General features: G+C 70.4%; 48 protein-coding genes (1 of these 48 running past the window's edge). 15 read left to right on the forward strand and 33 right to left on the reverse strand.

All coding sequences use genetic code 11. From position 1 onward, the window contains the following. Positions 1-91: 91 nt before the first annotated feature. From ABZ923_RS21145 to ABZ923_RS21155, 3 genes are all read right to left on the reverse strand, one after another. Positions 92-1,708, reverse strand: coding sequence for a cation acetate symporter (locus tag ABZ923_RS21145; RefSeq protein WP_361473920.1), 1,617 nt, complete (start codon positions 1,706-1,708; stop codon positions 92-94). A 772-nt stretch (positions 1,709-2,480) separates the two neighbouring features. Then, entirely contained in the window at positions 2,481-3,548 is a 1,068-nt protein-coding gene (locus ABZ923_RS21150) for an alkene reductase (protein WP_361473923.1), read from the reverse strand. A gap of 363 nt (positions 3,549-3,911) precedes the next feature. Beyond that, entirely contained in the window at positions 3,912-4,400 is a 489-nt protein-coding gene (locus tag ABZ923_RS21155; RefSeq protein ID WP_361473926.1) for an ATP-binding protein, read from the reverse strand. Positions 4,401-4,589: 189 nt separating this feature from the next. Here ABZ923_RS21155 and ABZ923_RS21160 point away from each other — a divergent pair, with 189 nt between their 5' ends. The 4 genes from ABZ923_RS21160 (at position 4,590) to ABZ923_RS21175 (ending at position 9,863) form a co-directional block, all read left to right on the forward strand. Beyond that, complete coding sequence (locus tag ABZ923_RS21160) at positions 4,590-5,033, forward strand: hypothetical protein (RefSeq protein WP_361473928.1); 444 nt, start codon at positions 4,590-4,592, stop codon at positions 5,031-5,033. A gap of 134 nt (positions 5,034-5,167) precedes the next feature. Then, positions 5,168-7,054 carry a GAF domain-containing protein gene (locus tag ABZ923_RS21165; RefSeq protein WP_361473930.1) on the forward strand — a complete coding sequence of 629 codons (1,887 nt, stop codon included), beginning with the start codon at positions 5,168-5,170 and terminating at the stop codon, positions 7,052-7,054. 157 nt (positions 7,055-7,211) lie between these two features. Then, complete coding sequence (locus ABZ923_RS21170) at positions 7,212-8,408, forward strand: FAD-dependent monooxygenase (protein ID WP_361473933.1); 1,197 nt, start codon at positions 7,212-7,214, stop codon at positions 8,406-8,408. A gap of 450 nt (positions 8,409-8,858) precedes the next feature. Next, entirely contained in the window at positions 8,859-9,863 is a 1,005-nt protein-coding gene (locus tag ABZ923_RS21175; RefSeq protein WP_361473935.1) for an AraC family transcriptional regulator, read from the forward strand. A gap of 12 nt (positions 9,864-9,875) precedes the next feature. Here the strand turns inward: ABZ923_RS21175 and ABZ923_RS21180 are convergent, their stop codons facing one another. The 6 genes from ABZ923_RS21180 to ABZ923_RS21205 form a co-directional block, all read right to left on the reverse strand. Then, entirely contained in the window at positions 9,876-10,892 is a 1,017-nt protein-coding gene (locus tag ABZ923_RS21180; protein WP_361473937.1) for an SMP-30/gluconolactonase/LRE family protein, read from the reverse strand. Further along, positions 10,889-12,058: a phosphotransferase family protein gene (locus tag ABZ923_RS21185; protein ID WP_361473940.1), complete on the reverse strand. Its 1,170-nt coding sequence runs from the start codon at positions 12,056-12,058 to the stop codon at positions 10,889-10,891. The genes ABZ923_RS21180 and ABZ923_RS21185 overlap by 4 nt, the downstream gene beginning before the upstream one ends. Beyond that, on the reverse strand, positions 12,055-12,813 hold the full coding sequence (locus ABZ923_RS21190; RefSeq protein ID WP_361473943.1) for an SDR family oxidoreductase: 759 nt from the start codon (positions 12,811-12,813) through the stop codon (positions 12,055-12,057). Before ABZ923_RS21190 ends, ABZ923_RS21185 begins: the two co-directional genes overlap by 4 nt. Next, positions 12,810-13,616 (reverse strand): SDR family NAD(P)-dependent oxidoreductase, encoded by an 807-nt coding sequence (locus tag ABZ923_RS21195; RefSeq protein ID WP_361473946.1) that lies wholly within the window; start codon positions 13,614-13,616, stop codon positions 12,810-12,812. Before ABZ923_RS21195 ends, ABZ923_RS21190 begins: the two co-directional genes overlap by 4 nt. A 29-nt stretch (positions 13,617-13,645) precedes the next feature. Further along, a complete protein-coding gene (locus ABZ923_RS21200) occupies positions 13,646-14,911 on the reverse strand; it encodes an acyl-CoA dehydrogenase family protein (RefSeq protein ID WP_361473949.1) in 1,266 nt (421 codons plus the stop codon). A 618-nt stretch (positions 14,912-15,529) separates the two neighbouring features. Next, positions 15,530-16,159, reverse strand: coding sequence for a TetR/AcrR family transcriptional regulator (locus ABZ923_RS21205; protein ID WP_361473952.1), 630 nt, complete (start codon positions 16,157-16,159; stop codon positions 15,530-15,532). Between the two features lie 109 nt (positions 16,160-16,268). Here ABZ923_RS21205 and ABZ923_RS21210 point away from each other — a divergent pair, with 109 nt between their 5' ends. The 3 genes from ABZ923_RS21210 (at position 16,269) to ABZ923_RS21220 (ending at position 20,371) form a co-directional block, all read left to right on the forward strand. Then, positions 16,269-17,480 (forward strand): alpha/beta hydrolase, encoded by a 1,212-nt coding sequence (locus tag ABZ923_RS21210; protein ID WP_361473955.1) that lies wholly within the window; start codon positions 16,269-16,271, stop codon positions 17,478-17,480. Positions 17,481-17,792: 312 nt separating this feature from the next. Further along, entirely contained in the window at positions 17,793-18,863 is a 1,071-nt protein-coding gene (locus ABZ923_RS21215) for an alkene reductase (protein WP_361473958.1), read from the forward strand. Positions 18,864-19,909: 1,046 nt separating this feature from the next. After that, the gene (locus tag ABZ923_RS21220) at positions 19,910-20,371 is read left to right on the forward strand and encodes a hypothetical protein (protein ID WP_361473960.1); all 462 of its coding nucleotides are present in this window, start codon (positions 19,910-19,912) and stop codon (positions 20,369-20,371) included. Positions 20,372-20,375: 4 nt separating this feature from the next. Here ABZ923_RS21220 and ABZ923_RS21225 read toward each other — a convergent pair whose 3' ends face one another. Together ABZ923_RS21225 and ABZ923_RS21230 are read right to left on the reverse strand one after the other, a co-directional pair. Further along, positions 20,376-21,974 carry an ISL3 family transposase gene (locus ABZ923_RS21225; RefSeq protein ID WP_361473963.1) on the reverse strand — a complete coding sequence of 533 codons (1,599 nt, stop codon included), beginning with the start codon at positions 21,972-21,974 and terminating at the stop codon, positions 20,376-20,378. 766 nt (positions 21,975-22,740) lie between these two features. Further along, positions 22,741-23,136 carry a nuclear transport factor 2 family protein gene (locus ABZ923_RS21230; protein WP_361473966.1) on the reverse strand — a complete coding sequence of 132 codons (396 nt, stop codon included), beginning with the start codon at positions 23,134-23,136 and terminating at the stop codon, positions 22,741-22,743. 26 nt (positions 23,137-23,162) lie between these two features. On the opposite strand from ABZ923_RS21230, the gene ABZ923_RS21235 reads away from it, so the two are divergent. Both ABZ923_RS21235 and ABZ923_RS21240 read left to right on the forward strand, forming a co-directional pair. Continuing rightward, positions 23,163-23,783 (forward strand): TetR/AcrR family transcriptional regulator, encoded by a 621-nt coding sequence (locus tag ABZ923_RS21235; RefSeq protein ID WP_361473969.1) that lies wholly within the window; start codon positions 23,163-23,165, stop codon positions 23,781-23,783. Between the two features lie 1,328 nt (positions 23,784-25,111). Beyond that, positions 25,112-26,647 (forward strand): AMP-binding protein, encoded by a 1,536-nt coding sequence (locus ABZ923_RS21240; protein WP_361473972.1) that lies wholly within the window; start codon positions 25,112-25,114, stop codon positions 26,645-26,647. Positions 26,648-27,027: 380 nt separating this feature from the next. Here the strand turns inward: ABZ923_RS21240 and ABZ923_RS21245 are convergent, their stop codons facing one another. The 8 genes from ABZ923_RS21245 to ABZ923_RS21280 form a co-directional block, all read right to left on the reverse strand. Next, a complete protein-coding gene (locus tag ABZ923_RS21245; protein ID WP_361473975.1) occupies positions 27,028-28,356 on the reverse strand; it encodes an LLM class flavin-dependent oxidoreductase in 1,329 nt (442 codons plus the stop codon). Beyond that, the gene (locus tag ABZ923_RS21250) at positions 28,353-29,411 is read right to left on the reverse strand and encodes an aliphatic sulfonate ABC transporter substrate-binding protein (protein ID WP_361473977.1); all 1,059 of its coding nucleotides are present in this window, start codon (positions 29,409-29,411) and stop codon (positions 28,353-28,355) included. The genes ABZ923_RS21245 and ABZ923_RS21250 overlap by 4 nt, the downstream gene beginning before the upstream one ends. Positions 29,412-29,454: 43 nt before the next feature. After that, positions 29,455-30,186 (reverse strand): ABC transporter ATP-binding protein, encoded by a 732-nt coding sequence (locus tag ABZ923_RS21255; RefSeq protein ID WP_361473980.1) that lies wholly within the window; start codon positions 30,184-30,186, stop codon positions 29,455-29,457. After that, positions 30,183-31,076 carry an ABC transporter permease gene (locus ABZ923_RS21260; RefSeq protein WP_361473983.1) on the reverse strand — a complete coding sequence of 298 codons (894 nt, stop codon included), beginning with the start codon at positions 31,074-31,076 and terminating at the stop codon, positions 30,183-30,185. Before ABZ923_RS21260 ends, ABZ923_RS21255 begins: the two co-directional genes overlap by 4 nt. After that, positions 31,073-31,969, reverse strand: coding sequence for a TauD/TfdA family dioxygenase (locus tag ABZ923_RS21265; protein WP_361473986.1), 897 nt, complete (start codon positions 31,967-31,969; stop codon positions 31,073-31,075). The genes ABZ923_RS21260 and ABZ923_RS21265 overlap by 4 nt, the downstream gene beginning before the upstream one ends. Before the next feature lie 790 nt (positions 31,970-32,759). Continuing rightward, positions 32,760-34,001 carry a vanadium-dependent haloperoxidase gene (locus ABZ923_RS21270; RefSeq protein ID WP_361473989.1) on the reverse strand — a complete coding sequence of 414 codons (1,242 nt, stop codon included), beginning with the start codon at positions 33,999-34,001 and terminating at the stop codon, positions 32,760-32,762. A 64-nt stretch (positions 34,002-34,065) separates the two neighbouring features. Then, on the reverse strand, positions 34,066-35,535 hold the full coding sequence (locus tag ABZ923_RS21275) for an MFS transporter (RefSeq protein WP_361473992.1): 1,470 nt from the start codon (positions 35,533-35,535) through the stop codon (positions 34,066-34,068). Then, positions 35,536-36,357, reverse strand: coding sequence for a 2-oxoglutarate and iron-dependent oxygenase domain-containing protein (locus tag ABZ923_RS21280; RefSeq protein WP_361473995.1), 822 nt, complete (start codon positions 36,355-36,357; stop codon positions 35,536-35,538). It abuts the gene before it with no gap. 701 nt (positions 36,358-37,058) lie between these two features. On the opposite strand from ABZ923_RS21280, the gene ABZ923_RS21285 reads away from it, so the two are divergent. Beyond that, positions 37,059-38,093, forward strand: a complete 1,035-nt coding sequence (locus ABZ923_RS21285; protein WP_361473998.1) for an NADP-dependent oxidoreductase — start codon at positions 37,059-37,061, stop codon at positions 38,091-38,093. Between the two features lie 49 nt (positions 38,094-38,142). Then, the gene (locus ABZ923_RS21290; protein ID WP_361474001.1) at positions 38,143-38,553 is read left to right on the forward strand and encodes a MerR family transcriptional regulator; all 411 of its coding nucleotides are present in this window, start codon (positions 38,143-38,145) and stop codon (positions 38,551-38,553) included. Between the two features lie 503 nt (positions 38,554-39,056). Here the strand turns inward: ABZ923_RS21290 and ABZ923_RS21295 are convergent. Continuing rightward, entirely contained in the window at positions 39,057-40,508 is a 1,452-nt protein-coding gene (locus tag ABZ923_RS21295) for an amino acid permease (protein ID WP_361474003.1), read from the reverse strand. Positions 40,509-41,188: 680 nt separating this feature from the next. Here ABZ923_RS21295 and ABZ923_RS21300 point away from each other — a divergent pair. Continuing rightward, positions 41,189-41,923 (forward strand): FCD domain-containing protein, encoded by a 735-nt coding sequence (locus ABZ923_RS21300; RefSeq protein WP_361474006.1) that lies wholly within the window; start codon positions 41,189-41,191, stop codon positions 41,921-41,923. 71 nt (positions 41,924-41,994) lie between these two features. After that, positions 41,995-43,464: an APC family permease gene (locus ABZ923_RS21305; RefSeq protein ID WP_361474009.1), complete on the forward strand. Its 1,470-nt coding sequence runs from the start codon at positions 41,995-41,997 to the stop codon at positions 43,462-43,464. Between the two features lie 29 nt (positions 43,465-43,493). On the opposite strand, the gene ABZ923_RS21310 is transcribed toward ABZ923_RS21305, so the two are convergent. The 13 genes from ABZ923_RS21310 to ABZ923_RS21370 all read right to left on the reverse strand — a co-directional run bounded on the left by ABZ923_RS21310 (position 43,494) and on the right by ABZ923_RS21370 (position 55,617). Beyond that, positions 43,494-43,886, reverse strand: coding sequence for a DUF2267 domain-containing protein (locus tag ABZ923_RS21310; protein WP_361474012.1), 393 nt, complete (start codon positions 43,884-43,886; stop codon positions 43,494-43,496). A 170-nt stretch (positions 43,887-44,056) separates the two neighbouring features. Continuing rightward, positions 44,057-44,557, reverse strand: a complete 501-nt coding sequence (locus ABZ923_RS21315; RefSeq protein WP_361474014.1) for an Hsp20/alpha crystallin family protein — start codon at positions 44,555-44,557, stop codon at positions 44,057-44,059. 47 nt (positions 44,558-44,604) lie between these two features. Further along, complete coding sequence (locus ABZ923_RS21320) at positions 44,605-46,419, reverse strand: FAD-dependent oxidoreductase (RefSeq protein ID WP_361474016.1); 1,815 nt, start codon at positions 46,417-46,419, stop codon at positions 44,605-44,607. Beyond that, positions 46,419-46,682 carry a UBP-type zinc finger domain-containing protein gene (locus tag ABZ923_RS21325; protein WP_361474019.1) on the reverse strand — a complete coding sequence of 88 codons (264 nt, stop codon included), beginning with the start codon at positions 46,680-46,682 and terminating at the stop codon, positions 46,419-46,421. The genes ABZ923_RS21320 and ABZ923_RS21325 overlap by 1 nt, the downstream gene beginning before the upstream one ends. Positions 46,683-46,687: 5 nt before the next feature. Further along, positions 46,688-47,134: a thioredoxin gene (gene trxA, locus ABZ923_RS21330; RefSeq protein WP_361474022.1), complete on the reverse strand. Its 447-nt coding sequence runs from the start codon at positions 47,132-47,134 to the stop codon at positions 46,688-46,690. Next, a complete protein-coding gene (clpB, locus tag ABZ923_RS21335; RefSeq protein WP_361474025.1) occupies positions 47,131-49,770 on the reverse strand; it encodes an ATP-dependent chaperone ClpB in 2,640 nt (879 codons plus the stop codon). Before clpB ends, trxA begins: the two co-directional genes overlap by 4 nt. Continuing rightward, positions 49,761-50,135, reverse strand: a complete 375-nt coding sequence (locus tag ABZ923_RS21340; RefSeq protein WP_361474028.1) for a chaperone modulator CbpM — start codon at positions 50,133-50,135, stop codon at positions 49,761-49,763. Before ABZ923_RS21340 ends, clpB begins: the two co-directional genes overlap by 10 nt. Next, positions 50,132-51,070, reverse strand: a complete 939-nt coding sequence (locus tag ABZ923_RS21345) for a J domain-containing protein (protein ID WP_361474030.1) — start codon at positions 51,068-51,070, stop codon at positions 50,132-50,134. The genes ABZ923_RS21340 and ABZ923_RS21345 overlap by 4 nt, the downstream gene beginning before the upstream one ends. Before the next feature lie 6 nt (positions 51,071-51,076). Beyond that, positions 51,077-51,661, reverse strand: coding sequence for a nucleotide exchange factor GrpE (gene grpE, locus ABZ923_RS21350; RefSeq protein WP_361474033.1), 585 nt, complete (start codon positions 51,659-51,661; stop codon positions 51,077-51,079). Between the two features lie 10 nt (positions 51,662-51,671). After that, positions 51,672-53,576 (reverse strand): molecular chaperone DnaK, encoded by a 1,905-nt coding sequence (gene dnaK, locus ABZ923_RS21355; protein WP_361474035.1) that lies wholly within the window; start codon positions 53,574-53,576, stop codon positions 51,672-51,674. Between the two features lie 81 nt (positions 53,577-53,657). After that, positions 53,658-54,185 (reverse strand): general stress protein, encoded by a 528-nt coding sequence (locus ABZ923_RS21360; protein WP_361474038.1) that lies wholly within the window; start codon positions 54,183-54,185, stop codon positions 53,658-53,660. A 334-nt stretch (positions 54,186-54,519) separates the two neighbouring features. Further along, positions 54,520-55,086, reverse strand: coding sequence for a type 1 glutamine amidotransferase domain-containing protein (locus tag ABZ923_RS21365; RefSeq protein WP_361474041.1), 567 nt, complete (start codon positions 55,084-55,086; stop codon positions 54,520-54,522). A gap of 81 nt (positions 55,087-55,167) precedes the next feature. Beyond that, entirely contained in the window at positions 55,168-55,617 is a 450-nt protein-coding gene (locus ABZ923_RS21370) for a DUF1931 family protein (RefSeq protein ID WP_361474044.1), read from the reverse strand. 608 nt (positions 55,618-56,225) lie between these two features. On the opposite strand from ABZ923_RS21370, the gene ABZ923_RS21375 reads away from it, so the two are divergent. Both ABZ923_RS21375 and ABZ923_RS21380 read left to right on the forward strand, forming a co-directional pair. Then, positions 56,226-56,603, forward strand: a complete 378-nt coding sequence (locus tag ABZ923_RS21375) for a DUF2267 domain-containing protein (RefSeq protein WP_361474047.1) — start codon at positions 56,226-56,228, stop codon at positions 56,601-56,603. A 376-nt stretch (positions 56,604-56,979) separates the two neighbouring features. Continuing rightward, on the forward strand, positions 56,980-57,671 hold the 5' portion of the coding sequence (locus ABZ923_RS21380; protein WP_361474050.1) for an LLM class oxidoreductase. The gene runs 361 nt beyond the window's last position; the window shows 692 of its 1,053 coding nt (coding positions 1-692); the start codon lies at positions 56,980-56,982; the stop codon falls past the right edge of the window.

The following is a 57,671-nucleotide window of genomic DNA, read 5'->3' on the forward strand; positions in this document are numbered from 1 at the left end:
GGGGGGGGGGGGGTGGGGGGGGGCGCCCCCGGCCCGGGCGGGCGCCGCGCGCGCCCCCCCCGGGGGCCCGCGGTGCGGGGGCCGCCGCGGATCACACGCGTGTGTCGTTGCCCGTCATGACCGTGTACTCGATGTCCGGGAAGTCATCACGCGGGGCTTCCTGCGAGGTGACGCTGCCGACCCATCCGAGCAGGAAGGCGGCCGGCACGGAGACCAGTCCGGGAGCCTGGAACGGGTACCACGCGAAATCCTCTTCCGGCCACAGCGCGTACGCGGTCCCCGAGACCTCGGCCGAGAAGGCGGCGAACAACGTGCAGAGGATCAGTCCGCTGTAGACGGACCACAGCAGGCCCCGGCGGTTGAACCTCCGCCAGAAGAGGGAGTAGATCAGCGCGGGGAAGATGCACGACGCCGCGACGTTCACGGCGAAGTTGAACAGGAACTCCACCTGATAGTGGCGAGTGGCGACGGACAGCGACAGTCCCACGGTGCACAGGAGCACGACGACCAGGCGCAGGGCCCGTACCTCTCCTGTGTCGCTGCGCCGGCGCAGGTGCCGGGCGAACACGTCGTGCGTGAGGGAGACGGCCGCGGCGAACGTGACACTGGTTACCGCGGTCAGCACGGCGAGGAAGGTGGCACACGCGATCACGGTGACGAGTGTGACGCGGCCTGACGAGCCGTCACCGAGTACGCCGGAGGCCAGCAGGAGCAGGGCTGACTGTCCGTTCCCGTCCGCGGCACCGATGGTCCTGCTGCCCACGATCGCCGCTGACGCGAAGCCGGCCGCGATCAGGAGGACGACGAATGCGCCGACCAGGGCCGAAGCGATGCTGACCGAGCGCCGTGCCGCCTGTCCCGAGCGGGAGGCGCCGATGCGCAGGAGCAAGTGCGGTGTCACGGCGGTGCCCAGAATCACGACGATGTGCTGGCCGGCGACGTTGAGCGGTCCGAGGCCGGTCCAGTACGGCCACAGCCCCGGCTTCAGGTACTTGTCCGGCGCCACGCTGCGGTTCACCGCGGCGGTCAGCAGGTGACCGGGGTCCCACTCGAACTTCCCGAGGGCCAGCAAGGTGACCACCGCGAGCGCGATCAGGGTGACGGGCACTTTGACGACCTGCATGAACGTGATGCCTCTGAGGTCGCCCACGGTGGCGAAGAACGCGACGAGGCAGCCGATCCAGATCGTGCAGATCACCTGGGCGGCGTCGGTGGAGATGCCGATCAGGAGGGACACGCTGATTCCGGCGGCGCGTAGCTGGACGGTGATGATGGGAAGGGTGATGACCAGCGTCACCAGGGCGGCGGCGACCCGGGGGGCCGATCCCGATGCGCGGAGCCCGAACAGGCCGCCGAGTGTGTAGCGCCCGGTGTTGCGGATCTGCTGAGCGAGAAGCAGCATGACCCCGAGGGTGAGCAGTACGTCGACGGCGGTGGTGAACCCGTCGTATCCGAACAGCGCGATGCCGCCCGGGATCGCCAACAGGGCGACGGCCGATATCTGTTCGCCCGCCATGGCGAAGCCGTTGAGGACGGGGGGAAGGCGCCGGTCCGCGACGTAGAGCCTCTCCGGGTCGTCCTGGTGGTCCGTGACGAGTGCGAAGAGCCACAGCAGGGAGCAGCTGACGAACAGGAGGAAGGCGATGATCACGGGCCGCCTGGCGGCGGAGCCGATCGAGTCGAGCGTTCCCGAACTCAGGATGTCCACGAACACTGCCTCACCGCCCAAACCCGTTGGCGGTACCGGGGGTTCTCTGTCTCCCGGCCTGGGGCACGCCCGATGTGAGGCGCCGTTCGAGGGGATCGCAGACGCGCGCGCAGCGCCGTTCGTACCACCAGGCGCTGGCGGCGAAGAGGACACATTGCAAGATGCCCCACGCCACCCCGAACGTGAGGTGTCCGGCCACTCGCACGGCAGGGATGTCCGTGGCCGGGAACAGCGCGACGGCGGCCGCGAGAGGAACCGCGTTGACGGTAAGGAATGTGCGTCGGGTGGCTCGCAGGGCCTGACGGAGCTCGTCGCGCGAGGCTCGGCGGTTCTCGGGGGGTGTGGGGATCAGGGATGAGTGCACGGAGATCTCCGGCCAGTGAGGTGGGTGACCACGACGCACGGATCGATAGGAGGCGGAGGCACAAGCTCGGGCCGGTCGTGTCGCCGTAGGCGGGATGTGGTCAACGGCTTGGTGCGCACTCCGCCGAGGACGACGGGTGCGGCGGCGGATGTGCCCGTCCACGTGGTGGACACAGGTGCGCGGCGCTCACCCCTGGGTCGAGGGCGAGGAGCTCGCAACTGCTGTCACCCGGGGCAGGGCGCCGGAGTGACTGGGGGCACGTGGGAAGGCTCCGTTTGCCACATCCTCGCACTTGTGATGCGAGCATGACAGATACGGAAGCTCGGCGCCGGTTTCGGCGCGGGCGGTGGAGCGTCAGGGGGTGGGGCGCCCGGCGGACACGCCGGATCAGGTCAGGCGAGGTTCAGGTCAGGCGAGGTACGGGTAGTCGGTGTAGCCGCGCTCGTCGCCGCCGTAGAAGGTGGCCCGCTCCGGGGAGTTGAAGGGGCCGCCGAGCGCCAGTCTGCGCGGCAGGTCGGGGTTGGCCAGGAACAGCGCTCCGAAGGAGATCATGTCTGCGATGCCCTCTTCGACCAGGGCGAGGGATTCCGGGCCGGTGGGTTCGGGAGCGGTGTGGGGGTTGAGGATGAACGCCGAGTCCCACTCCTTGCGCAGTTGCTGGGTCAGCGTCCGGTCCGGGCCCTCGACCAGGTGCAGATAGGCGGTTCCGAGGGGGTTGAGAGCCGAGACGAGGGCTGCGTAGATCTCGCTCGGCCGGGACTCGGAGATGTCGTTGGAGGTGATCCCCGGGGACACGCGCAGGCCTACCCGGTGGCCGCCGATGGCGTCCGCCACGGCTGTGACGGTCTCGACGGCGAACCGTATCCGGCCGGCGACGTCACCGCCCCACCCGTCGGTGCGCAGGTTGGTGTTGTCGGCCAGGAACTGGTGCACCAGGTAGCCGTTGCCGCCGTGGATCTCGACCCCGTCGAACCCGGCGGCGACAGCGTTGCGTGCGGCGGCGGCGAAATCCGCGAACGTCTGCCGGATGTCCTCCTCATCCATCTCCCTCGGGGTGACGAAGTCCTTCGGTCCGTCAGGGGTGTACACCCGTCCGTTCGCCGCGACGGCCGAGGGGCCGAGGGGGACGAGGCCGTCAGGCAGCAGGCTCGGGTGGCCGGCCCGCCCGGTGTGCATCAGCTGGGCGAAGATCGTGCCGCCGCGCCGGTGCACAGCCTCGGTGACCTTCACCCAGGCCTCCGCCTGCTCCGGGGTGTGCAGTCCCGGGGTGCCGGGACAGCCCTGCCCCACCGCCGAAGGCCGCGTCCCCTCGGTGATGATCAGTCCCGCTTCGGCACGCTGGGCGTAGTACGTCGCCATGGCCTCGGTGGGAGAGCCGTCGGCGCCGTACGCACGGCTCCGCGTCATCGGGGCCATCACGATGCGGTTGGCCAGACGTCTGCCGCCGAGGTCGACGGCGTCGAATGCGGTCGTCATGACGATCTCCTCAGAGGGGATGGTGGTGCTGCGAGCGGCTTGACCGGAGCCGCATCGCCCGGCAGTCGGTGGTACGGCGGAAGTCGTCATATGACGTACTGGTGGACGTGCTGGTGGACGTACTGGTGGCTGATCCCGGGCGGCGTCCACCCCGGCACGCGGTTGCCGCGGACGGAGCGGGCCGCACCCGCCTCGTCGGCCGGGGGGCTGGTGAGAGCGGGGAGCGGAGGCGCGTTCGTTGTGCTGTCTTCCGGTCGGTGAGCCACAGGAGGCGGTCGGCGAGCCGAAGGAGGCTGACGACCTCCGTGCGTCCTTGCGGCGGTCCCGGCGGAGCAGCACCTGCTCTCCAGCCCGAGTCCGCCCTCAGGTACGTCCCTGAGCGGCGCACCTCCGGGGCAACGCGAGCCCAGGGCCGGCATCCGGTGCCGGGCGATCCGGCAGGACGAGACGGGCGTAGACCGTCTTGCCGCAGGGCCGGGGCACGGCGCCCCACGACTGCGCCAGCTCCTCGACCACCTGGAGCCCGTATCCGCCCCGGGCGCCGCGCCGCTCTGCGGGAACCTTCGCCGGCAGCCGGGCGTCCCCGTCGTCGACCTCGACGACGATCGATAAGCCGAGCGCCGCGAGGCGCAGTTCTCCGGGGGAGGTGGTGTGCCGCAGCGCATTGACCACCAGCTCCGAGCTGACCAACACGATGTCGTCGAACACACCGGCTTCGGCGGGGACCCCGTTCCGTACCGCGAAGGACACGACCGCCTCGCGCACGGCGCGGCGCACGTCCGCGGCGACGACAGCCCCGCCGGCCAAGGGGAACCGACACAGCGTGGTGCCGGCGGGCACTGTCGTCGTCACGGCCCTCACCTCCTGAAGGATGGCCTCCGCCCCTTTCGAGGGGCGTCACCCAGCATGTACGGATCACCACGCCGTGGACATGTGCGCAGGCACAGGTTCGCGGGCCGGGACAGTGGATTCCCCCATAGGGTGAACAATGACCGCGTAGGTACTGTGCCGGGATATTCGACCTCAGAAGGCAGGTACCTCATGAGCAGCCGCCACGACCACCTCGTTGATCTGCCCCTCGCCGGCTCGGTGATCGCCACGGGATTCGACGGCTGGACCGAAGACATCCATCGCGACTTCGAAGCCCACGCCCACGACGGACATGTGGGATCCCGCCTGCTCAGCGAGACCGACCGGGTCCGGGTGTGGGAGATCAGGCTGGCCCCGGGACAGCGCTGGCACGCGCACCGCCATGTACTGGACTACTTCTGGACCGTGGTGGACTCCGGGAAGAGCCTCCAGCACACGTCGGACGGCACCACCCGGATCGTCGAGTACGAGGCGGGCGAAACCCGGCACTTCCAGTTCGAGTCAGGTGCTTACCTGCTGCACGACATCCAGAACATCGGCAACAACTGGCTCGTCTTCACCACCGTCGAGTTCCTCGACGGTGCCAACGAGCCGCTCCCCCTGCGCCCCTCCTAGCCAGGTGCGGGCCCCGGGCCGCCCGCCCCGCCCCGGTCCCAGAGGCCTCCGGGTCCGTGGCATTCTCCCCCGCGAAGGCGGCGCCGTAGGATCACCGCACGCGCTGTGCCCGATCGGGTGAGAGTGAGTACGCCATGCACCACAAGAGCGACAGGCTGCCCGGCGTCGATCCCTCCCGGCGCGAAGGGCCCGGGCAGGTGGACCTCCAGCGCTGGGTGGACGGCATCGCCGCCATCGCCTCCGCGGTCAACCGTCCCGCCTCCCTGCCCGAACTGCTCGACCTGGTGGCGGAGACGGCGTGCCGGCTGATGGGGTACGAGTTCTGCGCCGTCTTCCTCCCCGACCGGCAGCGGGACGTCCTGGTGATCACCGGCTCGCACGGCCTGTCGCGCGACTACGTCGACGGCGTCAACTCCGATCACCCCATCGCCATCCAGCCGGGGGCCGACGCCGCTCCGTCCAGCCGCGCCTACCTGACCCGGCAGCCGTTGCAGGTCAGCGACATCTCGACGGACGCCGCCTTCGTACCGTGGGGCGGGGTCGCCCGCGAGCAGGGCTACAACTCGATGATCTCGATTCCTCTGATCGTCGCGGACCAGGTGCTCGGCACGCTCAACTGCTACACCCGTGCCCGGCACCGCTTCGGGACCGAGGAGGTCGATCTCCTCACCACGCTGGCCCACCAGGCCGCCACCGCGCTCACCACGGCCCGCTGGAGGGCCGATGAGGCCCGCAAGCTCAGGGACCTGCGGAAACTGAACGAATCCCTCGAGGAACAGCACCAGCTCCTGCGCCAGGGCGAGGAGATCCACCAGCGGCTGACCGGGGTGGCGCTGCGCGCCGAGGGCGTCGCCGCCGTGGCCAGAGCCCTGAGCGAGCTGCTCTCCCGGCCGGTGCTCATCGAGGACGCGGCGGGCTCCGAGCTGGCCGCGGTGCCCTACGACAACAGGGTGCCCCGGGCCCCGGGCCCCGTCGCGCGCGAGAACGAGGAGCTGAGCCGGCTCCTGGACACCGTCCTGCCCCGCGGCAGGCCCGTCGAGGTCCCCTCCTGGGAGGGCGCCGCCGGGGACGCCGCCACCGTGCTGGTACCCGTCGCGCTCAGCGGCGAGGTGGTGGCCCGGATCTGGCTGACCGGTTCCGCGGGCCGGCTCGGGCCGCTGGACCACCGGGCGCTGGAACAGGCCTCGACGGTCCTGTGCCTGGAGATCCTGCGCACCCGGGCCGCCCTGGAGGTCGAGTGGCGGATGGCCGGGGAACTGGTCACCGACCTGGTGACCGCCAACCAGGCCGTGCTGGGCACCGCCGCCGCACGGGCGCAACGTCTCGGTCACGACCTCTCCGCCCCCCACGCCGTCTTCGTCCTCCGGGACGACAGCGGCGAGGGGCGGCGCACCTCACGTGTCCTCAACGTGGTGCGCAGCGTCGCCCAGCTCGTGCGTCCCCTCCCGATGGCGACCACGATGGGCGACTACACCGTCGTCATGTGGCCGGCCGTCGACCCGTCGTCCGACGAGCTCCTGCGGGCCGCCGACCGGATCGGCACGGCCGTACGGCGGGCCCAGGCCGACGCGCACGTGCGCGTGGCGGTCTCACCGCTGTGCCACACGCTCTCCGACTATCCGCGCGCCTTCCGGATCGCCCGTGGCGCGCTGGAGATCTCCGGGCTGCTGGGAAGCCCCGAGCGGACGGTCACCCTGGAGACGCTGGGCGTCCACGGTCTGCTGCTGCAACTGGAGGACACCGGCGAACTGGTCCGGTTCGCGAGCGACGCCCTGGATCCGCTCCGGGCGCACGACACCGCTCGCAACACCAACCTGGTGGAGACGCTGGCCGCCTACCTCCGGCACGATCTCAGCACGGCCCGCACCGCGGAGGCCCTGTACGTCCACCCCAACACCGTGGCCCTCCGGATCCGGCGCATCGAGTCCCTCCTGGGCAAGTCGTTCGCCCGGACCGAGGACCTGGTCGACATCACCATGGCGCTCATGGTGGACCGTGTCGCCCGGCTGTCCGGGTCCTGAGCAAGCGGTGTGGGGACGCACAGCACTCACGTCCTCTGCTGTGCGGGCACCCATAGGCCCCGGCCCCCGGCTTCGAGGAAGGTGAATGCTCCCGGCCCTGCGCGGTGGCCGACACCGCGACTGTGAGAGCCGGCCTGATGGTCTGTGGAGTGGATACATGACTGACGTGCAAGGGCGACGAGCCATCGTGGTGGGCGGCTCTCTCGGAGGCCTGACGACCGCGCTCCTGCTGCGTGACGCCGGATTCGACGTCGACGTCTTCGAGCGCACCGACACTGTGCTGGACGGTCGGGGGTCCGGCATCGTGCTCCAGCCGGACACCGTGCGGTGGATCGTCGAACGGCACGCGGAGACCTCGCTCGAAGCGATGAGCACCGAGGCGTCCGTCGTGCGCTATATCGGCGCGGACAACCGGATCGTGCACGAGGAGCCGGCCGGCTGGCGTTTCACCTCCTGGACGACGCTGTACCGGATCCTCCTCGGCGACTTCGGTCAGGACCGCTACCATCTGGGCGAGTTCGCGGCCGGCGTCTCCCAGGACGCGAATGGGGCCGTCGTCCGCTTCACGAGCGGCCGCACCGAGCGCGCGGACCTCATCGTCTTCGCCGACGGCATCTCCTCCACCGCCCGCCGCCGGCTGCTGCCCGAGGTGACACCGGTGTACTCCGGGTACGTGGGGTGGCGCGGAACGGTGCCGGAGGGCCGGCTGTCGCCCACGACGCACGCGCTGATCGCGGACGCGCTCGGATACTCCTTCGGCCCCAGCACCCACATCTGCATGTACCCGATCCCAGGATTCGGTGGCGAACTGGACGCCGGGAAGCGGCTGCTGAACTACGTCTGGTACCGGAACGTGCCGGCCGGTCCCGACCTGGACGAGCTGCTCACCGATGTCGCCGGCTTCCCGTGCCCGGTGTCGGTACACCCGGGCCGGGTGCAGGAGAGGTTCGTGCGCGAGATGCGGTCGGCGGCCGCCCGTGACCTGGCGCCCGCCGCCGCGGAGCTGGTCAACTGTACGGAACAGCCCTTCCTCCAGGTGGTCCTGGACGTCGAGGTTCCGCAGATGGCGTTCGGGCGGATCGCGATCCTCGGCGATGCGGCCTTCGCGGCCCGGCCGCACGCGGCGGCCGGCACCGCGAAGGCCGCGGCGGACGCCTGGACGCTGGCCGACGCGCTGCGGGCCGCGGACGGGGACGTGCCGCGGGCCCTGGAGGGCTGGCAGGAGGGCCAGCTGAAGACCGGCAGGGCTCTGGCGGAGCGGGTGCAGGCGATGGGCAGGCGTTCACAGTTCACCAACGACTGGGATCCCGCCGACCCCGAACTCCACTTCGGTCTCTACGGGCCCGGCAAGTGACCGCGGGCCGCCGCCGGCACACCGGCGTGCCCGCTGCCTGACGCCCACGAGGTTCGTCGTATCAGGGCGGGCAAGGGTGCGGACAGGTACCGGAGCGTGACCGCTGAACGGGGCGGCGGCCGATGCGGACGCGGGGCGGAGGCTTCCCGAGCGCCGACCGCTTCGCGCCCGCCCCCTTGCCCTGGCGGGCGCGAAGCGGCTCAGCCGCGGTCGCCAGGTGTCGGCCGCGGCGCCGAAGCGGTCGGCCTGGACCCGCGGGGGGGCAGGAGGCCGCCGTCGCTGTCGGTCGGGAAGCGTGGGCGGTCCTTGACTTCCGTGGTTGCCGTCAGGGGCCTGCTGCCGAAAATCGAGAGGCCGGGAAGCAACGGCTTGAGCTGTCGGCCCCGCACCGCGGGGTGGTGCTCATTGGGCCCGGGGTGACACCGGCCTCATCCTGTGAGGGTGTCCTTGGTGCGTTCGGCAGGTCTGCAGAAGTTCCGGCAGACGGTGGAGGTTCTCGGTGGAGACGCGGTGGCGTACGCCCGGCGGGCGGGTCTGCCCGTGGAGGCGCTCGACACGGACGAGCTGCTGGTCGAGAGTTCGGCGCTCGCCGCCGTACTGGAGATCGCGGCGGCCGATCTGGACTGCCCGGACCTGGGACTGCGGGTCGGTGAGGCACAGGACTTCCGGATGCTGGGCCCGCTGTCGGTGGCCATGCAGCACTCGCCGTCGGTCGCCGAGGCGCTCGAGTGCACTTCCCGCTACCTGTTCGTCCACGCGCGGGACCTCAGTGTCGCGCTCGTCGACGACCCGGAGGGCGCCCGTGGGGTCGTGGGGCTCCAGTACTCGCTCGGTGAGGGGGTGCGACCGCTTCGGCAGGCCACCGACATGACCGTGCTGTTCGTGCACCGGGCACTGATGTTCCTCGTGAACGGCGGGTACGGGCTGAAGTCCGTCGACCTGCCGCACCAGCCTGTCGCGCCGCGGTCGCGCTATGAGGAGGCCTTCGGCGCCAGGGTCCGCTTCGGCCGCGCCCATGCGCTGCTGCGGGTGCCCACGGCCTTGCTGTCGCGGCCGCTCGAGGGGATCGACGACACCGTGCGCGAGCTGGCCCTGGCTTTCCTGTCCCAACGCCCCTCCCCGCCGGGACCGGTCGCGGCCTCGAAGGTTCGCGCGGTCATCGACCAGTCGCTCGGTACCGGTCCCACCGAACTCGTGGATGTCGCCCGGGTCCTCGCCGTCCACCCGCGGACCCTGCAGCGCCAGCTGGCTGCGGAAGGGGAGTCGTTCGCCTCGCTCCTCGACTCGGTCCGCCGTGCCCGGGCCCGGATGTACCTCACGGAGACCGACATGCCACTCGCGCAGGTGAGCAACCTCGTCGGCCTTGCCGAACAGTCGGTCCTCACCCGCTGCGCCCGGCGATGGTGGGGCCGCACGCCTACCGCCTTGCGGCGTGAGGCCCGAGGGGTCCGCTGAGGCGCCGCCCGGTCAGCGGGCCGGGGAGGTGAGGGTGACCTCGACGATGTCATCCTCGTGGAGGCCGCCGGCGACCACCCTCCCTTGGTGCTCGGCGACACTGGTCACGAAGCTGTACGAGCCGTCGTCCGTACGGAGGTCGTGGACGAGCCGGCCGGAGAGGTCGAAGGCCATGGCCCAGGCAATCGGTGTGGGCTTGATGTGCACGGCCCGGGGCAGATTCCACATCAGGAGGCGGAGGAACCCCGGCAGGGGGAGCAGTTTGTCGAGCAGTGTGATGCGGGGCGTGGCGATCGACACCCACACCAGCCGGTCGCTTCCCAGGCTCATGTTGTCGGGCAGGCCGGGGAGGTTGTCGACGAACGGTTCGACGGTGCCGGCCTTCGGCCCGGTCAGCCAGTAGCGGCTCACCCGGTATCCGGCGGACTCCGCCACGAGCAGGTGCGAGGCGTCCGGGGCCAGCACCAGGCCGTTGGCGAACTTGAGGTCGTCGCGCAGAACGATGACGGTGCCGTTCACGTCACGCCGGACGAGCAGGCCGGTGCAGGAGTGTTCGACGATGTCGCCGAGATAGTGCCGGAGGTCCCAGCGGCGGGTGGACACGGTGAACCAGATGGTCCCGTCCGGGCCCTCGACCACGTTGCTGGCAAATGTGAGCGGGCGGCCCGCGACGGCGTCGACGAGTACCTCGACCCTCCCTTCGGCGGACATGCGCAGCAGTCCCCGGTCGTGGTCGCAGACCAGGACGCTGCCGTCGGTGGACGGTTCGAGTCCCAGCGGCCGGCCGCCGGTGTTGCCCACCGTCGTGCGGGTACCGGTGGCGGGGTCGACGCGCACGACGCTGCCGTCGCCGAGGCCGACGAGTACGCGGCCCTGATCGTCGAAGATCACGTCCTCGGGGCCGTGCCCGCCTGTCGCGAGCCGTCGGGCAACGGTGAAGCGGCTTGTGAGGGCGGTTCGTCCCTCGTCGGCCGGGGCCGGGGGCGGGGTCCAGCGACGGGGGGATATGAGGCGGCGGGTCAGGGTCACGACAGGCTCCCTACCTGGGCGTGGGCGACGGCATGGGGCATGCGCCGCGCTGCGGAGATGATGCGCCGGCAGCGCAGTTCGAGCAGGACCACGGCGATGCCGAAGAAACGGAACTGTTTGTTGGTGGTCTGTTTGGCCAGGTACCGCTGATAGACCTGCTGGGCGATGACGGCGACGCGGAACAGGCCGAAGACCTGGTACCAGGCCCATTCGCTGTGGGTGACCGTGGTGCCGGTACGCGCGCAGTAGTACGCCACGACCTCTTCACGGGTCATCATTCCGGGCAGATGGGTGGGCTGGCGGCGGAACGCCCGCATGAGTCTGCCGTCGTCGGCCTGCACCCAGTAGCCGAGGCAGTTGGCCAGGTCCATGAGCGGGTCGCCGACGGTGGTGAGTTCCCAGTCGAGCAGGCCGACGGGCCGGGTCGGGTCCCCCGGGTCGAGCACGATGTTGTCGAACCTGAAGTCGTTGTGAACCAGGGCGTGCGCCCGGTCGGCCGGCTGGTGGGCGGCCAGCCACTCCATGACCCGCTCGAAGGAGCCGACGTTCCGGGTACGGGCCTTGCGATATCGCTCGGACCAGCCCTCGACCTGTCTGCGCACGTACCCGTCGCCCTTGCCGAGATCCTCCAGGCCGGTGGTCGCGAGGTCGACGGCGTGCAGGTCGACGAGCAGGTCGATGACATTGCGGCACAGGGCGGCGGTCCGCTCACGGTCGAGGATGACCCCGCGCGGCAGTTCCCTGCGGGGAATCTCGCCGACGAGCCGTTGCATGACGTAGAAGGGCGTGCCGATGACCGTCGGGTCCTCGCACAGTGCGATCGTGCGCGGCACGTACGGCAGGAAGCGGCCGAGCTGGGTCTGGATGCGGTGCTCACGGCCCATGTCGTGGGTGCCCTTGTGGTGGCTGCCCTTCGGGGGCCGGCGCAGGATGAGGTCGCCGTCCGGGTAGCGCAGCAGGTACGTCAGGTTGGAGACGCCGCCGGAGAACTGCTTGACCTGCGGGACCACGGACAGGTCCACCTCGGTGCCGGCCGGCGTGGCGTTCGCGGCGAGCCAGCCGGCCATGGCGGCGACGTCGAAGGCGTCCTCGTCCCGGACCGGGCGAGCCCCGGCGACGTCGCTGCCCCGCTCGTCGCCGACGGTGCGGGAGGTGCCCCCGTTCACGTGAGCCTCCGGACGACGCTCAGGGGCAGAGCCTTCAACGCGATCCCGATCGGTGCCCACGGCCAGGCCGGCACGTACGCCTTGGTGCGGCGCTTCTCGATGGCCTCGACCATCGCCCGCACACCGGTCTCGGTATCGGTCATGAACCGGGTCTTCTGTACGACGTGGGCGTTCATCTCCGAGCGGATGTAACCGGGGTGGACGACCGAGACGTCGAGGCCCCTGATGTTCTCCGACCGCAGGCCCTCGGCCAGGGAGGCCAGGCCTGCTTTGGTCGCCGCGTAGGTGGTCATGGACCTGCGCATGCCGCGGAGGGCGGACATGGAGGAGATGAGCACGAGATGGCCGCGGCTCTGCCGGCGGAAGATCTCCAGGGCGGCCTCGGTCTGGGCGAGCGCTCCGACGAAATTGGTCATGGCCGTGGCCAGGTTGGCGTCGCTCCGCCCCGTCCCGATGGGGGCTCCCCTGCCGATGCCGGCGTTGACGACGACCCGGTCGATCGCTCCGAAGTCCTGTGCGAACGCGTGGAACACGGATGCGACCGCAACGCTGTCGGTGACGTCCAGGCCGGTGGTGGCAACGCGCCGGCCGGTGGCCGAACGGATCTCCTGGGCAAGGAGGTCGAGCCGGTCCGTGCGCCGCGCGCACAGGGCGAGGTCGTAGCCCAGGGCGGCGAACTGGCGGGCCATCTCCTCACCGAGCCCGGAACTCGCGCCGGTGACCAGGACGACGCCTTTGCCCGTACGGTGTCTCATACTCGCTCCTGTCTTCCTGGAGTCGGCTTCTTCTTCAGTTCGGCCCGGCGGAGCTTCACGCCCGCGGCGGCCATCCGGCGGTCGTAGAGGGGACGCGCCAGGCGCTTCGTCCAGTACGCGAGCCGTGCTGCCCGGTCGGGCAGGATCAGGAAGCGGCGTGTGTCGACGCCGCGCAGCACCTGGGCGGCGATCTCTTCGGCCCCCAACGGTGCCCGCGCGATCAGCTTGGACGCGACCTCGTCCATCAGCGGGTCCTCTCCTCCCAGTGAGGAGGCCAGGTTCGTCCGGAAGAACGAGGGGCACACCACGCTGACGTCGACGCCCCACGGGCCGAGCTCGTGGCGCAGGGTCTCCGAGAGGGCGACCACGGCCGCCTTGCTCGCGGTGTACGAACCCATCGCCGCCGGGTGAACCAGTCCGGCGAGGGAGGCCACGTTGACCACGTGGCCATGCCCCTGGCTCTTGAACAGCGGGGTGAAGGTGCGGCAGCCGTTCACCGCGCCGAGCACGTTGACGTCGAGCACCCGCCGCCAGTGCGCGTCGTCAAGGCGGTCCACGCGCCCGCCCGCGGCGATGCCCGCGTTGTTGATCAGCACGTCGAGCCGGCCGTACTCGACGCGCACGCGTTCCAGCGCGTCCGTCCAGTCGCCCGACGAGGTGATGTTCAGGCGCTGGTACAGGGCGCCGTCGGGGACATCGGCCCGTAGGGCGAGGTCCGTGACGAGCACCCGGTCCCCGCGTTCGGCACACCGGGACGCGAGTGCCGCGCCGAGTCCGGAGGCGCCCCCGGTGACCAAGACCACTCGCCCTCCGGCGGGGCCGGTGGCGCGGCTCATCGTGACGTCCCGTACTTGCCGAGTTCGAGGCGGGCGATGACGCTCTTGTGCACCTCGTCGGGGCCGTCGGCCAGGCGGACCGCCCGCGCCGCGGTCCATGCGCCCGCCAGCGGGAAGTCACTGGACAGGCCGCCCCCGCCGTGGATCTGGATCGCGAAGTCGATGACCCGTTGGGCGATGTTGGGCGCGGCGACCTTGATGGCACTGACCTCCGCGAGCGCGCCCCGGGCTCCGACGGTGTCGAGCTTCCACGCGGCGTTCAGGATGAGCAGCCGGGTGGAGTCGATCGCGATCCGCGCCTCGGCGATGCGCTCGCGGTTGCCACCCAGGTCGGCGAGCGGCTTGCCGAACGCGGTGCGTGCCAGACCGCGCTCGCAGGCCAGCCGCAGGGCGCGTTCGGCCAGGCCGATCATGCGCATCGCGTGATGCACCCGGCCGGGACCGAGGCGGCCCTGGGCGATCTCGAAGGCCCGCCCGGGACCGGCGATGATGTTCGACGCCGGGACGCGGACGTCGGTGAAGGAGACCTCGCCGTGGCCGAAGGGCTCGTCGAAGAAGCCCATCGTGTCCAGCATCCGTTCGACCCGCACCCCGGGGGTGTTCCGGGGGACGAGGACCATGGAGTGCTGGGCGTGCTCCTGCGCGTCCGGGGCGGTGAGCCCCATGACGACGAAGATCTCACAGTCCTCGTTTCCGACGCCGGTGGTCCACCACTTGCGGCCGTCGATGACGACCTCGTCGCCCTCGAGCACAGCCGTGAGCCGCATGTTGGTCGCGTCCGAGGACGCCACGTCCGGCTCGGTCATGGCGAACGCCGAGCGGATCCGGCCGTCCAGCAGCGGGTCGAGCCACCGGTCCTTCTGTTCCTGCGATCCGTAGCGCAGCAGGACCTCGGCGTTGCCGGAGTCCGGCGCGTTGCAGTTGAACACGTACGGGGCCAGGAACGACCATCCCGTCGCCTCGGCGATCGGGGCGTAGTCCACGTTCGTCAGGCCCGTGCCGCCGCGCGTACCGAACCGTTCCGCGTACACCCCCTCGTGCCCGGCAGGAAGGAACAGGTTCCACAGACCCTGCGACCGCGCCTTGCGCTGCAGATCCCGTACTTCCTCCGGGATCTGCCACGGGTCCGCCCCGTCGCCGGTACGGCGCCTCTCGCCCTGCCGGCGGTGAAGCTCGCACTCGACGGGGGCGATTTCCTCCCGGATGAATGAGCGCACGGCCTCGGTTATCTCGGCCGCGCGCGGAGAAGGTGTGCAGTCCATGGCCCTCACGTTAGGGAGCGCGAGGGAGGCGTCCTTGATCCTGCACGACACGTTCTTGATCCTGCACGACAGAAGAACTGCTGGTCAGCGTCCTGGAGAGGACCGCCGCGGGGATGCCGCCCGCGGGAGAGGCACTGTCAGGAAGTCGGCGTGACCGCCGCGGCTCGCCGCGGCTCGCGGCGGACCGGGGCGGGCCGGGCGGCTGCTGTGCCTTCTTGCCGGAACGGCAGTGATCACCCCGTCGCTGTCGTCTTCATCCGGTGCAGGGAGTCGGGGCGGGGTGCTGAGAGGTGCGCCACACCGCAGGACCTTGCCCGGCACTCTTGCGGCGGCGCTGGTCCTGACAGGCTGCTCGGGCGCGGGGACCTTGTAACCGGGCCGCCTCACCACCGAGCGCGGACCGCCTGCGGACTCGATGACACGAGGGCAGCCGGGGATCGCAGCTCGTCGCTGCCCCGCACCGCCGTCGGGGCACGCTGTTCCTGCGGGAGGGCACGTGCATGCGGGCCGGTCAGGAGAGCGTGACCCCTTGACCGGCACCGCCCGGCGGTGAACCCGCTTCGACTCGGTCGGAGCACCCGATGGCCAGGTTGCCGCATGGGCGACGACCGGTATCCGCTACGCGGACTTCTGTGCGGCGTCGAAGGCTTTCAGGGTCCGCCGCACGGACCCGTCGAGCAGCTCGTCGTCGAGCGGGCGGTTCGTGAGCAGGAGACGCATGTACGCCGGGGCGACGAGTAGTTCGATCACGGCGTCGGGGTCCGTGCCGGCGGCCAGTTCGCCGCGCTCGACGGCTCGCTCGACGATGCGCCCGGCACCGGTGAACCGTGTCCGCCAGAACGACTCCCGGGCGTGCGCGGACATGGCGTTGCCGCCGTCGAGTGCCGCGGCGGCACGAAGGATGCGCTCGACTTCCGGGCGGTGCACCAGCTTGATGATCTGAGAGAGCAGGGTGCGCAGATCACCCTCCAGCGTGCCGGTGTCGGGCACGGGATTGTCCGTCTGGGCGAGATGGGCCACCGCACCCCCCGCCAGATCCGCCGGGGTCGGCCAGCGCCGGTACACGGTGGTCTCGGCGACCCCGGCCTCGCGGGCGACATTGGCGATCGAGAGGGCGTTGTAGCCATGAGTGGCCAGCTGGTTGACCGCCGCGTCCATCACCGCGATGCGCACCCGCTCCGAGCGGCCACCCGGCCGAGTCCTGACGGTGGCGCCCGGGGACACCGTCTCGTTTTTCGGTCGGGTCACACGTGCCTCCTCCGTCAGCCCAAGCCCGTCACCAGGTTACTTGACCGCTTGGTCGGGTCAAGCTACGGTCACCGTTAACGAAAGATTTCTAGCGTTTAGAGGTGGTGGCATGTCGTTCCTCATCAACGACGAGGCGTACGCGTTCGAGGCTCTGCGCGCCGTCGGTGCCGGTGTCTATTCGGGCGGCGACGTCGGTGAGATCGTGGCGACGATGCGAGGCGTCCGTGCCGGAGACGACGCGTCCTGGATGCAGGCATGGACGGCGACGGCCGACCGGGTCGCGTCCATCGCGCGGTCGGCCGGTCTGGCCGGCCAGCGGGTCAGTGCCCGCGAGGCTTATCTGCGCGCCTCGAACTACTACCGGAACGCCGAGTTCTTCCAGAGGGAGTCGCCGGCGAACGACGGTGAGGTGCTGCGCCTTTCCAGGCTCTCCCGTGAGATGTTCCGGCACGCCATCGAACTCTTCGACACCCCGGCCACGTCGATCTCGATTCCCTACGGCGACACGGAACTGCCCGGCTACCTGTTCCTCGTCGACGACAAGCCGGTAGCGCGCCCCACCGTGATCTACACCAACGGCTACGACTCCACGGCCGAGGAGTCCTGGTTCGCCATCGCCGCGGCGGCGATCCGACGCGGCTACAACGTCCTCGCCTATGACGGCCCCGGCCAGGGAGCGGTCATCCGTGAACAAGGTCTCGCGTTCCGGCCCGACTGGGAGAACGTCCTCGGACCGGTCGTCGATTACGCCGTCGCGCACCCCGCGGTCGACGCCGACGCGATCGTGCACTTCGGCTACAGCTTCGGGGCCTACCTCGTCGCACGCGCCGCGGTGACCGACCACCGCGCCGCGGCACTGCTCCTCAACGACGGCCTGCTCGACTGGCACCAGGTGTACATCAAGGCGATCCCGGCCCCGATGATGCAGCTCATCAACCGCAACAGCGACACCATCCCGAACCGCGCCCTCCAGCAGTTGACCCGAGTCAGCACGACGACGCGCTGGGGCCTGAACCACGGGCGATGGACGGTCGGCGGCGGTGGGACTTACGCCGACTTCATCCGGCAGACCAAGGCCTACTCCATCGCCGACACCGCACACTTGATCAGGACCCCGACGATGATCCTCGACGCCGAAGAGGACCACTTCTCGGGCGGCCAGCCCGATGCGCTCGCCAAGGCCATGACCGCGCCGACCACCCTCGTCCGATTCACCACCAGCGAGGGAGCCGGCGAGCACTGCCATGTCGGTGCGCTCTCGCTCGCCCACCAGAGGATGTTCGACTGGCTCGCGGAGACCCTCCCGCACGCGCACGACTGACGACGCGGGTGCCCGGTGTCATCCTCGCCGGCTTGACCGCCGCGCCCACGCTGCGGGGCCTGGGTTTCGGCACCGCCGTCCACGGACGCCCGACGACCGCGCCGAATGGGCGGGGCAGCGGAATCGTCTCGCAGCCCGACACGGTGCACCGGTCCGCCGAGCACAGGGGGCTCCCCGGCCTTCTCACGCGCATGTCCGAACCCGCGAGCGTGGTCACCCTCACCGGGTGCTGACCACCTCGGTCGTAGGCCGGTACTCACCTTCTCCCGGCCGCCGACCGCTTCATGAGAACGAAAGAGAAAGAGAAAGACCATGACCACTGCATTCGACTCGATCGACCTGGGCGGCAAGCGGCTTACCAGCCGTGTCGTGATGGCCCCGATGACACGGAGCCGCGCTTACGGACCCGGCGCGGAGCCGACCGAGTTGATGGCGACGTACTACGCGCAGCGCGCCGGCGCCGGGCTGATCGTCACGGAGGGCATCCAGCCCTCAGTGGTCGGCCAGGGCTACCCCGACACCCCTGGCCTGCACACGCCCGGGCAGGTCAAGGCCTGGCAGAACGTGACCGAAGCCGTCCACCGCGAGGGGGGCGTGATCTACGCCCAGTTGATGCACAGCGGCCGGATCGGTCACCCCAGCCTGCTGCCCGACGGCCTGGTGCCGGTGGCACCGTCAGCGGTGGCCGCCGAGGGTCAGGTCTTCACCCACGAGGGTCCGAAGGACTTCACGGTTCCGAAGGAGCTGAGCGAGGCGGAGATCCGCCAGACGATCGAGGACTACGCGACCGCGGCCCGCAACGCGATCGAGGCCGGGTTCGACGGCGTCGAGATACACGGTGCCAACGGATACCTGATCCACCAGTTCCTCGCCCCCAACACCAACCGGCGCGACGACGCCTGGGGCGGCGACGTCGAGGGCCGGATCCGCTTCGCCGTCGAGGTCACCACCGCCGTGGCCGAGGCGATCGGCGGCCACCGCGTCGGCCTGCGGATCGCGCCCGGGATTCCGTTCAACGACATGGCCGAGGACAACCCGGGCGAGACCTACTCCGCCCTGCTCGGCCGGATCGCCGGCCTGGACCTCGCCTACCTGCACCTGGTGGAGGGGCCGGACCGCGACCTGACCCGGTCGCTGCGCGGCGCATGGCCCGGCACGTTCGTCCTGAACCCCTTCACCTTCCCGGACGTCACCGGCCCCGACGCACTGAAGCTGGTCGAGGACGGCACCGCGGACATGGTGGCGTTCGGGGCGCTGTTCCTGGCCAACCCCGACCTGCCGCGCCGTCTCGCCGCCGGCGGTCCGTTCAACACCCCGGACCCGTCCACCTTCTACGGCGGCGACCACCGCGGTTACACCGATTACCCCGCCCTCACCTCCTGAGGGGGCGAGACCGCCGACAGGGCCGTGGAGCGGGTCGGAGCGCCTGTGGTCTTCTCGACCAGGTCCGGCACCGGCTGCGGCCCGCCTGCGTGAATCCGGTCGACCGAGGTTCCGTCCGGCCTGATGGCCGGCCGTGCCCCCGCCTCTCTCCTCGTGAGGCCCGGCCTGGACGCGGCGGACTCCGTCGACACAACCGGTGAAAGAGCGGACACCCTCGCCGGCGACGAGGTCCTCCGCGCGGCCGTCGGCGGCAGCTACAGCGAGTACCCCCCTCCCCCCGCTCGACCGGCCGGCGGTCAAGCCCGGGACCGTGCCGTGCGAGGCAGCCCGCCTCGCACGGCACGGTCGTTCGGACGGTGTCCCGCGTACCGGGAGAGCTGGGTGTACAGGAGAGGCGGACCCTGTTCCTTCACGGCACCGCCGAGCAGCGTCGGCGTCCTCGCGGTGCGTCCGGCCGTCGCCCGCGGTGCGGCGCGGCGTCCGCTCCAGCACCGACTCCGGGTGCCAAGTCCTGCAACTACTGCGGTAGTCGGCGAGCCTGGACGCTTACGGCCAGGTCACCCCTGCTGGTCTGGCGCACGTGTCCTCGTGCCGAAGCGGCACAGGCGCACCGCGGCCCGGAGGCCCGCCGCGGCCACGGCAAGCTGTCCCGCCGCCCTGAACACCGATGCCGGCCGGCTCGGCGTGGTGCGAGTCGGTGCGGCCAGACCGGTGCGCCCCCGGAATCCCTCTCGTCGTGCTGATCCCGTCCCGCAAGGGAGCAGCCTCCCTGTCTCGCCGGTGCACCGAAGGCTGTCCGACCGAAGGCTGTCCGCACGCAGTTCGCCGGCCAGCCGAGGAAGATGAACACCTGAAGACCCACCAGCCGTAGCGGTGCGCGGACCAGTCCCCTTTGGCTCTGTTCACCAGAACCGGTTCTGGCACAGGTTCCGTGCAGCAGTGACTGAGCGTTGCGAGCCGGGAGGTGGCTGCCTCACTGGTCAGGACTGAATTTGATCCGGCCCTACGAGGTTAGGGTGCTGATTCACGAACCGGGGAGAGCTGACGTGCACGACAGACCGCGGATAGAGGAAACCCTCGATGTCCTGCGTGCCGAGCTGGAGGTCGAGCGATCGGCGAAGACCGAGTTGACCACGCGGGCTGCATGGCTGGCCTTCATGCGATTCGCGCGGCAGCGCTTTGCCACCGCGCCCACCCCCGACTCAGACGGCTTGCTCATCCAGTACGGCAGGTACGCCTTCAGCGGGCGTCCGATGTTCACGGTGGACCTCGCGCGACAGTTCGACATCAGCGACGACGGCGGTGAGCACGACCACTACGTACAGATTCATTGCGAACTCCGCTACAAGTGCGAACCCGCCCTGGACGCCCTGGGAAGCTTCAACTCCTGGTTCTTCCATGACGCCGACGTGGACCTCGACGAGTGGCTCGCCGCCATGGAGGGGCACCTAGAGCCGTTGCTTGCTCGTGTGCCCTCCGAGATCGATGCGTATGAGGAGCCGGTCTAGGACGTCACGCCAGCAGGACTCGTTTACGCAGGAGGTCAAAGCCAGCGCGGCCGAACATCTGACGCTTCAGCATCTTGATCCGATTGACGTGGCCTTCCACGACTCCGGAGTTCCAGGGCAGGGTCAGGCCGGCAAGGACGGCATCGAGGTCTCGGTCGATGCCCGCAGCGAGAGTGTGGAGGCTGGGAAGGTCGTCCTGCCGGACGGCGTCGAGCCAGTCCGGCAGGCGTTCGCCTCGGCGCTCGGTGAGCATGGTTGCGAAGGACCGGACGTGACCGGTCAGGGCGTCGAGTTCGGGGCAGCGTGTGCGGACGGACTTGAGTTGGAGCTGCTCGGACCCGGTGAGGGTATCCGGGTGCCGGAGGATCCATCCGGCCACGGCGCGGGGCGAGGGCGGCCTGGCAGCCACCGGCCGTGGCGAGGTGCGTTTGTCGTGCAGGTAGGCGCGGACGCGCTGGTAGCTGCCTTTGTAGCCGAGGGGCAGGATCTCCTCCCAGAGTTTCCAGGCGTTGGTGCAACCCTCGTTCCAGCGGTCGTCCAGGTAGGGCTTGTAGTCGTCGAGAACGGAGGGCCGGTTCTGCCATTGGCCGGTGAAGAGGTCCTCCGGCTTCGCGGCGTTCGCGAACTGTTTGACGGTCCGCCAGGTCATCCCGAGTTGTCGCTGGATCGAGCGTTGGCTGTGGCCTGCCTCCAGCAGGGCGTGCACGGCTGCGTGCCGGGACCGGGTCCGGTCGGCGAACCGGTGCCCGCGTGGCCATGGCGACTCGGTCTGGCCCGCGGCTGGGACTGTCACAGGCTGGGGCTCAGGTAACTCGGGTGTCAGAACGTGCAGGCAGCGGCGATGCTGGACAACACTCCGCTCGGCTGCTTCGCTCAGGTTGTGCCAGAGGTGCCATCTGTCCGCGACCTGGATGGCCTGCGGCGCTCCGGCGGCGGCGCCCTCGGCGAAGAACGGTGCCCGGTCCCGGCAGACCACCTCGACGCCTGGCCGCTTGGCGAGCCATGCCGCCAGACTGGATGCCTCCCGGTCCGGGAGGAGATCGATTGGACGGCGGGTTTCGACATCCACGAGGACGGTGCCATAGTGGCGGCCCTTGCGCGTGGCGTACTCGTCGACGCCGACCACCCGCGGCGCCGGCACTTCCGGCTCGGGCAGCGCGTTGACCAGGCGCAAGACAGTGCTCCGGCTCACGGACACGCCGAGGACGGCGGCCAGCCGGGCGCCGGCCCGGCCAGCCAGGGCGAGACCGAGTGCCGCGAGGGTCGAGCGCAGTCGTTCCGTGCGCTGACCATGCCTGCGGGTCAGGCCGGATATCTGCTCCACGAAGGTCCGGCGCCGACACAAGGTCGTCCGGCACCGGAACCACCGGACGCGAAGCTGCAGCACGACCCTCCGCCCGGCACTGGGCACGTCGGCAGGAAAGCGCAGGTAGGAACTGTGAACGCGGGTCGACCAGGTCCCGCATTCCGGGCAGACGGCGCCAATCGTGGTGCACTTCGCGTCAACACGCACCATCGCGATGCTCACGTCCACCGACAGCACCGCGACGTTCGCGATCGACGGGAACAACAGCTCCTTCAGCCGGAGCACCACCTCTTCCACAGCCCCGCACTGTCAGCCCAACTGCCCTGACCACCGCTTTTTTTGGGCGACTTCGAGCGCTGCCCGGCGACGCCCAGCCGTCACTCACCGTGGTCACTGCACGGAAGCTGTGCCAGAACCGGTTCTCGTGAACAAAGCCACCCCTTCGGCGCTCACGGCGAGTTCCTGAGCGAGGGACGGGTCGTCGCCGACCCGCGCGTCTGCGGCGGACGATGCGGCGGTCACCGTCGGCAAGGGCGGCAGGTCCGGCTCCTGATGCAACAACGTGCCGCTCGCGGGGAAAACGCCTCCTTGACGGGCCGTCACTGTCGCTGCCCTTGCCGTCGAGGGGCCGCAGTGGGGTCCGGGCCATCGCCACGGGGGGAGGACCGAAGGACCTGCGCATCACCTCGTCCGTGCGGGCCACGGACACAGGCGTGGGGCCGGGCACGCCCGTTCGCGCGCCCGGCCCCACCTAGCCCAGGTCAGCAGCCGGATCCCGGAACCGCCGACGGTGACTCTCCACAGCCGTCACCCGTGGTGTCGCTCTCGTCCTCGTCGCCGAGCCGGACCCCCGGCCTTCCGACCTCCCCCTGGGCGGGACCCAGGGCGGGGGCGTGGGCCGGTCCCTCGGGTGGCTCGGCCAGCGACTCGCACCGTGCGTGAGTCGGCGCTGGTGCCGTCTTCACCCACGCCACTCGGAACGGGACCTGGTCGTCGGCGGCGAGCAGGCCACCGACGACCGCAGAGCCGGCGAATCCCGCGCCGCCGGTGACGAAGACGTGCGTCAGTTCTCCTCGGACCGGGGCCGACGCCGGCCCATGTAGTCGCGCAGCAGCGTCACCTTGCCCTCACGCCGGGTGATGACCGAGACGTAGCGCATGGCGTACGGAGCACCGGTGACGGCGTCCCAGTGGTGGCCGTCAGCCTCCACCACCGTGTCGTCGCCGACCTCCCGCACCCGCACGTCATGGAAAGAGCCGAAGCGGACGAACTTCGGGAGCTCGGACATGTAGGCCCTCATGGCGTCCTTGCCCTCAAGGCGCTCCAGCCCCCCCTCCTCGGCGAAGGGGAACTCGTGGACCCCGTCGTCGGCGAACACGTCCAGCCAGGCCTCGATGTCTCCCGAGGCCAGGCCTGCCGTGGCGGCGGACAGCCACGAGGGGATTTCGGTGGTGTACACGGTGACCTCCACTAGAATTTAGGATCGTGAGTCCGAAACACCCTGACACCATAACGGACCGTGAGTCCGAAACAAAGTCCCGGCGGCCCGGGAGGCCGCCCTTCCCGCGCGAGCTCGTCCTCGCGGCGGCCGATGCCCTGTTCGCCGACGCCGACGCCCCGAAGTCGGTCTCCATGGACGACATCGCCGCCGCGGCGGGCGTCGGCAAGGCCACCCTGTTCCGCGCCTTCGGCAGCCGCGACGGACTGCTCGACGCGCTCTTCGCCGCCCGAGCGGCGCCCCTGCGCGCGGAGCTCGAAAGGCCGGATTCCCCACTCGGCCCCAAGGCGCCGCCACTCGACAGGATCCTGGCGCTCTTCGACGAGCTGGTCTCGTTCAAGTTCAACAACCCGCACCTCACTGCGGCCCGCGAGGTGTCCGGAATGCTGCAGGCGCCGGACTACGTGTGGATGCACACCACGCTCCGCTCACTGATCGAGCAGACCGACTCCGCAGCGGCCGAGTCAGCCGACTACGTCGCACACGTGCTACTCGGTGGACTGCGGGTCGACGTCATCGACGAACTGCTCGCGTCGGGACGGTCGCGCGACGACATCCGCCGCGACGTGGCGGTGCTCGTCCGCAGTGTCCTCGCACCGGCACAGTGACCCTTTTCCCCCTCACGCCGATACGTGAGGGAGGGCGAGTACGGCCTGGGTGGCCATGACCTGCTCGCCGAGGCAGCGGACCTCGGCATGGGTGCTGTCGCCTGTCGCCGTCACCGCTCGACCGACTGCCCCCCTCCCCCGGGCGGCCGACGGGGTTCGAGCAGCAGCCCGGACCGGGCGAGCTGCCGGTTCGGAGGCACGGGAGAAGGGCCTCTCGACAGCTCACGGATGCCGGGGCCGGCGAGGAGCGAGAGGCCCGGTCGCCGGGAACGCGGGGCGACCGGTCGGGACACACGGCCGGGGGGGGGCTGCCGCCACCGGCAGTCGCGTCAGCGCGGTGCGCCATCTCGTCGACAACGGCGCGGAAGCACCGACGACGCCCGCGCGCTTCCCGCCCTGGCCGCGGGTTCACACCACGGGTCGCCCGCCGCGGCATCGAGAGCCCGCGGCGCCGCCACCCATCACATCGACGGCCGCCGGCTCACCAGGTGTAGCACATTCGTTAAGGCAAGGTTACTAGCGTTAGAGCAGCTCGTGGGAGTAAGGTCCGCATCAAGGCACCTCACCCGGCGACCACCGCCGTACACGGCCACCCCCGTACCGGCCGGCCGGTTGACAGCCTGAGACGGACCCGTAATCGTTTCGGACCGCGCCACCACGGCAGCGCCTTCCGCGCGGAAGCTCTGCCGGCGCAGGCCCTGCGACCTGCGCATGATCTCTGTTCCGGCTGTCTTCCGCGGTCGCACCATCAGCTGACCCGACGGCGGCCGATGCACGCGCCTCCCCCGCGCCCGGCGACGAGCGCAGGCGCGCACCCTTCGACCCACAGCGCCCGCCCCTGCGGGCCCGACGCGTAGCTGCCGACAAGGAGGTTGCAGTGGAACAAGGCGATGGACTCCGTACGACCGCAGCTTCCGTGGCCCTCCGGCCGGAGCCGGGAACTGGGAAGAAGGCCGCCATCGGTGTCGTCGGCATCGCGATGATGGCCATCGCGGCCATCACCCGGCTGCTGGTCACGGCCGCATTCCCGGCTCCCCTTCGCAGCAAGCGGCAAGGACCCCGCCGTCGGCCGCTTCCCGGCCGTCTCCGGCTACAGCTCGCTCGTGCTCATCGCGTCCCTCGCCATCGGGGCACTGATCATTTCCCCCTACAAGGACGTGCCGGGAAGCGACGCCGCGTGGATCAGCCGGATGCCCCTCCTCATCATCGTCGACGGCGCGTACGGCGTCCCACACCCGCAATCACCTACCGCTGCCAGACCGAGTTCCTGACCACCCCGGCCACCGCACATGTCCACGGTCAACGCACTTCCTAGGAGAGCCGCTGCAATGCCCCAGCCCATCATCCCCCTCACGCGGGCACGTGACCCCTTCCCCCAGGACGGCCTGATCAGGGACGCGGGTGGCGTCCCCCACTACGCGAACGTGCCCGCGACCCTGCTCGACCTTCTCCGTCATCACGTCGAGGTACGGCCCGACGCCGAGGCGCTCGTCGAGATCGGCGGGGACCGACTCACGTACAGACAGCTGTGGGAACGCGCCATGCGCGTCGCCGGCGGTCTTCGCGCTCTCGGCGTGGCACACGGGGACCGGGTGGCCGTACGGTACCCGGCGGGCACGAACTGGGTGCTCGCCTTCTGGGGCACGGTCATGGCCGGCGGCATCGCCGTCGCGGTGAACACGCGGTCCGCGCAGCCGGAGGTCGAGTTCGTCCTCGAGGACGCCGGCGTGCGGGTCGACCTGCCGGCCGACGCGCCCCTGCCCGACGGGGTGCCGTACGTGACGGCGGACCCCGACCGTGACGATGTCGCCATGCTCTTCTACACCTCGGGGACGACCGGACATCCCAAGGGGGTGCCCACCACCCACGAGGCGTTCGTCACCAGCGTCGAGAACACGATCCGCTGCCTCGGCATACCGCGCGACACGGGTTCCGGCCTGCGGACCCTGATCTCCGTGCCGTTGTTCCACGTCACCGCCTGCAACGCACAACTCCTGGTCGCGGCCTACATCGGCGGCACGTCCGTGATCATGCCGACGCTGGACCTGCCGGCTCTGACGGAGGCGATCACGACCGAGCGGATCTCCTTCCTGGTCACCGTGCCCGCGGTGTACGCCCTGCTGCTGCGCCACCGGGCCTTCGCCGGTGCCGATGTGTCCGGGGTGCGCACGGTGGCGTACGGGGGCGCGCCGATCGCACCCGTCCTGGTGCAGGCTCTCCGCGAGGCGTTCCCGCAGGCCAGGGTCCTCAATGGGTACGGCATGACCGAGACGGCCGCGCTGATCACCGTCCTGCCGGACGACGACGCCGCCGAGCACGCCGATTCCGTGGGATACGCGGTGCCCTCGGTGGACCTCGGTGTCCTCCCCATCGGTGACGATCCGAACCTCGGCGAGCTGGTGGTCCGCGGTGCCAACGTGACGGCCGGCTACTGGAACAGGCCGGGGGCCACGGTGGCGACGGTCGTGGACGGCTGGCTGCACACCGGTGACATCGTCCGGGTGGACGAGGCCGGACGCGTCCACATCGTCGACCGGGTCAAGGACATCATCAACCGGGGCGGGGAGAACGTCTCCAGCGTGGAGGTCGAAGCCGCCCTGCTCTCCGCGCCCGGTGTGGCCGACGCCGCGGTCCTCGGTGTGCCCGACGATGTGATGGGCGAGAAGGTGGGAGCCGTCCTCTACGGCGCCCGGGACGAGATCGACCTTCCCAACGTCATCGCACACTGCCGGGATCTGCTCGCCGACTTCAAGGTCCCCCAGTACGCCACCGTCGTCACCGAGGCGCTCCCGCGCAACGCGGGGGGCAAACTCCTCAAGAGCCGTATCCGGGAACAGGTGCGGTGGGGTGTCCCGCTGCGATGACGCCCCCCAGGGCAGGGCGGGGTGGGGCCGCCGGCTGCCCGCCCCACCCTGAGCGTCCGGCGCCCCCTGGCCGAGCTGTCCGAGGCAGGGACTGCGCCGACGCCTGCCGATCACGAATCCCTGGACGAGCTCGTGGCAGGACCAGGCCGAGGGACTGCAACTGACAGGTGAGGGCGGGCTGCTGTGGTCTTCCCGGCGCCGTTCGGGCCGAGCGTCCGAAGAGGGCTCCGTCCGGTATCTCCAGGTCGAGCCCGGCCACCGCGGTACAGCCGTCTTCGTGTGTCTTGCGAAGGCCCTCGGCTCGCAGCGCGGGCGGACTCCCGCCGCTCCGGGATGTGGAAGCGGCGGGAGTCGCGAGCGGGTCAGGCATGGAAAGCGGGTCAGCCATGGAACTGGTTCGCCGGGACCGGGAGCCCGTAGTGCTCGCGCAGGGTCGTGCTCTCGTACTCCTCGCGGAACAGGCCCTTGCCGCGCAGGATCGGCAGCACGTGTTCGGCGAAGGCCGCCAGGCCCGACGGCAGGGCAGGGGCCATGATGTTGAACCCGTCCGCGGCACCGCCCTCGAACCAGGCGATGATGGTGTCCGCGATCTGCTCGGGCGTGCCGACGAACTCGAAGTGACCGCGCCCGCCACCGAGCCGCGAGATGATCTGCCGGACCGTCAGCTTCTCGCGCACCGCGAGATCGATGATCAGGTCGGAACGGCTCTGCGAGCCCTCCAGCTTCGGCCTGGCCAGGATGAAGTCCGGGAGCGGCTCGTCGAGCGCGAAGACCGACGACTCGGTCTCGAACACGGCGGCCAGCTGGCGCAGCCCGTACTCCGGAACGCGCAGCTCGTCGAACTGCCGCGCGAGCGCCCGGGCCTCCTCCTCGGTCGACCCGATGTACGGGACGATGCCCGGCAGGACGATGACGCCGTCCGGGTCGCGCCCCGCGGCCCGGGTGCGGGCCTTGATGTCGGCGTAGAAGGCGGCCGCGCGCTCGTACGTCGTGTGCGCGGTGAAGATCGCCTCGGCGTGGCGGGCCGCGAAGTCCTTGCCGTCCTCGGAAGAGCCGGCCTGGACGAGCAGCGGGTGACCCTGCGGCGGACGCTCGACATTGAGCGGGCCGGCCACCTTGAAGTACGTGCCCTGGTGGCCGAGCCGGTGCAGCCGCTCGGGGTCGGCGTAGCGTCCCGTGGCCCTGTCCGCGAGGACGGCCTCGGACTCCCAGCTGTCCCACAGTGCCTTGGCGACCTTCAGGAACTCGTCGGCGCGGGCGTAGCGCTCGGCGTGGCCGGGGCGGTCGTCGAGGCCGAAGTTGGCCGCCTCGTCGGCGCCTGCCGAGGTGACGATGTTCCAGCCGGCGCGGCCGCCGCTGACGTGGTCGACGGACGCGAGCCGGCGGGCGAGGTTGTACGGCTCGTTGTAGGTCGACGACACGGTCGCGATGAGACCGATCCTGCTGGTCGCCTGGGACAGCGCGGTAAGCAGGGTCAGCGGCTCGAGCTGGCCCGGCGGACGGAACTCGCCGGTGCCGATGAGGGCGGGGCCGTCCGCGAGGAACAGCGAGTCGAACTTGGCGCTCTCGGCCAGCTGCGCCAGTTCGATCCAGTGCCGCAGGTCGAAGTCCGCCCGGGGGTTGCTGTCCGGGAGCCGCCACGCCGCCTCGTGGTGGCCCGCTTCCATGAGGAAGGCGTTGAGATGGAGCCGCCGCCGTCTCCCGCTCATGAGGTGACCTTCAGCTTGGAGCTGTCGTAGCCGGCCGGGAGGAGGTTGTCGGTGATCGACTTGACGTCGACCTTCTTGGTGATCTGGCCCGCCTCCAGGAAGGCGTCGGCGAGCTTCTGCTCGAGCCCGATGTCCGACTGCTCCACCGGGGTCACCCGGTTCGAGTAGGCGGCCAGGGACGCCTTGGCGTCGGCCAGCGGGATGCCCTGCTCCTTCGAGAGCGCCTGCGCGTACTTGTCGGGGTTCTTGACGGCCCAGGCGAACTCTCGCGAGAGCCTCTTCAGGACGTCCGTGAGGGCCGCCCGCTTGGTCTTGTCCTTCAGCGACGTGTCGGTCGCGACGTAGTAGCTGCTCGTCTGGTCGATCGGCGGCAGACCCTTCACCAGAACCCGCGCACCGTTCTTGACCGCGATCGCCGACTGCGGGTTCCAGATCGACCAGGCGTCCACCTTGCCGGTGTTGAACGCCGTCGCACCGGCCGCCGGGTCGAGAAAGACGAGCTTGACGTCCTTGGGAGTGAGACCGACGCTCTTCAGCGCGTTCAGGGCCAGGCCGTGGGCGGAACTGCCCTGCGGAACAGCGATCCTCTTGCCCTTGAGGTCGGCAGCGGTCTTCAGCTTCGAGCCCTTCGGCACGATGATGTTCTCGACCGCCTGGTCGGGCGTGAGCGAGCGGTTCACGGCGACGATCTTGAAGCCGTACTCCTTCGCGGCACCGGTGATCGGCGGCACGTCGCCGACGCTGCCGAGGTCGATGTCGCCCGAGGCGGCGGCCTGCACGAGCGGCGGGCCGTAGGTGAAGCGGGCGAACTTCACCTTGTACGGGGCGTTGTCGAACACGCCGGTGATCTTCGCCAGCTCCTGGCTGCCGTCACCCCCGTTGTCGCCGACGGTGAAGGTGTACTTGCTCCACTCGGGGTGCTTGGCGTCGCTCGTGTCGGCGGCGTTGCTCAGCGGCGCGTCGGTGTCCGACGACGACGATCCGCAGGCGACCAGGGTGCCCGCCAGGGCGAGCGAGCCGACGGTTCCGATGAGTCTGGTGGTTCTCTTTCGCATGGGTTGTCGTGCTTTCTGTGCTGGTTGAGGGTTTTCGGGGAGATCAGTGCCGGCCGGCGAGGCCGAGGTCCTCCAGGAGCCGGGCGCGGAGTTCCTCGCGTGCGACGCTCGCTTCGCGGTCCGCGGCGGAGAGGTGCACATCGTGCGAGGTGCCGATGCGGCCGTTGCTCATGACGACGATGCGGTCCGCCAGGGCGATCGCCTCGTCGACGTCGTGGGTGACGAGCAGCATGGCTGCGTGGTGCTTGGTCCGGAGGGCGCGTACGAGGTCGTGCATGCGCAGCCGGGTGATGGCGTCGAGGGCTGCGAACGGCTCGTCGAGCAGCACGAGTTCAGGCTCCGATACCAGTGCCCGCGCGAGCGACACCCGCTGGGCCTCGCCGCCGGAGAGCTCCTTGGGCCATGCCTTCTCGCGGCCGTCGAGGCCGACCTCGGTAAGCACGTCGCGGGCACGCTGTTCCGCGTCGGGCCCGTGCAGGCCGAGCGTGACGTTGCGCAGGACCCGCTGCCACGGCAGCAGCCGGTCGGCCTGGAAGACGATCGCACGCTTCGCCGGGACCTCCACGCGCCCGTCGTCGGGCCGGTCCAGTCCGGCGAGCAGCCGCAGGAGGGTGCTCTTGCCGCAGCCCGACGGGCCGAGCAGGATCACCAACTCCTCGTCGGCGATCGTGAGGTCGAGGTGGTCGAGCACCACCCGGTCACCGAACCGACGGACCACCTGCTCGACGGCGACCCCGGTCTGCCGACGGGGCTCGGTCGCGACTGCGCTGCTCATGACGCCTCATAACTGGGTCGCCACCGCAGCAGCACCCGCTCGAGAGCCCGGACGAACTGGTCGGCGAGCAGACCGAGGAGCGAGTAGATCACCAGCCCCACGAAGACCTGGTTGGTCTGGAGATAGGTCTGCCCCTGGGTGATGAGGAACCCGAGTCCCTTGTCGGCGTTGACGGTTTCGGCGGCGACGAGGCCCAGGACGCTGTACGCGAGGGAGAACCTCAGGCCGACCAGGAACCCCGGCAGGGCTCCGGGCACCAGCACGCGCGTCACCAGGCGCCAGGTGCCCGCGCCCGTCGTGCGTGCCATCTCGATCAGCCGCTGGTCGACGCCCCGGATCGCGGCGAAAAGGTTGAGATACATCGGGACACCGGCTCCGAAGGAGATCAGCAGCACCTTCGTGAGCTCGTCGATGCCGAACCACACGATCATCAGCGGTAGCACCGCGAGGAGAGGGATCGTGTTGAGTACCTGTACGAGGCCGTTGAACAGGTACTCTCCGCTGCGCAGCAGCCCGCCGAGCACTCCGGTGACGATGCCCACCGTCAGACCGATCGCGAGACCGATACCGGCTCGCTGCAGCGAGATGGCCAGGTCGGGCCCGAGGACGCCCTGCTGCCACAGGTCGGCGGCGGACTTCACGATCGAGGTCGGTGCCGGAGCGTAGGTCTTCGACACCACTCCGGCCCGAGCGAGTACCTCCCAGGCGAGGAGGACAACGACGGGAGTCGTGTAGATGCCCAGCGGCCAGCGCAGGCGTTCGCGGATTGTGCTGAGCGACGTTCGGCGGCGGGCGTCCCGCGGTAGGAAGACCTCGCGTTGCCGCGCGCTCGTCGTCCCTGTGTCCGGGCTCTCGGTGACGGCGGGCGCCTTGAGGCTGAGCTCGGTCATGCCGCCACCGCCAGCACGCTGCTGTAGTGCGAGGCGTCGCCGACGAGTTGCTCGCTGTGGCGTCCGTCGACGCCGACCGGTACGTCTCCGGCGATCGTCACCCGGTTGAGGCGGCGGGGGTGGTCGTCGTAGTTGTCCACTCCGTAGTGCTGGGTGATCCGGTTGTCGAAGATCAGCAGTTGGTTGGGCGCCCAGGTCCAGCGCAGGATGTTCTCCGGGCGGGTCACGTACGACTGGAGGATGCGCAGCAGATCCGCCGAGTCGCTGTTCGACAGGCCGACGATGCGCTTGGCGAACCCGCCGATGAACAGTCCGCGTTCACCCGTCAGCGGATGCAGGCGCACAACCGGGTGCTCGGCCTCGTAGGGCGTCGAGGCGAAGACGCGGTCGTACTCCTGCCGCTGCGCCGTCGCGGCCGAAGGGCGGGCGTAGTCGTACTGGTTGGTGTGTACGACGCGCAGCGAGTCCGCGAGGGCACGCAGTGGTTCGGGCAGGTCGCGGTAGGCCGTTGTGGCGTTCGCGATGAGCGTCTCGCCGCCGTACGGGGTGGTCACGACCGACCGCAGCGTGGTGACCTGCGGCGGGTTGACCACGAAGGAGACGTCCGTGTGCCACTCGTTGGCCTTGGACGTCTCGCTGTCGACGGCGAGCACGTTCGTCGTTCCGTCGGCGGCCGGCACGTTCGGGTGGGCGGTGGTGAGGTCGCCGAACCAGCCGGCCACCTGCTCCTGACCGGCGTTGTCGAGGTTCACGTCGTCGAACACGATCGCCTTGTGCTCGTTGAGGGCGTCACGGAGCGCCGTGACCGTCGAGGGTTCGGGCGGCGCGGTGAGGTCGACGCCCTCGACGACCGCGCCGATGCGGCTGGTGAGTTTGCGGATGGACGGAGGCATGAGGGGTCCCTCCCGGGCAGACGGGCACGCCAAGGGGTGCTGGACATCGGGGCGTTGGGTGAAATGGGCTGGTACTGCGCAGGACTGATCGACCACACGCGGAACGCTGGGCTGGGCGGACCGGAGAGAAGAGCATGTGGCCGCAGGACCGCTACAGCCGCGTTCTCAGCGACCGCGTCGGCGTGCGCGAACAGGCTCCCGGCTCACACGAGGAGGAGAGGAGAGGGGGAGCCCTCAGGAGGTGGAGACGACGATCCCGCGGGCGGACATCGCAGTGTCGGCGGCTTCACACCGCCGCTGCCAGGCACACGCCATGGGCGCACACTGGCCGCCGCCGGGGAGCACTTCCCGGGTCAGCGACAACAAAACGCGCTGGAGACGTGCGCCAGATCGATGTGGCGCCGCCGGGTCAGGTCCACGCGCGGGTTCATGGTTCGGGAGTTCAGCAGATGTCCACCAGGTTGGTCAAGAACTCCCCGGACAGGTCTTGCATTGCGGACACGGAGAACGTCTCCGCATCTTCGGGACACGCTCACGCCACCTTCCGGCAACAACGACCGTGAGGGCACGCCCACGGGGTCGGGCATGATCACTCGCAAGTCGCCGGTCTCCTGGCCGCTGCACGAACGGCATGGCGTCTTCCGCCGCACCGGCACCCTCCGCTCGGTCACCTGCCGCCCAGGCGCACCGGGACCGGACTCCCCGGCGGTCGTGGCCCAAGGCACGGCGTGACGCGGCGGCGGCGTTCGAGTGAGCGCCGCCGCCGCGAAGCCGGTGAGTGCGCGGAGGGTCAGCGCGGAGCGAGCAGTCGTCCCGTGTTCAGCAGGACGTGCCGTGCCACGTTCGTGCCAAGCGTGATCCCCGCCTCGTCGGCCGACCGGGTGTGGATACCGGAGAAGACGCGAGCGTCGACGTTCTCGTCCGAGAGTTGCCGCCAGGTGGTGTAGGTACGGGTCACGCCCGGCGCGGTGGGACTGGTCAGTGCGAACGGAGCGGTACGCGGACCTGCGAGTGCCGACAGGACGGTCTGCGCGGCGCCCGCGTAGGTGTTGTGGCCACTGGGGTAGTCCGGGTGCGCCGGCGTGGTGTGCAGCGGCGTCCAGTCGGGGTCGGGGTCGATGCTGCCGGTGCGGATCGCGGTCACGGGACGCCAGCGTTCATGGGCGTACTTGCTGTCGGAGGTGGCGATCTGCGTGTCCACCAGCGCCACGTGGAACAGCGCGACCAGCCGCGCCTGCCCGGCGATGCCCTGGTCCGTACGGGAGAGCGCCACCCGCAGGGGCTCGGTGTAGAGGGTCAGGGAGGAGCCGAGCCAGAAGGTGGCGGTCTCGGTTTGGCGGGCACTGCGCACCGTACTGTCGACGGCGCCGTACGCCCGTACCTCCGCAAGGTCGGCGGCATAGCGCCGCGAGTCCAGAGCGGGCGGCGGACCGAGCCGGAACTGGCTCTGCGTCCTGAGCAGGAACGGCTTGGCGAGACGGTTGCCGTACTGGGCCGCCGGCGCGTAGTCGGGTGGCGTCGGCTGCCACACGCCCGGCGCCGCGGGCTTCACCGGATAGCGTGCGTTGACCGAGGCGGGGTCGAGTCCGTCGCCCTGTCTCGACGCGAGGAGGAGGTCCGCCTGTCGCTCTCCCGCCGTGACGCCCCGCTCTTCGGCCGGGCCGTCGGGAATCGCGTCGAGAGTCTCCTTGAACTTCGCATCGAGCTGCTCCGTCCGGCTCGGGGCCAACGACACCAGCGCGCGGTGCACGGCCCCGGCGAGCGCCGCCTCCCGATACGCACCGCGGTCGACACCAGCGGGCACGCTCCGGGTGGCCCGCGCGGCTGCGAGCCAACTGATGGACCACGTACGGCTGTTGGTGATCTGGGTGGGCGCCCCGGCCGTCGCGATGGTCTCGGCTGTCGCGTCGTACCAGGCGAGAGCCGTGGACGTACGGCCGGCGGCCGAGGCCTGTGGAACGGCGGCGGACGCGGTCAGCAGCGCCGCCGCGCCCAGGACGACGAGGGCGGGCCGGGTTCTGCTCGAACTCACGTGTTCTCCTTGGGTTTCGATGGGGTGAGGTGCCGACGGGGTGCGGCACCCGCGCCACGGGTGGTCAGGTCGTCTCCTTGGGGCGGGGGACCACGACGGCGCCGTTCGCCGACGCGAGTGCCGACGGGCGGCGCGGCGTGGCGGCCCGGCGCAGCAGGGACAGCAGCAGGGCCACGGCGAGCAGGCCCGCGCAGACACAGGAGGCCAGCGCGTACCCGGCCCGGGGGTGACTGCCTTCCGGCGGACCGGAAGCGGCGCGCAGATACACGGCGGGGACGGCACTGAGGCAGACGGCCGCCGCGATGCGCTGGGCCATCTGCAGGATCCCGCCACCTACTCCCGCGGCCTCTGCCGGAGCGTGCTGGAGCACCTGAGCCTGGTTGGGCGAGACGGTGAGACCTCCGGCGACGCCGGACATCAACTGCGTTGCGGCCAGTGCCACCGGCAGTACCGCCGTCGGCAGACAGAGCGCGACTGCCGCCCCCGTCAGCGCGGCGCCGATGCCCAAAGTCAGGCCGACGGTCACCGTACGGGATCCGATCCGTCGTACCACCCGCCAGGCGAGGGCCGAGGAGATACCCGTTCCGGCCGCCCCGGGGAGAGTGATCGCCGCCGTGAGCAGGGCGGACAGGCCGAGCCCGTCCTGCAGGAAGACGGTGAGCACGAGGAATGCGGCCAGTGAGGAGCCGAACTGAGCCATCGCGACAGCCGTACCCAGCACATACGGCTTCGACGAGGTCAGCGCCGGGTGCACCAGCGGCGGACGGCCCCGTCGTACTCGTAGATGCTGGTGCACGGCGAAGACGGCTGCCGGCCCGCACACCGCGATGGCCCACCCGAGCACCGCTCCCCCGCTGTCCGGAGTGCGGATGAAGGGCACCATCAGTGTCAGCGTGCAGCCGCAGAGCAGACCGAGGCCGAGGACGTCCAGCCGGGAGTCGCGGGCGGTGCGCCGGGGCGGGGGCAGCCATCGGGCAGCGAGGGTCAGGGTGAGCACCGCGCACGGTGAGCTCAGCAACAGGCAGCACCGCCAGCCCGCCCCGGGGCCGAGCCCGGCGACGAGCGCACCGCCGAGCGGTGGGCCGAGGGCCGTGGCCACACCGCCTGTGACCGCGTACAGGCCTAGCGCGCGACCACGGGCCAGGCCGTGGAACACATCCTGAATGGTGCCGATCACCTGCGAGTTGACGAGCCCGGCCGCGGCACCCTGCACCAGCCGGGCACCGATCAGGGGCTCGGGCCCTCCTCCGGTCGCGGCCGTCACCCCGGCCAGGAGGAAGACCACCACCCCGGCCATGAAGAGACGCTTGCGGCCGTGCAGGTCACCGAGGCTGCCACCGGGGACGAGGGCCAGGCCGAAGGCCAACGAGTACCCGGCCACGATCCACTGGACGTCCGCCCCGGTGGCCCCGACGGACTCGCGCATGCTCGGCACGGCGATGTTCAGGACGGCCTGGTCCAGCAGGGTCGTGGCGCCCGCGGCCATGCACACCAGCAGCACCCGTCGTGCGGCGCGGTCTTCTCCCGGGAGCATCTATGCCTGCCGGGACGGCCGCTGCAGGGGCAGGTGGTGGGGCAGCGTGCGGCCCGTGCCGTGGGTACGGAACACGCCGCGTCGGCGCGGCTTGGGGATCACGAGCTCGACGAAGTCGCACGTCGTCACGGCCAGTCCGGCCAGGACTGCGGTGGCCGTGAACCGGACGGGGGCGGTGCTGCGGCGCGCCGTTGTCCGGGGCGTCGATGAACCTCGGCTCGGCGCCACCAGTTCCTCAGGGAGGTGCAGGGGCTCGACGACCACGTCCGGGCGCGGGCCGAGGAAGAAGGGAATCGAGTAGCGGTGAACGCCCGACGGCGGGCTCACGACGCGGTGCTGAGTGGCGAGGTAGCCGTGGTCCTTGTACGCGCCGACCCCCTGGTCGGCCTCCTCGGCGGCGCGCGGAGGACAGTGCACGATCTTCACGTGCGCGGCCGCCTCGCCGTCGAACCACTGGTACCCCTCGTCCTGTCCGAGCGTCGCCGCGGGCGCCCGCAGCACCTCACGGCTCACCCGCAGCGCGTCCGCCTGCCGGCGCAGCACGATGTCCCTCAACTCCGGTAGCGTGCAGCGCCATTGATCGGAGCCGATCACGCTCGCTGCCCGCCGTGTATTCGGTGCCGGTACGCGTATAACCCCGGAACTGCGTGCAACGCTCAGTACCCCCTCCCGCAGTGCTGCGGGGATGCCGTGACCGGTGACGTGGAAGAAGCCCACCTCGTGCGCGGCGGAGCGGAGCTCGGCGAGGAAGGCGTCACGGCCCGTGTCCGGGGCGCGGAAGCGGGAGGTGTCGACGACAGGCAGGGCTGTGGAGTGGGCCATGGGGGATTCCTTCACGGCAGGGCTGACGCGGGCGCCTCACAGCTACGCCCGGAGAGCGGCTGGTTGAGGGCGAGAGAAGGCTGCAGACAGAGAGAAGAGCGGAATCGCGAGCCGTCGAACAGCGATCAGCGACAGACCTGGTCGAACTGGTCGGCGCGGCGACTCACCCAGAACGGGTCGAGCAGCACCGTGTGCGCCGGGCCAGTGGTCTCCATGGCCCGGATCAAAGCACAACAGGAAAGATGCGTCCACCATGCGTTCCAGCGGGTGAGATGCCTCTCCGCCATGTTCGACCTTGGCACCCACAGGGGCGGGCGACGTACGTTGAACGGGAAGGCTCCCTCGAGTAACGAGGTGCGGGACGCGGCCGCCGGGTGGCCGCGTCCCGGGGCTGCCAGGGCAGTACTGGACCGTCCTCCACGCGTCCCGACGGACGACACCGGGGTGGACCTTCCCCTCTCCGACACAGCGCGATCAGGGCGACCACCACGTCGGAAGCTGGTGCGGCGCTTCGACGCCGGCGGCTGTGTAGTGCCGGCAGACGCCATGAACACCCACGACATCGGCCGCGTCGCGGCGGTACGCGTCGACGCCCTTGCCTTTGACGCGCGCGTCAGGGATTAGCGTCTGGGCGCCGACAGCCGGAGCGGTCCGGCCGGCACAGCCCGCGCTCACCCTCGAATCCGTTCAGGAGCCCCGACATGGCCGCTGTCCTGCCTTCCACGACCCGCGAGATCCTGCTGGCCGACCTGCCCGGCGGGCTGCCAAGGCCCGAGCACCTCACGATCACGCAGAAGCCGGTCCCCGTTCCCAGCCCGGGACAAGTCGTCGTCCAGAACCGGTACTTCCTCGTGTTCCCGGGGCTGCGCACTCTGATCGGCGGCCAGGCCGACGGCGTACCGCTGCCCCGCATCCGCGCCGGAGAGTCGCTGTTCGGACCAGCGGTCGGTGAGGTCGTCGCGGCCGCGACCGGTGGTCCGCTGCGCCCGGGAGACACCGTCACGCACCTGTTCGGGTGGCGTGAGCACGCGCTGGTGCCGGCAGCCGAATGCACTCCGCTGGGCGATGTCCTGCCCGATCCGGTGGCCCATCTGTCGTCCGGGTCGGCAGCCTACGGAGCACTGACCCGGCTCGCCGAAGTCCGCCCAGGTCACACCGTGTTCGTCACGGGCGCGGCGGGAGCCGTGGGAACGCTGGCGGGCCCTGTCGCCCGTCTGTTGGGCGCGACGAGGGTCGTCGGGAGCACCCGTTCACCTGACAAGGCCGAGCGGCTGCGGACCGAACTGGGCTACGACGCGGTCGTGATACCGGGCCCGAGGCCGATCGACGAGCAACTGGCGGAGGCGGCGCCGGACGGCATCGACGTCCTGCTGGACACCGTCGGCGGTGAGCAGTTGGCCGCGGCGGTGCGAGCCGCGCGCCGGGGTGCACGCTTCGCACTGGTCGGCGCGCTGGCAGGTCAGTTGTCGCCCCGCCGGGACGGTGGCAGCGCACCCGCGGAGATCGACACCTTCCGGCTCGTCAACCAGGGCGTCGCACTGTACGGCTACCGCGGCGCGGACCATCCGCAGGTGACAGAGGAATGGACCAGGCGTTTCGGGGACTGGCTGCGCTCCGGCGAGATCGCCTTCCCCCATGTACGGATCCAGGGCATGGATCACGCTCCTCGTGCGTTGCAGGAACTGTTCGAGGGGCGTCACTTCGGGACCGTTGTCGTGGAGTTGCCGCCAGGGTGATACGTCGTGGCGCCGGGTCGCGCCGACAGAAGCTGAGGCGAGGTCGGACATGAGGATCGGAGATGCGGCGGCAGCGGCCGGGACCACCCCGCGGGCACTGCGGTTCTACGAGGAACGGGGCCTGCTGCCACCGCCACGGCGCACCGCCACCGGGCAACGTGCGTACGGGCCGGAGGAGGTGGCCAGGGTACGAGTCGTCCGTGAGCTGCTGGCACTCGGGCTCACCGTCGAGGATCTGCGCAGTGTCGCCGACCGGATCGGCCTGCTGGTCGAGAATCCGCGACGGCCGTGCGAGAACGCCGACTCCGACGTCCCCGGCTCCGGGGTGGTGGACCGCAGACTCGCGGCCCTCGACGCCGAGATCGACCGCCTGACCCGCCTGCGCACCCGCCTGGCCCTGCGCACCTACGGAAGCCGTGACGACCCGTCCTGGCCGGCAGGGTCGGTCCCCAGAAGTTGACGCATGTCAGGAACCACTCGCCGACTCCTTGCCCCCGCGACAGCAAGCACGGTCTTGCCGTGGGTACCCCCGGCCCGAGGAGCCGGTGGATTTCGGCGACATCCGCCCCCGGGACGACGGTAGGACAGGCGCGGGGAAGCACTCCGAAGGCGAGCACGGCCGCCGGAGGTCGGACCGGCGGGGGCCGGGGTGTCCCCGAGTCGTGAGGCCCACGTGCCGGCGGTCCGAGTCCTGGGAGTGGTGCTTCAGGAAGTCGGCGATCTGCACCCGTGCAGATCCGTGCTCGCGATCGCGCCCGATCACGTCGGGGTGCTGCAGGGCAACCCGGGAGAGTTGGGACTCGGGCGAGACCTGCTCGCTGATCGTCACGTGATGCGCAGGGAGCAAAGCGGTCCCGGGTGCGGTTCTGCATCAGCGGTCCGGGCCGTATGGGGCGGCGGCGGTGCGGGGGGAGCGCACCACCGCCGGTCGAGGGCAGGCTGTCGCCCTACAGAGCCCGGTCCCTAGGACGGGGTGACTTCATGCGTCCTGTTCCGCCCCAGCCGTTGGCGGACGAGTGCGACGGCCACGACGCCGATGGCCACCAGGGTGGAGAGGATCACCTGGTCGCGGCCGCCGCCGTCGGCCGTGTCGGTCAGCATGTAGCCGAGCACGAACGTGATCAGGGCGATGGTGGCCCAGGTCAGGTAGGGGTAGAGCCACATCCTGACAACGAGCTTCTCCGGCGACTCCCGCTGGATGATCTTCCGCATCCGCAGCTGGGAGAAGCAGATCACCAGCCACACGAACAGGGCGATCGCACCGGAGGAGTTGAGCAGGAACTGGAAGACCGTGTCGGGCCACAGGTAGTTGAAGGCGACCGCGACGAAGCCGAAGACCACCGAGGCCAGGATGGCCGCCCGCGGCACACCGCGCTGCGTGGTCCGCCCGAACGCGGCCGGGGCGTCGCTGCGCCCGCCGAGGGAGAACGCCATCCGGGAGGCCGTGTACAGGCCGGAGTTGAGGCACGACAGCACCGACGTCAGCACGATGGCGTTCATGATCTGCCCGGCGTGCGGGATGCCGATGGAGCTCAGGGCGGCGACGTACGAGCCGTCCTTGAGGATGGCCGGGTCGTCCCAGCGCAGCAGCGACACCACGATCAGGATCGAGCCCAGGTAGAACACCGCGATCCGCCAGATCACGCTGTTGGTGGCCTTGGTGACCGCTCCCCGCGGGTCGGCGGTCTCCCCGGCGGCCAGCGTGACGATCTCGCTGCCCATGAAGGAGAAGACCACCATCAGCACACCGGTGAGGATCGCACCGGGTCCGTTGGGCAGGAAGCCGCCGTGTGCGGTCAGGTTGGAGAAGCCGGACGCCGGGTGGTCCGAGCCGGGCAGCACGCCGAAGATCGCGAGGGCGCCGAGCACGATGAACGCGGCGATGGCGACGACCTTGATGCCGGCGAACCAGAACTCGAACTCGCCGTAGGAGCTGACCGAGGCCAGGTTGGTGGCGGTGAGGACGAGCATGACGATCAGCGCCCAGCCCCACTGCGGGACCGCCGGTACCCAGCCGGCGAGGATCTTCGCACCGGCGGTCGCCTCGACCGCGAGCACCACGACCCAGAAGAACCAGTACAGCCAGCCGATGGTGAATCCGGCCCAGCGGCCCAGCGCACGGTCGGCGTAGGCGGAGAACGAGCCGGAGGTGGGATTGGCCGCCGCCATCTCGCCGAGCATCCGCATCACGAGGACGACGAGGACACCGACGAGCAGGTAGGAGATCAGGATGCCGGGGCCGGCGGCGGCGATGCCGGAGCCGGAGCCGACGAACAGGCCGGCGCCGATGACACCGCCGATCGCGATCATCGACAGGTGCCGGTTCTTCAGCCCGGCCTGCAGGCCGGATCCTTCCGAGGGGCTCTCGGTGGTGGTCACCGGGTCGGGGGCGGAAACAGGGGGACGTGTGGTCATCTCGACATCCAGGGTCAGATGGGGACGAGGAAAGGTTCCGGCGGGATCGGTCGGGGTGGCCGCATGGATTCCGCCGGGCGGGGCGTGCGAGGTCCGGGTAACGGGGCGGGTGGCGATCACGGTCGCGGAGCGGGCATGGTGGACCGTGCCTCCGGGCAGGTGCCTGCTGGACCGGTCGTGCCGGTGGTGGTCACGGGTTGTGCCGGTGGCGGTCAGGAAAATAGTTCACGACGATCGAAAAAAACAAGAGTCCCGGCACCCGCTCCATGGGATCCGTTCGCCGTCCACCGACGGCGCCCCAGCCCGTACGCACCCTGCCGACGGATCCCGACGACGCTCTCGTCGGGGCGCGAATTCCCTGCTCAGCCCCATAGTGACCCGCCGACGGCCCGACCTCTTCCGCCGGCTTGCGGACCGATCGCGGCAAGGTCTTGTTTAACTGTTCACCTTGCTCTAATTTCTTGCTGCATCGCGATCCGCTCCTCCCGTCGCGACACCTCTCCTCCCCCTGGGAGCCACTCATGCATCACACCGTGGCGTCGTCGCGGGAACCACCCGCGGCCCTGCCCGCTCACAGGTCCCGGTCGGCCGGACCGTCACGTGCCGGGCCCCGCCCCGGCGCGCCGAACCGTGTTCGTCGCGGGCCCCGACCGCGATCAGCGGGCCGTTAGAGTGGCGCCGTGGTGAATGCAGCGGGCAAGTTCGGGCCTTACAACCAACCGGGCCCGGCTCCTACGACCTCGGTCATCGGCGTGGCACACGCCCGCGCGCTGCCTTTCGGGGGCCAGAGCGGATCCGATCTCGTCCGGTCGCGGATCGCTCTACGGGTACGTCTGCGATCCGTGCAGCCCGGGGACCGACTGCCGGACGCCGGGGTCCTCGCCGAGGAGCTGGGGATCAGTGAGATCACCGTGCGCCGCGCACTGGAGGGCATGTGCCAGGACGGCCTGCTCGACCGACGGCGCGGCCGCGCGGGCGGCACCTTCGTCGCACCGGACTGGGACTCGGTCGTCGCCCTGATGCACGACGCCGACGAGGCGGCTTCACTGGACGCCTTCCATCTGCTGCTGGAGTGCGGTCTCGTGGCGCACGGTTCGGGAGAGGTACCGGCCGAGCGGCTGGACGGGCTTCGCGCGCTGGTCGAGGAGATGGAACGGACCGACGCCCCAGCCCGCCTGGCCGAGCTGGAGACCCGCTTCCACCTGGACCTCGCGGAGGCACTCGGCGGCGCGGGAATCCGTGAGTTCGCCGCCGATCTGCTCGGCCGGCTGAGCCTGCTGCTGCCCGGACCGCGGCCCGAGGTGGTACGGGCGCAGAACCGCTGTCACGCCGACGTACTCACCGAGCTGGGGCGGGGTGCGACCGATCCGGCCGTGCGGGCGGTGAAGGCACACCAGCGAGCCCGGCACCGCTGACGCCCGGCCCGTCCCCGCCCGAACAGCCCGCGCACCCACCACGCCGCCACACCGCACGAGGAGTTGCCGCCATGCCCAACCCCGGAACAGGTCCGCTGTCCCCGGCGGGCCCCGTCGGCGGCGCGCCCCAGCGGCTGCGCGGCGGCGTACTCGGCATGGCGGACATCGCCGCCGCCACGATGGCCAACGTCGGCCCGGCCATGAGCTTCTTCTTCGGTTTCGCCTTCCTGGCCACCACCGCGGGCGTGGCGTCGCCCCTGACCATCGCGGCCGCGGGTGTCGCGGTCGCGCTCCTCGGCAACACGCTGGCGGAGTTCTCCAGGGCGCACCCCTCGGCGGGCAGCTTCATCACCTTCGTCGGCAGAACGTTCGGACCGGTCAGCGCCGTGACCACGGCGCTGCTGGCGGCGCTGGGCTACATCATCGCGATGGCCGGCGTCGTCTCGATCTCCGGCGGGTTCGTGCAGATCACCCTGCACCACTACACCGGCGTGGACCTGCCGTGGATCATCTGGACGCTGCTGCTGACCGGGCTGGCGGTGGTGCTGATGCTGCGCGGGGTGGCCGTCTCCACCAAATGGGCCGGCTACTTCTTCGGCGCGGAGATGCTGGTGCTGGTCGTGGTCTCGGTCGCGGCGCTGGTGGAACACCGCGGCCAGCTGTCCTTCGACCCGTTCCTGCCCAGCCACATCAGCGACGGTTTCAAGGGGCTGGCGGCGGGCTTCCCACTGGCGGTGTACCTGTTCATCGGCTGGGAGAACTCGGCGGCACTCGCCGAGGAGACGGAGAACCCGCGGCGCAACGTCGGCCGCGCGGTGTTCTCCTCCGTCGCGATCATGACGGTGAGCTACATCCTCTTCGCCTACGCCACGGTCACCGGCTTCGGCTACGACGTGAACAGACTCGGGGCCTCCCGGATCCCCTTCATCGAGGTGGCCCACGACACCCTCGGCGTGCTGGCGTTCCTCACCTACCTCGGCGGTCTGACCTCCACCCTCGGCGTGCTGATCGCGGGCATCAACTCCCAGGCCCGCCTGGTCTTCAACGCCGGACGCGAGGGTCTGCTGCCCTCCTTCTTCGGCTACGTCCACCCCGTCCGCCGTACCCCGAACAACGCGATCGTCACCTTCACCGCCATCGCCCTGCTGATCATCGGCGGCTGGGGCCTGGGCCACCTGCTGGGCTCGGACGGCGGCTCGATGAACCCGGTGGTCTTCTTCACCGAGTCCTCGACGCTCGGCGCCATCCTGATCCTGCTGGTCTACCTCGCCTCCAACATCGCCCTGCCGCTGTACTACCACCGATACCGCCCCCAGGAGTTCCGGACGGTACGGCACCTGGTACTGCCCGCGCTCGGCACGGTGGCCATCCTGGTCCCGCTCTACTACCTCGCCAAGCCCGGCCAGCCCGCACCGTACAACTGGTTCCCCTACGCCGCCCTGGTCGCCCTCCTCGCCGCCGTCGGCTACGCAGCCCTCCTGGTCCGCCGCGACCCGAGCCTGGCCGAACGCGTCGGATCCATCGTCGCCGATGCCGACTGACTTGCGTGTCGGCGGATCGCCTCACGGGCTCAGTCCGCGAGGTCGGCCTTGCCGAACAGGACCGCGTAACCGGAGGGAAGCTGGCTGATGATCTGATTCAGCTCGCCGCCGGTGACAGCGTCGGCGACGGTGGTCAGGACCGCGCTGGCGTCCCACTGCGCCGTACGAGGCCGGGCATGGGTGCGCTCGGCGACCAGGCGGTAGAACTCTTCGATCCCGAAGCTTCGCGCCTGCTGCGGCGCGGCATGGTCCAGGACTTGTCCCAGTGGGCCGGGCAGCTGGGATGCGAGGTCCTTGACCTCTCCCGGGCTGATCCGTTGGGCCAGCACTTCCAGCACGGCGTTGGTGACGTCCGCGGCTTCGTCCTGGTCGTTGTATTCGCCTCGCTCGCGCACACGGGCGAGGAATCCGTCGTATTTCATCGCTGACCTCCTTCGGTCGGATCCGTCCGCCGGCGCGTAGCTGCCGTTCGCAAGGCTCTTGGCCCGAGACTCACGCAGGGCACGGCGCAAGCGCCCGGAGCCCGAGGAACGGCCGCCCACCGCCTGTTCGAGTCGGTCGCCGCTCGTCGGGCCGGCTTGGCGCTCGCGTCTCAGCCGCTGCTCTCGGTGCTTTCTCTCGTCTCGGTGATCTCGACGTGTCGCGGCTTCGCGACGTCGGCCTTGGGGACGGTGATGCTGAGCACTCCGTCCTGCATCTCAGCCTTGATCTTGTGGGTGTCCAGTTCTCCGGGCAGCCGCAAACGGTATTCGAAGGCTCCGACGCGGCGGGTGCTGCGGCGCAGGACACCCTTGCGCTCCCGCTCCTTGATCTCTCCGGTGACGACGAGTTCGGGACCGTTGGCCTCTACGTCAATGTCCTTGCTCTTCACTCCGGGGAGTTCGATCTCTATGTGGAACGCGTCCTCGGACTCCGACACGTCCGCCAGAGGCGTCCACGCAACCGCGGGTGCCGCGCCCACCGTCGACTCCAGCAGGCCGCTCATCTGGTTGAGCAGTTCGTCGAACTCGACCAGGGGATTGAGAGGGGTGGGTGCCCAGACGGGCCTTCCCTGCAGGCCGCCACCGCGGTGGCGCCGGACGGGCATGGCCATCGCCATCGCCTCCTTCTTCCTTCTCGTGTCTCATCGTCCGCCATGCGTCATGCGAGCCATGCGGACTCCTTGTGACGTGTGCGTGGGGAGACGTCCGAGTGGCCCGCGACAGCCGACGTGCCCGTGGTGCCGGGTACGGCCGAGTGCCCCAGGTGCCGGTGCACGAAGTGGATGGCCATCGCGCCCTCACCGGCCGCGGAGGCCACCCGCTTCACCGAGCCGCTGCGGACGTCCCCGACCGCGAAGACCCCGGGCAGGCTGGCCTCCAGGGTCATGCACGGGCGCCCGCGGCCGTGCCACACCTCGGGGGAGGCGCAGGCTTCCTGGGCCTCCGGCCCGGTGAGGACGAAGCCGCGGGAGTCGAGGGCGATGGTGCCGGCGAGCCACTCGGTGTGAGGTTCGGCGCCGGTGAAGACGAACAGGCTCCGTACCGCCAGCCGGCGGTGCTCGCCCGTGCGGTTGTCGACCACGTCGAGCTCCTCCAGCACTTCCCGGCCGATGACCTCGGTGACCTCGGTGTGCAGGCTGACCTCCACCCGCGGATGGCGCTCGACCTGGTCGACCAGGTAGCGGGACATGTTGGCCTCAAGACTGGCTCCTCGGACCAGCAGGTGCACCTTCGGCGCGTACCCGGCGAGGAACAGCACCGCCTGGCCCGCCGAGTTGCCTCCGCCGACGACGGCCACCGGGTCGGTACGGCACTGCTGGGCCTCGTAGACGGTCGCCGAGTAGTGCACGCTCGTTCCCTCCAGGCGTTCGATGCCGGGCACCTGGAGCCGGCGGTAGCGGGCACCCATGGCCAGGACGACGGCGCGGGCGGCGATCTCGCTGCCGTCGGCGAACGCCACGACGTAGTGGTCGTCGTCCTTGGGATGCAGGCCGGTCGCCTCCAGCGGAAGGCTGATCCTGGCGCCGAACTTGTCGGCCTGGAGCACGGCGCGCTCGGTGAGTTCGGCGCCGGAGATGCCGGATGGGAAGCCGAGCAGATTCTCGATGCGGGACGACGTGCCGGCCTGTCCGCCGGTGGCCATCGCCTCCACCACCGTGGTGCTCAGGCCCTCGGAGGCGGCGTACACCGCGGCAGCCAGGCCGGCGGGTCCGGAGCCCACGATGAGGACGTCGCCGTGACGGTTTCCGGCGGGCAGTGACGGCAGGCCGATGAGCCGGGCCAGTTCCGCGTTGCTGGGGTTGCGCAACAGGGTGGTGTCCCGCCAGATGACGAGCGGTGTCTCCTCCGGGCCGACGCCGAAGCGGCGCAGCAGCTCCTCGGCCTCCTCGTCGGTCTCCAGGTCGATCCACCGGTGCGGCAGCCGGTTGCGGACGGCGAACTCGCGCAGCCGTCTGGTGTCGGGCGAGTAGCGCGAGCCGATGATGCGGAAGCCGGCGCCCTGTCCGACGAGCAGCGCGCGACGGCCCAGACAGGCACGCAGCACGACGTCCCCGATGGTGGAGTCCTGGGACACCAGGTGGCGCAACTGGTCCAAGGAGACGACGAGGACCTCGCCCGGCTCCCTGGCGACAGCGGTGTAGAAGGCCACTTGTCCGTACAGCAGCCCGAGTTCGCCGATGAAGCGACCGGGGCCGTGCACGCGCAGCACGTGCTCCTCGGGAGTGCCGTAGTCCTCGACGACGGCGACGGAACCGCTGAGGACGACGAAGAACGTCTCGCAGCGCTCCCCCTCCCGGATCAGCACGTCGTTCGGAGCCATGGTCCGGCGTTGCCCGTGCTGCGCCAGACGTGCTATCTGGTCCTCCGTGAGGCGCGGATACGCGCCGTAGATGTCCGGGGTCTCCCAGAAGGCGGCCTCGTCCGCTTTCTCCGGCACCGGTTGTTCGCCCGGCAGCGACTGGTCGCCGGACATCAGACGAACGCCTCGTGCACGTAGCACCAGCGCCATTCCTCGCCGGGCTGGAACGACTGCACGATCGGATGGGCGACGGCAGCTGCGTGCGTGCGCGCGTGCTTGTTCGGCGAGGAGTCGCAGCAGCCGACGTGCCCGCAGGTCAGGCAGAGCCTCAGGTGGACCCACGGGGAGCCGAGCAGCAGACACTCCTGACACCCTTCTGGGGTCAGCGGCTGGACCGGCCGGACGAGCGCGAGGTGGGGATCTGCGTGAAGGGTCATCCGGATCACCCTTTCCGGGCGGTGAGCGACTGTTCCACCCACTGGCGCAGAGCGGGGGCGGGCGCCGCCCCCGCCTGCCGGGCGACCGTCTCGCCCCGGTCGAGGATCAGCAGTGTCGGTACGGCCTGTACCTCGAAACGCTGCGACAGTCGCGGGTTCTTGTCGACGTCGACCTTGACGAGTTTGATGCGGCCGGCGAGATCGGTGGCGACCTTCTCCAGTGCGGGGCTGACCATGCGGCAGGGGCCGCACCAGGTGGCCCACAGATCGACCACGACGGGGACGTCGGCCCGCTCGGCGACCTCGGTGAAGTCGTCGTCGCCCGCGTCCACCATCCACGGCAGCGGCTGCTTGCAGTGGCCGCACCTGGGGCGGCCCTCCGCGGCCACGGGCACCCGGTTGGTGCGCCCGCAGTGGGGACACCTGACGGTCGTCGTCTGCATCGTGCTCATGCCGCCCGCGCTCCCTTCACGTCCTCGGGGTGGTCGTAGGTGACTACCAGCTCTCCATGTTCGGCGTCGACGCGGACCGTCGCGCCGTCCTGGACGTCACCGCGCAGCAGGGCGCGCCCGACCATCGTCTCGACCTCGTGGGAGATGTAGCGGCGCAGCGGCCGGGCCCCGTACACCGGGTCGTAGCCCTGGTGGGCGATCAACTCCCGGGCCGATTCGGTGAGTTCCACGGTGATGCGGCGTTCGGCGAGCCGACGGCGCAGTTCGTCGAACTGCAGCTCCACGATCCGCTCGATCTGCCGCTCGCCGAGCGGCTTGAACAGCACGATGTCGTCGACGCGGTTGAGGAACTCCGGGCGGAAGTGCCCGCGCAGCTCGCCCATCACCAGGGCGCGGGCGTCCGGCTTGATCTCGCCCTCGGCGGTGGCGCCGTCGAGGAGGTACTGGGAGCCGATGTTCGACGTCATGATGATCACGGTGTTGCGGAAGTCGACGGTGCGGCCCTGGGAGTCGGTGATGCGGCCGTCGTCGAGGACCTGCAGCAGGGTGTTGAAGACATCGGTGTGCGCCTTCTCGATCTCGTCGAACAGCACGACCGAGTACGGCTTGCGGCGTACGGCCTCGGTGAGCTGGCCGCCTTCCTCGTAGCCGACGTATCCGGGTGGTGCGCCCATGAGCCGGCTGACGGTGTGCCGCTCCTGGTACTCACTCATGTCGAGGCGGACCATGTTGTCCTCGGAGTCGAACAGGGCCGCCGCGAGGGTCTTGGCCAGCTCGGTCTTCCCGACGCCGGTGGGGCCGAGGAAGATGAACGAGCCGATGGGGCGGCGCGGGTCGCGGATGCCGGAGCGGGCGCGGATGATGGCGTCGGCGACGAGTTTGACGGCCTCGTCCTGGCCGATGACGCGCTCGCGCAGGATCTCGTCGAGGCGCAGCAGCTTCTCGCGTTCGCCCTCCTGGAGACGGGCGACGGGGATGCCGGTCCAGGCGGCGACGATCTCGGCGATCTCCTCCTCGGTGACGACCTCGCGCAGCAGCCGGTTCTGCCCTTGTTTGACGGCCAGCTGCTCCTCCTCGGCCTTCAGCCGGCGCTCCAGGTCCTGGAGGCGGCCGTAGCGGAGTTCGGCGGCGCGGTTGAGGTCGTAGGCGCGTTCGGCCTCCTCCGCCTCGTGGCGGACCTGCTCCAGTTCCTGGCGCAGCTCCTGCACGCGGCGGATGGCCTGCCGTTCGGCCTCCCACTGGGCGCGTTTGGCGTCGGCCTCGCCGCGCAGGTCGGCCAGTTCCTTGCGCAGTTCCTCCAGGCGGGCTTTGCTGGCGGCGTCGGTCTCCTTGGACAGGGCCGCCTCCTCGATCTCCAGGCGGGTGACGCGGCGGGTGATCTCGTCGAGTTCGGCGGGCATCGAGTCGATCTCGGTACGCAGCCGGGCGCACGCCTCGTCGACGAGGTCGATGGCCTTGTCGGGCAGGAACCGGTCGGTGATGTAGCGGTGGCTGAGGGTGGCCGCGGAGACCAGGGCCGTGTCCTGGATCTTCACGCCGTGGAAGACCTCCAGGCGTTCGCGCAGTCCGCGCAGGATGGAGATGGTGTCCTCCACGCTCGGCTCGTCGACCAGCACCTGCTGGAAGCGGCGTTCGAGGGCGGCGTCCTTCTCGATGTGCTTGCGGAATTCGTCGAGGGTGGTGGCGCCGATCATGTGGAGTTCGCCGCGGGCGAGCATCGGCTTGAGCATGTTGCCCGCGTCCATGGCCCCTTCGGCGGCGCCCGCGCCGACGACGGTGTGGAGTTCGTCGACGAAGAGCAGGATGCGTCCCTGGGCGGCCTTCACCTCGGCCAGCACGGCCTTGAGGCGTTCCTCGAACTCGCCGCGGTACTTGGCGCCGGCGACCAGGGAGCCCATGTCGAGGGCGAACACCGTCTTGTCGCGCAGGCCCTCGGGGACGTCACCGCGAACGATGCGCTGGGCCAGGCCCTCGACGATGGCGGTCTTGCCGACGCCGGGATCGCCGATGAGGACGGGGTTGTTCTTGGTCTTGCGGCTGAGGATCTGGGTGACGCGACGGATCTCCGCGTCACGGCCGATGACCGGGTCCAGCCGCCCGGACCGCGCCTCGAGGACGAGATCACGGCCGTACTTCTCCAGCGCCTCATAGGCCACTTCGGGGTTGGCGGAGGTGACGCGCTGGTTGCCGCGGACCTGGGTGAGCACGCTCAGGAACGAATCCCGGGTCACGCGGTGCTCCTTGAGCAGGCGTCCGGCGGCGGTCGCCGAGCCCTCCTCGGCCAGGGCGAGCAGGAGGTGCTCCACGGACACGTACTCGTCCTTGAGGCGTTTGGCCTCCCGCTCGGCGGCATCGAGCAGGCGGGACAGGCGCTGGGTGACGAAGACCTGGCCGGGTGCCGCGCCCGGACCGGTGACCTTCGGGCGGCGGGAGAGTTCCTCGCGCACGGCCGCGCGCAGCTGCTTCGGGTCAGTGCCGACCTGTTGCAGCAACCGTGGGATCAGACCGTCCTCCTGATCGAGAAGCGCGAGCAGCAGGTGTTCCCCGTCGACCTCGGTCTGCCCCATGCCGACGGCCGCGCTCTGGGCCTCCTGGAGGGCTTCCTGGGACTTCTGCGTGAGACGGTTCATGTCCATGGGGGTGTTTCCCTCCTCGTACCGGCGCGGCGCAGGGCGGCTTCGAGCATGCTGATGCGGTCCAGCAGGTCGAGCACCAGGCCGATGGATGCGTAGTTGAGGCACAGCCCGGTGCGCAGCCGCTGGACGCGGGCGAGGGCGGCCGGTGCCGTGGGTTCGAACACCAGCCCTCCGGAGGCGTCGCGCTCGGCCTCGACCAGGCCCAGAGCGACGAACCGGCGGATGAGGTCGGGATGGACCCCGGAGCGGCGGGCCACGGTCTGCAGGGAGAGCCTGGGCACCGGCACGATCGCGTACCGGACGCCTGTCGGCGCGGGAGCTGTCGGCCGAGACGCCTGGCGCGCCCCGGCGCGTGGGTCACTCATCGTGTACTCCTGGGGTCGAACGAGGAGACGGCGGCGAGCTCCTCGAAGAGTGCGCGCTCCCGGTCGCTGAGCCTGGACGGCACCATGATCCGGAGCTCGGCGTAGAGGTTGCCGTTCGTGCCGCGCGGGTTCGGCATGCCCTCACCGCGCAGCCGCAGCCGCCGGCCGCTGGACGAGCCCGCGGGCACGCCGACCTTCGCCGTCGCCCCGCTCGGCGTGGGCACCGGAACCGTCGCGCCCAGCGCGGCCTCCCAGGGGGTGACGGGAAGCTGCACGTACACGTCCCGGCCGTCGAGGCGGAACTGGGGGTGCGGCTGGATCCGCACCCGCAGGTACAGGTCCCCCGCGGGGGCGTCACCGCTGCCCCGGCCGCCCTCGCCCGCCAGCCGGATACGCTGCCCGTCGGTGACACCCGGTGGCACGTCGACCTCGTACCGCCGCGGCTGCCCGGTGGGACCGGCGAGCGTGACGGTGCGATGACCTCCGCGGTAGGCCTCCTCGACGGTGAGCGGTAGTTCGGCCTCCTGGTCGGCTCCGGGGACACGCACCCGTCCGGCGCCCCCGAAGAACGAGCCGAACAGGTCGTCGATGTCGACGCCCTCCGCGCCGAAGCCGCTGGTGGCGTACCGGACCCGGGGGCCGTCCCCGGTGGACCAGCGGAAGCCGCCGCCGGGTCCCGCGCCGGCACCGACCCGCTCCTCCCAGTCCTCGGGGACCTTCCGGAAGTCCTCGCCGAAGCGGTCGTAACGGGCCCGCTGGTCGGGGTCGGACAGGGCGCTGAAGGCGTCGTTGATCTCCTTGAACCGCTCCTCCGCCGCGGGGTCCTTGTTGACGTCCGGGTGGTACTTGCGGGCCAGCTTGCGGTACGCCCGCTGGATCTCGTCCTTGTCGGCGTCTCGCGGGACCCCGAGAACCTCGTAGAAGTCGCGTGCCATGGCCGCTCACTCCCGCTTGGCGACGGTCACGGCGGCCGGCCTCAGCTGCCGCTCGGCCTCGCCGTAGCCGGGGCGCAGCACCTGCGCCACGGTGTTCGGTTCGGCGTCGGGGTCCTGGACCACGCCGACGACCTCGTGCCGGGAGGGGTCGAACGGGACGCCGGTCTCGGCGTGACGCTCGTAACCAAGGCGTTCGAGGATGGACACGGCCTGGTCGCGTACGGCGCGAACCCCCTCGACGATCGCCCCGGGGTCGGAGCCCGCGTGGTTCAGGGCCAGTTCGAGGTTGTCGACGACGGGAAGGAAGGCCGCGGCCGTGCGGGCGCGTTCGAGCGCGCGCTCCCGGTCCAGTTCCCTGGCGTGCCGCTTGCGCAGGTTGTCCAGGTCGGCGAGGGCGCGCCGCCAGCGGTCCTCGACCTCTTTCAGCGCGGCCGCGTACTCGTCCTCGACCCCGGCCGGACCGGTGGCCGCGTCGGGGCCCGGTTCGGCCTCCGTGGTCGGCGGCGCGGGCTCGGGCAGGTGGCCCTGCGGCGGTTGTGCGGCGCCGTCGGGCGGTGGGGCGGACGATCGGTCCTGGGGAGGGGTCGGCATGGCGGGTACCTCAGCCCTTGTCGAACTCGGCGTCGATCACGTCTTCGTCGGCGCCGGCACCGCCCTGCCCGGAGCCGTCCGGCCCGGGGCTGTCCGACGGACCACTCGCCGCCGCGGCTTCGCCCTGGTGGGCGGCGAGCCCGGCGTACACCTGCTGGAGTTCGGAGATCAGCGGCCTGGTCTTGTCCACTCCGGCCTCGTTCTTGACCGCGTCGCGGGCCTCTGCCACCAGCATCTCGGCGCGCGCCTTCTCGTGCGCGGGCGCGGCGTCGGCCAGTTCGTTCAGACGCTTTTCGACCTGGTAGGCGATCGCGTCGAGTTCGTTGCGGGCGTCGACGGCCTCGCGGAGTGCCTGGTCCTGGCCCCGGTTGCTCTCGGCCTCCTGGACCATGCGTTCGACCTCGCTCCGGTCCAGGTTGGAGCTCTCGCTGATGGTGATGCCCTGTTCCTTGCCGGTGTCCTTGTCGCGCGCGCTGACGTTGAGGATGCCGTTGGCGTCGATGTCGAAGGTGACCTCGATCTGCGGTTCGCCCCGCGGCGCCGGCCGGATGTCGGTGAGCTGGAACCGGCCGAGGACCCGGTTGTCGGCGGCCCGCTCGCGCTCGCCCTGGAGGACGACGATGTCGACGGCCGGCTGGTTGTCCTCGGCGGTGGAGAAGGTCTCGCTGCGGCGCACCGGAATGGTGGTGTTCCGCTCGATGATCTTCGTCATCACTCCGCCGCGCGTCTCCACGCCCAGGGACAGGGGGGTGACGTCGAGCAGCAGGACGTCCTTGACCTCGCCCTTGAGCACCCCGGCCTGGATCGCGGCGCCCAGGGCCACGACCTCGTCGGGGTTCACGCTCATGTTGGGTTCCTTGCCGCCGGTCAGTCGGCGCACCAGCGCCTGGACGGCGGGGATGCGGGTGGAACCGCCGACGAGGATGACCTCGTCGATGTCGCTCTCGCCGACCTTCGCGTCGGCCATGGCCTGCTGGACCGGACCGAGGCAGCGCTCCACCAGGTCGCCGGTGATCTGCTCGAACGTGGACCGCATGATCGAGTCGGTGAGATGCTTGGGCCCGGAGGCGTCGGCGGTGATGAACGGCAGGCTGACCTGGGTCTGGGTGACGGAACTGAGCTCGGTCTTGGCCTTCTCCGCCGCCTCGAACAGGCGTTGCAGCGCCTGCGGGTCCTTGCGCAGGTCGATGCCGTTCTCCTTCTGGAAGTCGTCCGCGAGGTAGTCGACCAGACGCCGGTCGAAGTCGTCGCCGCCCAGATGGCTGTCACCCGCCGTGGAACGCACCTCGACCACGCCGTCGCCGACATCGAGGATGCTCACGTCGAAGGTGCCGCCGCCCAGGTCGAAGACGAGGACGGTCTCGTGCTGCTTCTTGTCCATGCCGTACGCGAGGGCGGCCGCCGTCGGCTCGTTGATGATCCGCAGCACTTCCAGTCCCGCGATCCGTCCGGCGTCACGCGTCGCGGTGCGCTGGGCGTCGTTGAAGTAGGCGGGCACCGTGATGACCGCCTCCGTGACCCGCTCCCCCAGCTGCTTGGAGGCGTCGTCGGCGAGTTTGCGCAGCACCAGGGCACTGATCTCCTCAGGCGCGTACAGCTTGTCACGCACCTTGAAGCGGGCCTCGCCGTTCTCTCCCGGGACGACGTCGTAGGCGACGGCCTTGGCCTCGTCGGGGATCTCGTCGAAGTGCCGGCCGATGAACCGCTTGGCCGAGTAGATGGTGCCCTTGGGATTGAGGATCGCCTGGCGGCGGGCCAGCTGGCCCACCAGGCGCTCGCCGGTGTCGGTGAAGGCCACGACGGACGGTGTCGTGCGGTTGCCCTCGCTGTTGGGCACGACGGACGGCTCGCCGCCCTCCCACACGGCGATCACCGAGTTGGTGGTGCCCAGGTCGATGCCCACTGCCTTGGCCATGAGGAACTCCTTCCGCGGCGGTCGACGTCCGTCGGCGACCGTTCATCCTCCGGGCCCTGTCCGCCCGGCTTCGAATCTCGTTCAGCTGGGGGCGGGGTCGCTGCGCGGGCGGCCGCCCTTGGAGGAGGCGCTCTCCGTGTTCGCGCCGGCCCCGCTGTCCAGCCCGGCGACCAGCCGGACGGCCTCATCGGCGACGTCCTCGTCCACCATGACGTCGTACCGGCTGGGCTCCATCGAGCGGACCGAGGCGAAGTTCCGGCGGCCGCCCTGGGCCGCGTGCAACAGCACGCCGAGCAGCGCACCGACGACCGCTCCGAAGATCAGCCCGTACAGGGCGAGGAGCAGACCGGAGACGACCGGATTCAGCCAGTTCAGCAGCCCGAAGATCCAGCCGACGAGTACGCCGGGCAACGCTCCGGTGGCTGCGCCGTGGAGGGCGGCCTCGCCGTACCCCATTCGACCGATCACCTGTTCGACCAGGCGCATGTCCCGACCGATGATCGCCACCTTCTGAACGGGAAAGCCCTGGTCGGCGAGGTGATCGACGGCTCGTTCGGCTTCCTGGTACGTCGAGTACGAGGCAACGGCCCTGCGGGCCTGCTCGGTCATGACCACTCCTTCCGCCGGCGGACCGCCGAGTGGTCCCTGCAGGCCCCAGAGTGACTGCTCGCCCGGTCACCCCGCCTGCGCCCAGCGGGTCGAAAAGTGGCAGCGGCGGTTGGTCTGCGAGGGCAGGGAGCGGGACGACGATTCGGGTCCGCGGCGGGGTTACCTCACGGTTCGACCCGGCATGAGGTAGCGGGCGACATTCGACGCGGCTGCGCGACGCCACGGGCCGGCGGCCGTACGGCGGCGACCGCCAGGCCTGACCGGCCCATGGGGTGTCGAGCGGGCCCACCTCCACCGTGCACCGCCTGCTCTCTCCGGAGCCAAGCCGTTGGGTTCAGCCGGGCATGGGATGGTGCGCCCGGGCGAACTGCTCCACGACGGCGGCGCAGAAGGCGGGCAGGTCGGCCGGGCCGCGGCTGGTGACCAGCTGCCCGTCGACGACCACCTCCTGGTCGGCGACGACCTCCGCACCGGCGTTGCGCAGGTCGGTGCGGATGCTGGGCCAGGACGTCAGGCGGCGGCCGCGCACGGCGTCGGCTTCCACCAGCGTCCACGGGCCGTGGCAGATCGATGCGACCGGTTTTCCGCTGGCCATGAAGTCCCTGACGAACTGCACCGCGTCGCGGTCCATGCGCAGCTGGTCGGGGTTCATGGTGCCGCCGGGCAGGAGCAGGGCGTGGTAGTCGTCGACGGAGGCGTCGGCGACCAGGCGGTCCACGGGGAAGGTTCCCGCCGGGTTGAGGTCGAACTGGCGAGCCTGGATCTCGCCGGGATGGAGCGAGAGGATCTCGGTCTTGGCCCCTGCGCCCTGCAACGCACCGCGCGGCTGGTCGAGTTCCACGCGCTCGACGCCGTCGGCGGCGAGGATTCCCACCCGCATCCCCCGGAGTTCCTGTGTCACGGTACGACTCCCTTCACGAGTCGCTGGTGGTACGACACGAGCGGCAGGGACACCCGGAAGGGCCCGTCCCGGGCGCGACTGCTACAGCAGCCGGTCGAACACCGCGGTCACGCCGTCCCAGTGGCTGGTCTGCGGGTTCTTGACATCCGGATAGATGCTTGTGAACGTCTCGGCGAGGGCGACACTGAGACCGCCGATGATCTCGGGGTAACGCTCTTCGGTCTCCTGGGTGGGTGTCCTGTCGAGGGGAGGGTGCGCGGCGAGCTGTTCCACGATCGGCTTCAGCTCGACCTCCTCGTCGAGCCGCCGGAACCGGTGGATGCTCTCCTGGAGGCCCTTGGTGATCGGCAGATCCCACGGTTCGATGGTGTCCCGGCCGTTGGCCTTGGCCGACGCCTGGCCGACGACCAGGAGGTCGTAGAGCTTGGCGTCGACGAAGTCGCCGTACCGCTTCAGGTCGTTCTTGTCCACGTCGAGGCCTGCGGCCGCGCGGAAGAACCTCTCGAACTTCGACACACCCATCACGGCCATGCCTCTCGCCTCCTCACCGGGAACCGGACGGCGTCGTTCGCTCCCGCCAGCGCCGCCATCGGCTGTTACCGGTCGAGATTCGCAGAGCCCGCCTGCTGAGCGCCTCCGCATCCCAGGCCGAAAAAGAACACCCCCTCCTACCCTGGCAGAGCAGCATGGAATGCGCAGGCATCCCCCGGTCAGCCGTACGGCCGTCCCTCCGCACGAAGCTGCGCGGCGTTGCAGCGCCTCGAACGAGAGCCGCTGACCGGACGACATGGCCAACTCGGGGAAGCGGGACTGCGGGGCGGGCCAGCCCCCTGTCTGACGAGGTCATCATCTCTTGGGTGCCCTGACGCACATCCGGCAGACCGGCGGCGGTGTCCCCTTCGCCGTGGCGGAGCCGTCTGCACTTGTGCTCGGAGGTCCACGGAGCCCGCCGCTTTTCCGCCCGTCGGGGGCAGGCAGGGCGTGGCCCATGTCCCGAGCATGGAAGTGGCCTCTGCTGTGCTGAGGCGCATGCACCATGACGCGCATCAGCCCGCCACCCCACACGCACGACGCACCCTTCGGTGGCTGTCTCAGGTCCCACGCCAGGCAGTTGCAAAGCTTCAGAAAGGGAACGGCTCATGGACTACAACACCTTCCTCGACACCATCACCCGGCGCGCCCCCGTCCCCCCGGAGAAGGCGGAGCCCCTCACCCGTGCCACCCTGGAAACCCTGGCCGAGCGGCTCACCAGGGGTGAGGCGGAGGACCTCGCGTCCGAACTGCCCAAGCCGCTGAAGGAACCGCTGGTCTCTCCCACTCCGGAGGCCGAGCGCTTCGGACTCGACGAGTTCGTCAATCGGGTGAGCAGGCGAGCAGGGGTGAGCCCGGACGAGGCCCGCGAGGGCGTACGGGCGGAGCTGAGCACCCTGAGGGACGCGGTCAGTGACGGCGAGTTCCGCCAGGTGATGTCCCAGCTGCCCCGGGACTTCGAGGCTCTCGTCAGCGCCCCGGGCTAGAAGGAGCCACGACCGACGAGGTCGACTCGTCGAGTCCGAAGGGTTCGGCCTCCGGCGTCTCGGGCGCCTCGGACGACACGGAGGCCGAGGTACCGCAGGGGCTGTTCTTCCGCGACGTGCGGGATCTCCGACTGACAGATCCGGGGAGAGGGCCACCGGCGCACCACCTCACCGTGCCTTCCCAGGACCCCTACAGCACCACGTTCGTCTCCGCGTCCCGCCACCGGCGCGCAGAGCGAACTCCTGTGGGAACGTCGGCGTCACGTCGGCGAGGGGATGCGCGAGGACCTCCGGTTGGGCAACCTCAGCACACGTCCGACGCGGACGCGGACTCGGACTCGGACTCGGACTCGGCATGAAATCGCCGGAGGATCGCATGACACGACCGACAGTTCCTTCATCCGGCGCACCCGTGGACGTCGAAGGCGGGGCGCAGCGGCCGTTCTCCGAGCACGCGGCCATGGCCAGGGCGTATCCCGGCGGCAGGATGACCGTTGGCGCCATCACGCCCCTGGAGGGCTTCGAAGGGGCCGTGCCGTCCCTGGCCGGGCACATCGAGCGGATCCAGCAGGCCGAACGGGCCGGCTTCGCCTCGGTGTGGGTCCGTGACGTGCCGCTGCTCGACCCGAGCTTCGGGGACGCCGGGCAGGTCTTCGACCCCTGGGTGTACCTGGGTCAGCTCAGTGCCCGCACCACCTCGATCACACTGGGGACCGCCAGCATCGTCATGCCGCTGCGGCATCCCTTGCACACCGCCAAGGCGGCCGCCTCGGTGGACCAGCTGTCAGGCGGACGGCTCCTGCTCGGGGTGGCCACCGGTGACCGGCCCGTGGAGTTCCCGGCCTTCGGTCAGGACCTGGGCGGCCGGGCCGAGAGGTTCCGGCAGTCGCTGGAGTACTTCCGTGTCGTCCTCGAGCACCGTTTCCCGCACGTGGAGTCGCCGCTCGGCCGGATGCGCGGCACCGATCTGCTGCCCAAGCCGGTGTACCGGCGGATCCCCGTACTGATGACGGGACGCGGCCGACAGGACGTCCGGTGGATCGCCGACAACACGGACGGCTGGCTGTA

Origin of the sequence: Streptomyces sp. NPDC046881, assembly GCF_040645015.1 — a bacterium.
In the GTDB taxonomy this organism is placed as follows: Bacteria; Actinomycetota; Actinomycetes; order Streptomycetales; family Streptomycetaceae; genus Streptomyces.

Excerpts from the sequence above, each read along its gene's own strand:
- ABZ923_RS21150 (WP_361473923.1), bottom strand. The coding sequence starts at position 3,548 with ATGACGACCGCATTCGACGCCGTCGACCTCGGCGGCAGACGTCTGGCC.
- ABZ923_RS21160 (WP_361473928.1), top strand. The coding sequence starts at position 4,590 with ATGAGCAGCCGCCACGACCACCTCGTTGATCTGCCCCTCGCCGGCTCG.
- ABZ923_RS21165 (WP_361473930.1), top strand. The coding sequence starts at position 5,168 with ATGCACCACAAGAGCGACAGGCTGCCCGGCGTCGATCCCTCCCGGCGC.
- ABZ923_RS21170 (WP_361473933.1), top strand. The coding sequence starts at position 7,212 with ATGACTGACGTGCAAGGGCGACGAGCCATCGTGGTGGGCGGCTCTCTC.
- ABZ923_RS21190 (WP_361473943.1), bottom strand. The coding sequence starts at position 12,813 with ATGAGACACCGTACGGGCAAAGGCGTCGTCCTGGTCACCGGCGCGAGT.
- ABZ923_RS21200 (WP_361473949.1), bottom strand. The coding sequence starts at position 14,911 with ATGGACTGCACACCTTCTCCGCGCGCGGCCGAGATAACCGAGGCCGTG.
- ABZ923_RS21210 (WP_361473955.1), top strand. The coding sequence starts at position 16,269 with ATGTCGTTCCTCATCAACGACGAGGCGTACGCGTTCGAGGCTCTGCGC.
- ABZ923_RS21215 (WP_361473958.1), top strand. The coding sequence starts at position 17,793 with ATGACCACTGCATTCGACTCGATCGACCTGGGCGGCAAGCGGCTTACC.
- ABZ923_RS21240 (WP_361473972.1), top strand. The coding sequence starts at position 25,112 with ATGCCCCAGCCCATCATCCCCCTCACGCGGGCACGTGACCCCTTCCCC.
- ABZ923_RS21245 (WP_361473975.1), bottom strand. The coding sequence starts at position 28,356 with ATGAGCGGGAGACGGCGGCGGCTCCATCTCAACGCCTTCCTCATGGAA.
- ABZ923_RS21250 (WP_361473977.1), bottom strand. The coding sequence starts at position 29,411 with ATGCGAAAGAGAACCACCAGACTCATCGGAACCGTCGGCTCGCTCGCC.
- ABZ923_RS21255 (WP_361473980.1), bottom strand. The coding sequence starts at position 30,186 with ATGAGCAGCGCAGTCGCGACCGAGCCCCGTCGGCAGACCGGGGTCGCC.
- ABZ923_RS21260 (WP_361473983.1), bottom strand. The coding sequence starts at position 31,076 with ATGACCGAGCTCAGCCTCAAGGCGCCCGCCGTCACCGAGAGCCCGGAC.
- ABZ923_RS21265 (WP_361473986.1), bottom strand. The coding sequence starts at position 31,969 with ATGCCTCCGTCCATCCGCAAACTCACCAGCCGCATCGGCGCGGTCGTC.
- ABZ923_RS21275 (WP_361473992.1), bottom strand. The coding sequence starts at position 35,535 with ATGCTCCCGGGAGAAGACCGCGCCGCACGACGGGTGCTGCTGGTGTGC.
- ABZ923_RS21280 (WP_361473995.1), bottom strand. The coding sequence starts at position 36,357 with ATGGCCCACTCCACAGCCCTGCCTGTCGTCGACACCTCCCGCTTCCGC.
- ABZ923_RS21285 (WP_361473998.1), top strand. The coding sequence starts at position 37,059 with ATGGCCGCTGTCCTGCCTTCCACGACCCGCGAGATCCTGCTGGCCGAC.
- ABZ923_RS21290 (WP_361474001.1), top strand. The coding sequence starts at position 38,143 with ATGAGGATCGGAGATGCGGCGGCAGCGGCCGGGACCACCCCGCGGGCA.
- ABZ923_RS21295 (WP_361474003.1), bottom strand. The coding sequence starts at position 40,508 with ATGACCACACGTCCCCCTGTTTCCGCCCCCGACCCGGTGACCACCACC.
- ABZ923_RS21305 (WP_361474009.1), top strand. The coding sequence starts at position 41,995 with ATGCCCAACCCCGGAACAGGTCCGCTGTCCCCGGCGGGCCCCGTCGGC.
- ABZ923_RS21310 (WP_361474012.1), bottom strand. The coding sequence starts at position 43,886 with ATGAAATACGACGGATTCCTCGCCCGTGTGCGCGAGCGAGGCGAATAC.
- ABZ923_RS21315 (WP_361474014.1), bottom strand. The coding sequence starts at position 44,557 with ATGGCCATGCCCGTCCGGCGCCACCGCGGTGGCGGCCTGCAGGGAAGG.
- ABZ923_RS21320 (WP_361474016.1), bottom strand. The coding sequence starts at position 46,419 with ATGTCCGGCGACCAGTCGCTGCCGGGCGAACAACCGGTGCCGGAGAAA.
- ABZ923_RS21325 (WP_361474019.1), bottom strand. The coding sequence starts at position 46,682 with ATGACCCTTCACGCAGATCCCCACCTCGCGCTCGTCCGGCCGGTCCAG.
- trxA (WP_361474022.1), bottom strand. The coding sequence starts at position 47,134 with ATGAGCACGATGCAGACGACGACCGTCAGGTGTCCCCACTGCGGGCGC.
- clpB (WP_361474025.1), bottom strand. The coding sequence starts at position 49,770 with ATGGACATGAACCGTCTCACGCAGAAGTCCCAGGAAGCCCTCCAGGAG.
- ABZ923_RS21340 (WP_361474028.1), bottom strand. The coding sequence starts at position 50,135 with ATGAGTGACCCACGCGCCGGGGCGCGCCAGGCGTCTCGGCCGACAGCT.
- ABZ923_RS21345 (WP_361474030.1), bottom strand. The coding sequence starts at position 51,070 with ATGGCACGCGACTTCTACGAGGTTCTCGGGGTCCCGCGAGACGCCGAC.
- grpE (WP_361474033.1), bottom strand. The coding sequence starts at position 51,661 with ATGCCGACCCCTCCCCAGGACCGATCGTCCGCCCCACCGCCCGACGGC.
- dnaK (WP_361474035.1), bottom strand. The coding sequence starts at position 53,576 with ATGGCCAAGGCAGTGGGCATCGACCTGGGCACCACCAACTCGGTGATC.
- ABZ923_RS21360 (WP_361474038.1), bottom strand. The coding sequence starts at position 54,185 with ATGACCGAGCAGGCCCGCAGGGCCGTTGCCTCGTACTCGACGTACCAG.
- ABZ923_RS21370 (WP_361474044.1), bottom strand. The coding sequence starts at position 55,617 with ATGGCCGTGATGGGTGTGTCGAAGTTCGAGAGGTTCTTCCGCGCGGCC.
- ABZ923_RS21375 (WP_361474047.1), top strand. The coding sequence starts at position 56,226 with ATGGACTACAACACCTTCCTCGACACCATCACCCGGCGCGCCCCCGTC.